This is a genomic window from Sulfurimonas sp., assembly GCF_041563035.1.
GTDB lineage: Bacteria > Campylobacterota > Campylobacteria > Campylobacterales > Sulfurimonadaceae > Sulfurimonas.
In genome coordinates, this window is record NZ_JBFFNS010000010.1 from 1 (window position 1) to 57,001 (window position 57,001).

Annotated in this window: 64 protein-coding genes, 1 tRNA gene and 1 other RNA gene (1 of these 66 cut by a window edge); 34 read left to right on the forward strand and 32 right to left on the reverse strand. The window is 34.5% G+C overall.

Going from position 1 to position 57,001, the window contains the following annotated elements; all coding sequences use genetic code 11:
- From ABZC13_RS07860 to ABZC13_RS07920, 13 genes are all read left to right on the forward strand, one after another.
- Positions 1–1,861: NADP-dependent isocitrate dehydrogenase (locus ABZC13_RS07860; protein WP_373002081.1), on the forward strand; the 1,861-nt coding region annotated here is incomplete at its 5' end.
- Positions 1,862–1,986: 125 nt separating this feature from the next.
- Positions 1,987–2,934 (forward strand): malate dehydrogenase, encoded by a 948-nt coding sequence (locus ABZC13_RS07865; RefSeq protein ID WP_373002083.1) that lies wholly within the window; start codon positions 1,987–1,989, stop codon positions 2,932–2,934.
- A gap of 223 nt (positions 2,935–3,157) precedes the next feature.
- Positions 3,158–4,816 (forward strand): 4Fe-4S dicluster domain-containing protein, encoded by a 1,659-nt coding sequence (locus ABZC13_RS07870; RefSeq protein WP_373002085.1) that lies wholly within the window; start codon positions 3,158–3,160, stop codon positions 4,814–4,816.
- 18 nt (positions 4,817–4,834) lie between these two features.
- Positions 4,835–6,778, forward strand: a complete 1,944-nt coding sequence (locus ABZC13_RS07875) for an FAD-binding protein (protein ID WP_373002087.1) — start codon at positions 4,835–4,837, stop codon at positions 6,776–6,778.
- An 18-nt stretch (positions 6,779–6,796) separates the two neighbouring features.
- On the forward strand, positions 6,797–7,741 hold the full coding sequence (locus tag ABZC13_RS07880) for a malate dehydrogenase (RefSeq protein ID WP_373002089.1): 945 nt from the start codon (positions 6,797–6,799) through the stop codon (positions 7,739–7,741).
- 164 nt (positions 7,742–7,905) lie between these two features.
- Positions 7,906–8,757 carry a fumarate hydratase gene (locus tag ABZC13_RS07885; RefSeq protein ID WP_373002091.1) on the forward strand — a complete coding sequence of 284 codons (852 nt, stop codon included), beginning with the start codon at positions 7,906–7,908 and terminating at the stop codon, positions 8,755–8,757.
- A 10-nt stretch (positions 8,758–8,767) separates the two neighbouring features.
- A complete protein-coding gene (locus ABZC13_RS07890; protein ID WP_373002093.1) occupies positions 8,768–9,325 on the forward strand; it encodes a Fe-S-containing hydro-lyase in 558 nt (185 codons plus the stop codon).
- 26 nt (positions 9,326–9,351) lie between these two features.
- Positions 9,352–10,524, forward strand: coding sequence for an ADP-forming succinate--CoA ligase subunit beta (sucC, locus tag ABZC13_RS07895; protein WP_373002095.1), 1,173 nt, complete (start codon positions 9,352–9,354; stop codon positions 10,522–10,524).
- 5 nt (positions 10,525–10,529) lie between these two features.
- A complete protein-coding gene (sucD, locus tag ABZC13_RS07900; protein ID WP_373002097.1) occupies positions 10,530–11,402 on the forward strand; it encodes a succinate--CoA ligase subunit alpha in 873 nt (290 codons plus the stop codon).
- 153 nt (positions 11,403–11,555) lie between these two features.
- A complete protein-coding gene (locus ABZC13_RS07905) occupies positions 11,556–11,903 on the forward strand; it encodes a 4Fe-4S dicluster domain-containing protein (RefSeq protein WP_373002099.1) in 348 nt (115 codons plus the stop codon).
- Complete coding sequence (locus ABZC13_RS07910) at positions 11,903–13,036, forward strand: 2-oxoglutarate synthase subunit alpha (protein ID WP_373002101.1); 1,134 nt, start codon at positions 11,903–11,905, stop codon at positions 13,034–13,036. Before ABZC13_RS07905 ends, ABZC13_RS07910 begins: the two co-directional genes overlap by 1 nt.
- Before the next feature lies 1 nt (position 13,037).
- A complete protein-coding gene (locus tag ABZC13_RS07915) occupies positions 13,038–13,895 on the forward strand; it encodes a 2-oxoglutarate ferredoxin oxidoreductase subunit beta (protein WP_373002103.1) in 858 nt (285 codons plus the stop codon).
- A gap of 9 nt (positions 13,896–13,904) precedes the next feature.
- Entirely contained in the window at positions 13,905–14,459 is a 555-nt protein-coding gene (locus tag ABZC13_RS07920) for a 2-oxoacid:acceptor oxidoreductase family protein (RefSeq protein WP_373002105.1), read from the forward strand.
- Positions 14,460–14,530: 71 nt separating this feature from the next.
- Here the strand turns inward: ABZC13_RS07920 and ABZC13_RS07925 are convergent, their stop codons facing one another.
- Positions 14,531–15,148 carry a TetR/AcrR family transcriptional regulator gene (locus ABZC13_RS07925; protein WP_373002107.1) on the reverse strand — a complete coding sequence of 206 codons (618 nt, stop codon included), beginning with the start codon at positions 15,146–15,148 and terminating at the stop codon, positions 14,531–14,533.
- Positions 15,149–15,323: 175 nt separating this feature from the next.
- Between ABZC13_RS07925 and rnpB the strand changes: the two genes are divergently transcribed.
- The 6 genes from rnpB (at position 15,324) to ABZC13_RS07955 (ending at position 17,898) form a co-directional block, all read left to right on the forward strand.
- An RNA gene (rnpB, locus tag ABZC13_RS07930) (RNase P RNA component class A) lies at positions 15,324–15,649 on the forward strand.
- A gap of 43 nt (positions 15,650–15,692) precedes the next feature.
- On the forward strand, positions 15,693–15,950 hold the full coding sequence (locus tag ABZC13_RS07935) for a hypothetical protein (RefSeq protein ID WP_373002109.1): 258 nt from the start codon (positions 15,693–15,695) through the stop codon (positions 15,948–15,950).
- Between the two features lie 75 nt (positions 15,951–16,025).
- Positions 16,026–16,805, forward strand: a complete 780-nt coding sequence (locus ABZC13_RS07940) for a glucosaminidase domain-containing protein (protein WP_373002111.1) — start codon at positions 16,026–16,028, stop codon at positions 16,803–16,805.
- Positions 16,802–17,014 (forward strand): hypothetical protein, encoded by a 213-nt coding sequence (locus ABZC13_RS07945; RefSeq protein ID WP_373002113.1) that lies wholly within the window; start codon positions 16,802–16,804, stop codon positions 17,012–17,014. Before ABZC13_RS07940 ends, ABZC13_RS07945 begins: the two co-directional genes overlap by 4 nt.
- A 169-nt stretch (positions 17,015–17,183) precedes the next feature.
- Positions 17,184–17,729, forward strand: a complete 546-nt coding sequence (locus tag ABZC13_RS07950) for a response regulator transcription factor (protein WP_373002115.1) — start codon at positions 17,184–17,186, stop codon at positions 17,727–17,729.
- 94 nt (positions 17,730–17,823) lie between these two features.
- A tRNA-Glu gene (locus tag ABZC13_RS07955) sits at positions 17,824–17,898 on the forward strand.
- A gap of 13 nt (positions 17,899–17,911) precedes the next feature.
- On the opposite strand, the gene ABZC13_RS07960 is transcribed toward ABZC13_RS07955, so the two are convergent.
- Together ABZC13_RS07960 and ABZC13_RS07965 are read right to left on the reverse strand one after the other, a co-directional pair.
- A complete protein-coding gene (locus ABZC13_RS07960; RefSeq protein ID WP_373002117.1) occupies positions 17,912–19,858 on the reverse strand; it encodes a diguanylate cyclase in 1,947 nt (648 codons plus the stop codon).
- Positions 19,859–20,033: 175 nt separating this feature from the next.
- Positions 20,034–22,277, reverse strand: a complete 2,244-nt coding sequence (locus ABZC13_RS07965) for a glutamine--tRNA ligase/YqeY domain fusion protein (protein ID WP_373002119.1) — start codon at positions 22,275–22,277, stop codon at positions 20,034–20,036.
- 132 nt (positions 22,278–22,409) lie between these two features.
- On the opposite strand from ABZC13_RS07965, the gene gltX reads away from it, so the two are divergent.
- From gltX to ABZC13_RS07980, 3 genes are read left to right on the forward strand one after another with little or no spacing between them, the layout of a single operon-like run.
- A complete protein-coding gene (gene gltX, locus ABZC13_RS07970; protein WP_373002121.1) occupies positions 22,410–23,696 on the forward strand; it encodes a glutamate--tRNA ligase in 1,287 nt (428 codons plus the stop codon).
- Positions 23,693–23,977 (forward strand): YggT family protein, encoded by a 285-nt coding sequence (locus tag ABZC13_RS07975; RefSeq protein ID WP_373002123.1) that lies wholly within the window; start codon positions 23,693–23,695, stop codon positions 23,975–23,977. The genes gltX and ABZC13_RS07975 overlap by 4 nt, the downstream gene beginning before the upstream one ends.
- A 2-nt stretch (positions 23,978–23,979) precedes the next feature.
- Positions 23,980–25,602, forward strand: a complete 1,623-nt coding sequence (locus tag ABZC13_RS07980; protein ID WP_373002125.1) for a lytic transglycosylase domain-containing protein — start codon at positions 23,980–23,982, stop codon at positions 25,600–25,602.
- Here the strand turns inward: ABZC13_RS07980 and ABZC13_RS07985 are convergent.
- A complete protein-coding gene (locus ABZC13_RS07985; RefSeq protein WP_373002127.1) occupies positions 25,535–26,029 on the reverse strand; it encodes a hypothetical protein in 495 nt (164 codons plus the stop codon). The two genes, ABZC13_RS07980 and ABZC13_RS07985, sit on opposite strands and share 68 nt — an antisense overlap.
- 107 nt (positions 26,030–26,136) lie before the next feature.
- Here ABZC13_RS07985 and mobB point away from each other — a divergent pair, with 107 nt between their 5' ends.
- Genes mobB through ABZC13_RS08010 form a run of 5 tightly spaced genes read left to right on the forward strand, consistent with a single transcriptional unit; the run spans position 26,137 to position 30,638 of the window.
- Positions 26,137–26,640, forward strand: a complete 504-nt coding sequence (mobB, locus tag ABZC13_RS07990) for a molybdopterin-guanine dinucleotide biosynthesis protein B (protein WP_373002129.1) — start codon at positions 26,137–26,139, stop codon at positions 26,638–26,640.
- 4 nt (positions 26,641–26,644) lie between these two features.
- On the forward strand, positions 26,645–27,487 hold the full coding sequence (locus ABZC13_RS07995) for a class 1 fructose-bisphosphatase (protein WP_373002131.1): 843 nt from the start codon (positions 26,645–26,647) through the stop codon (positions 27,485–27,487).
- Positions 27,471–27,677, forward strand: a complete 207-nt coding sequence (locus ABZC13_RS08000; protein WP_373002133.1) for a hypothetical protein — start codon at positions 27,471–27,473, stop codon at positions 27,675–27,677. Before ABZC13_RS07995 ends, ABZC13_RS08000 begins: the two co-directional genes overlap by 17 nt.
- Positions 27,678–27,690: 13 nt before the next feature.
- Positions 27,691–29,649 (forward strand): methionine--tRNA ligase, encoded by a 1,959-nt coding sequence (gene metG, locus ABZC13_RS08005; RefSeq protein WP_373002135.1) that lies wholly within the window; start codon positions 27,691–27,693, stop codon positions 29,647–29,649.
- Positions 29,646–30,638 (forward strand): hypothetical protein, encoded by a 993-nt coding sequence (locus ABZC13_RS08010; protein WP_373002137.1) that lies wholly within the window; start codon positions 29,646–29,648, stop codon positions 30,636–30,638. Before metG ends, ABZC13_RS08010 begins: the two co-directional genes overlap by 4 nt.
- 2 nt (positions 30,639–30,640) lie before the next feature.
- Here ABZC13_RS08010 and ABZC13_RS08015 read toward each other — a convergent pair whose 3' ends face one another.
- Genes ABZC13_RS08015 through glmS form a run of 5 tightly spaced genes read right to left on the reverse strand, consistent with a single transcriptional unit; the run spans position 30,641 to position 35,638 of the window.
- Entirely contained in the window at positions 30,641–31,099 is a 459-nt protein-coding gene (locus ABZC13_RS08015; protein WP_373002139.1) for a PIN domain-containing protein, read from the reverse strand.
- A gap of 4 nt (positions 31,100–31,103) precedes the next feature.
- The gene (locus tag ABZC13_RS08020) at positions 31,104–32,675 is read right to left on the reverse strand and encodes an AMP-binding protein (RefSeq protein WP_373002141.1); all 1,572 of its coding nucleotides are present in this window, start codon (positions 32,673–32,675) and stop codon (positions 31,104–31,106) included.
- A gap of 1 nt (position 32,676) precedes the next feature.
- The gene (locus ABZC13_RS08025; protein ID WP_373002143.1) at positions 32,677–33,867 is read right to left on the reverse strand and encodes a glutamate mutase L; all 1,191 of its coding nucleotides are present in this window, start codon (positions 33,865–33,867) and stop codon (positions 32,677–32,679) included.
- Positions 33,864–35,228, reverse strand: coding sequence for a methylaspartate mutase (locus tag ABZC13_RS08030; protein WP_373002145.1), 1,365 nt, complete (start codon positions 35,226–35,228; stop codon positions 33,864–33,866). The genes ABZC13_RS08025 and ABZC13_RS08030 overlap by 4 nt, the downstream gene beginning before the upstream one ends.
- Positions 35,228–35,638: a methylaspartate mutase subunit S gene (gene glmS, locus ABZC13_RS08035; protein WP_373002147.1), complete on the reverse strand. Its 411-nt coding sequence runs from the start codon at positions 35,636–35,638 to the stop codon at positions 35,228–35,230. Before glmS ends, ABZC13_RS08030 begins: the two co-directional genes overlap by 1 nt.
- 109 nt (positions 35,639–35,747) lie before the next feature.
- On the opposite strand from glmS, the gene rraA reads away from it, so the two are divergent.
- From rraA to ABZC13_RS08055, 4 genes are all read left to right on the forward strand, one after another.
- The gene (gene rraA, locus ABZC13_RS08040) at positions 35,748–36,227 is read left to right on the forward strand and encodes a ribonuclease E activity regulator RraA (protein ID WP_373002149.1); all 480 of its coding nucleotides are present in this window, start codon (positions 35,748–35,750) and stop codon (positions 36,225–36,227) included.
- A gap of 17 nt (positions 36,228–36,244) precedes the next feature.
- Positions 36,245–36,589, forward strand: coding sequence for a hypothetical protein (locus tag ABZC13_RS08045; protein ID WP_373002151.1), 345 nt, complete (start codon positions 36,245–36,247; stop codon positions 36,587–36,589).
- An 18-nt stretch (positions 36,590–36,607) separates the two neighbouring features.
- Entirely contained in the window at positions 36,608–37,741 is a 1,134-nt protein-coding gene (locus ABZC13_RS08050; protein WP_373002153.1) for a TRAP transporter substrate-binding protein, read from the forward strand.
- A gap of 71 nt (positions 37,742–37,812) precedes the next feature.
- Positions 37,813–39,042, forward strand: coding sequence for a putative glycoside hydrolase (locus ABZC13_RS08055; protein ID WP_373002155.1), 1,230 nt, complete (start codon positions 37,813–37,815; stop codon positions 39,040–39,042).
- Here ABZC13_RS08055 and ABZC13_RS08060 read toward each other — a convergent pair.
- Together ABZC13_RS08060 and queC are read right to left on the reverse strand one after the other, a co-directional pair.
- Complete coding sequence (locus tag ABZC13_RS08060; protein ID WP_373002157.1) at positions 39,032–39,700, reverse strand: M48 family metallopeptidase; 669 nt, start codon at positions 39,698–39,700, stop codon at positions 39,032–39,034. The two genes, ABZC13_RS08055 and ABZC13_RS08060, sit on opposite strands and share 11 nt — an antisense overlap.
- Positions 39,687–40,361, reverse strand: coding sequence for a 7-cyano-7-deazaguanine synthase QueC (gene queC, locus ABZC13_RS08065; RefSeq protein ID WP_373002159.1), 675 nt, complete (start codon positions 40,359–40,361; stop codon positions 39,687–39,689). The genes ABZC13_RS08060 and queC overlap by 14 nt, the downstream gene beginning before the upstream one ends.
- 83 nt (positions 40,362–40,444) lie before the next feature.
- On the opposite strand from queC, the gene ABZC13_RS08070 reads away from it, so the two are divergent.
- A complete protein-coding gene (locus ABZC13_RS08070) occupies positions 40,445–40,624 on the forward strand; it encodes a hypothetical protein (RefSeq protein ID WP_373002161.1) in 180 nt (59 codons plus the stop codon).
- A gap of 146 nt (positions 40,625–40,770) precedes the next feature.
- Here ABZC13_RS08070 and ABZC13_RS08075 read toward each other — a convergent pair whose 3' ends face one another.
- From ABZC13_RS08075 to ABZC13_RS08165, 19 genes are all read right to left on the reverse strand, one after another.
- On the reverse strand, positions 40,771–41,001 hold the full coding sequence (locus ABZC13_RS08075; RefSeq protein ID WP_373002163.1) for a hypothetical protein: 231 nt from the start codon (positions 40,999–41,001) through the stop codon (positions 40,771–40,773).
- Between the two features lies 1 nt (position 41,002).
- Positions 41,003–41,350, reverse strand: coding sequence for a hypothetical protein (locus tag ABZC13_RS08080; RefSeq protein ID WP_373002165.1), 348 nt, complete (start codon positions 41,348–41,350; stop codon positions 41,003–41,005).
- A 1-nt stretch (position 41,351) separates the two neighbouring features.
- A complete protein-coding gene (locus tag ABZC13_RS08085; RefSeq protein ID WP_373002167.1) occupies positions 41,352–43,157 on the reverse strand; it encodes a LamG-like jellyroll fold domain-containing protein in 1,806 nt (601 codons plus the stop codon).
- An 89-nt stretch (positions 43,158–43,246) separates the two neighbouring features.
- Complete coding sequence (locus ABZC13_RS08090; RefSeq protein ID WP_373002169.1) at positions 43,247–43,606, reverse strand: hypothetical protein; 360 nt, start codon at positions 43,604–43,606, stop codon at positions 43,247–43,249.
- Positions 43,607–43,616: 10 nt separating this feature from the next.
- Positions 43,617–44,003 (reverse strand): hypothetical protein, encoded by a 387-nt coding sequence (locus ABZC13_RS08095; RefSeq protein WP_373002171.1) that lies wholly within the window; start codon positions 44,001–44,003, stop codon positions 43,617–43,619.
- Positions 44,004–44,738: 735 nt separating this feature from the next.
- Positions 44,739–45,644 carry a DNA cytosine methyltransferase gene (locus tag ABZC13_RS08100; RefSeq protein ID WP_373002173.1) on the reverse strand — a complete coding sequence of 302 codons (906 nt, stop codon included), beginning with the start codon at positions 45,642–45,644 and terminating at the stop codon, positions 44,739–44,741.
- Positions 45,644–46,018: a hypothetical protein gene (locus tag ABZC13_RS08105; protein WP_373002175.1), complete on the reverse strand. Its 375-nt coding sequence runs from the start codon at positions 46,016–46,018 to the stop codon at positions 45,644–45,646. Before ABZC13_RS08105 ends, ABZC13_RS08100 begins: the two co-directional genes overlap by 1 nt.
- Positions 46,019–46,180 (reverse strand): hypothetical protein, encoded by a 162-nt coding sequence (locus ABZC13_RS08110; protein ID WP_373002177.1) that lies wholly within the window; start codon positions 46,178–46,180, stop codon positions 46,019–46,021. It lies immediately after the preceding gene.
- 30 nt (positions 46,181–46,210) lie between these two features.
- On the reverse strand, positions 46,211–46,999 hold the full coding sequence (locus ABZC13_RS08115) for a hypothetical protein (protein WP_373002179.1): 789 nt from the start codon (positions 46,997–46,999) through the stop codon (positions 46,211–46,213).
- Positions 46,996–48,117 carry a hypothetical protein gene (locus ABZC13_RS08120; RefSeq protein WP_373002180.1) on the reverse strand — a complete coding sequence of 374 codons (1,122 nt, stop codon included), beginning with the start codon at positions 48,115–48,117 and terminating at the stop codon, positions 46,996–46,998. Before ABZC13_RS08120 ends, ABZC13_RS08115 begins: the two co-directional genes overlap by 4 nt.
- Before the next feature lie 5 nt (positions 48,118–48,122).
- Entirely contained in the window at positions 48,123–48,299 is a 177-nt protein-coding gene (locus tag ABZC13_RS08125) for a hypothetical protein (protein WP_373002182.1), read from the reverse strand.
- Positions 48,300–48,311: 12 nt separating this feature from the next.
- A complete protein-coding gene (locus tag ABZC13_RS08130) occupies positions 48,312–48,908 on the reverse strand; it encodes a hypothetical protein (protein ID WP_373002184.1) in 597 nt (198 codons plus the stop codon).
- A gap of 5 nt (positions 48,909–48,913) precedes the next feature.
- Positions 48,914–49,102, reverse strand: coding sequence for a hypothetical protein (locus tag ABZC13_RS08135; protein WP_373002186.1), 189 nt, complete (start codon positions 49,100–49,102; stop codon positions 48,914–48,916).
- 44 nt (positions 49,103–49,146) lie between these two features.
- On the reverse strand, positions 49,147–49,524 hold the full coding sequence (locus ABZC13_RS08140; RefSeq protein WP_373002188.1) for a D-Ala-D-Ala carboxypeptidase family metallohydrolase: 378 nt from the start codon (positions 49,522–49,524) through the stop codon (positions 49,147–49,149).
- A gap of 137 nt (positions 49,525–49,661) precedes the next feature.
- Positions 49,662–49,907, reverse strand: a complete 246-nt coding sequence (locus ABZC13_RS08145) for a hypothetical protein (protein WP_373002190.1) — start codon at positions 49,905–49,907, stop codon at positions 49,662–49,664.
- Positions 49,904–51,328 (reverse strand): hypothetical protein, encoded by a 1,425-nt coding sequence (locus ABZC13_RS08150; protein ID WP_373002192.1) that lies wholly within the window; start codon positions 51,326–51,328, stop codon positions 49,904–49,906. Before ABZC13_RS08150 ends, ABZC13_RS08145 begins: the two co-directional genes overlap by 4 nt.
- A 98-nt stretch (positions 51,329–51,426) precedes the next feature.
- Positions 51,427–51,771, reverse strand: a complete 345-nt coding sequence (locus ABZC13_RS08155) for a hypothetical protein (protein ID WP_373002195.1) — start codon at positions 51,769–51,771, stop codon at positions 51,427–51,429.
- Between the two features lie 92 nt (positions 51,772–51,863).
- Positions 51,864–52,130, reverse strand: a complete 267-nt coding sequence (locus tag ABZC13_RS08160) for a hypothetical protein (protein WP_373002197.1) — start codon at positions 52,128–52,130, stop codon at positions 51,864–51,866.
- Positions 52,123–53,112, reverse strand: coding sequence for a transposase (locus ABZC13_RS08165; RefSeq protein ID WP_373002200.1), 990 nt, complete (start codon positions 53,110–53,112; stop codon positions 52,123–52,125). The genes ABZC13_RS08160 and ABZC13_RS08165 overlap by 8 nt, the downstream gene beginning before the upstream one ends.
- 260 nt (positions 53,113–53,372) lie before the next feature.
- On the opposite strand from ABZC13_RS08165, the gene ybeY reads away from it, so the two are divergent.
- Both ybeY and ABZC13_RS08175 read left to right on the forward strand, forming a co-directional pair.
- Positions 53,373–53,792, forward strand: a complete 420-nt coding sequence (ybeY, locus tag ABZC13_RS08170) for an rRNA maturation RNase YbeY (protein ID WP_373002203.1) — start codon at positions 53,373–53,375, stop codon at positions 53,790–53,792.
- Between the two features lie 2 nt (positions 53,793–53,794).
- Entirely contained in the window at positions 53,795–54,724 is a 930-nt protein-coding gene (locus ABZC13_RS08175) for a calcium/sodium antiporter (protein ID WP_373002206.1), read from the forward strand.
- Between the two features lie 39 nt (positions 54,725–54,763).
- Here the strand turns inward: ABZC13_RS08175 and mrdA are convergent, their stop codons facing one another.
- On the reverse strand, positions 54,764–56,548 hold the full coding sequence (mrdA, locus tag ABZC13_RS08180) for a penicillin-binding protein 2 (protein WP_373002209.1): 1,785 nt from the start codon (positions 56,546–56,548) through the stop codon (positions 54,764–54,766).
- 415 nt (positions 56,549–56,963) lie between these two features.
- A protein-coding gene (locus tag ABZC13_RS08185; RefSeq protein WP_373002212.1) for an N-acetyltransferase crosses the window boundary here: on the reverse strand, positions 56,964–57,001 show its final stretch. 421 nt of this gene lie beyond the right edge of the window; 38 of the gene's 459 nt are visible here — the last part of the coding sequence; its start codon lies beyond the right edge, outside the window — the gene reads right to left on this strand; it ends in the stop codon at positions 56,964–56,966.

Genomic DNA, 57,001 nt, shown 5'->3' on the forward strand with positions numbered 1-57,001 from the left:
CCCAGCAAATGCTGATGAAAAAGCTCTTCAAGCTAAATACAGCACATGTTTAGGTTCAGCTGTTAATCCAGTTCTTCGTGAAGGTAACTCTGATAGACGTGCTGCAGTAGCTGTTAAGAAATTTGCTCAGAAAAATCCACATAAGCTACGTGCATTCCCAGAAAATTCTAAATCATATGTAGCTCACATGGAAGGTAATGGTGACTTTTTTGGTAATGAAAAATCTGTAACGTCAGATAAAGATCAAAAAGTAACAATTGCGCTTAACGGTAAAGAGCTAACTTCAATTGATGCACTTGCAGGTGAGATTCTTGATGGTACATTTATGTCAGTTGCTGCACTAAAAACTTTCTATGCTAAAACTATTGAAGATGCAAAAGCAAATGATGTTTTATGGTCACTACACTTAAAAGCAACTATGATGAAAATTTCTGACCCTATTATGTTTGGTCATGCTTTTCAAGTATTCTTCAAAGATGTATTTGCTAAACATGCAACAACATTTGCAGAACTTAAAATTCAACCAAATCAAGGTATGTCTGACTTAGAGAAAAAAATTGCTGGTCATGCTAAAGAAGCTGAAATTAAGGCTGATTTTTTAGCAGCACTTGAGTCTGACTCTCCAAAACTTGCAATGGTTGATTCTGATAAAGGAACTACTAACTTTAATGCCTCAAACGATGTGATTATTGATGCTTCTATGCCAGTTGTTGTTCGTGAAGGTGGTAAACAATGGGATAGAACAGGTGCTGCAGTTGAATGTGTAGCAGTTATTCCTGATTCTACTTATGGAATGTTCCACGCTGAGATGATAGCTGATTGTGTTAAAAATGGTCAATATGATGTGACAACAATGGGTACTATGCAAAATATTGGTCTTATGGCTCAAAAAGCTGAAGAATACGGTTCTCACCCAACAACTTTCGAACTAGCTGAAGCTGGTACTGTTACAGTAACAGGTGAAGATGGTGTTCTTATGAGTTTTGAGTGTGAGGCTGGTGATATCTGGAGAATGTCTCGTACTAAAGATATCCCAATCAAAGACTGGGTTCGTTTAACAGTTGAAAGAACTAGAATTGAAAACATTCCTGCTATATTTTGGCTAGATGAAAACCGTGCTCACGATACAGAAGTTATTAAAAAAGTTAAAACTTACCTTGCTGATCACGACACAAGTGGTTTAGATATTCAATTCATGAATGTTACTAATGCTACACGTTTTACTAATGCTCGTGTTCGTGAAGGTAAAAACACTATCGCAGTAACTGGTAACGTTTTACGTGACCACTTAACTGATATGTACCCAATTTTAGAGCTTGGAACATCAGCTAAAATGCTTTCAATCGTTCCTTTATTAGCTGGTGGTGGTCTTTATGAGACAGGTGCTGGTGGATCTGCTCCTAAGCATGTTGACCAATTCTTAGCTGAGGGTCACCTTCGTTGGGATTCTTTAGGTGAGTTCTTAGCTCTAGCTGAGTCTTTACGTTTCTTAGGTCACAAACATTCAGATGCAAAACTTGCTGCTTTAACTGCTGCATTAGATGTTGCAAATGACGGTTACCTAGACAATAACAAAGAGCCTTCACGTAAATGTGGTGAGCCTGACAACAAAGCTTCTCACTTCTTCGTAGCTCAGTACTGGGCTAAAGCACTTTCAGAAGGTGCTGATGCTGAATTAGCAGCTAAGTTTGCTCCAGTGGCGAAAGCTTTAACTGAAAATGAAGATAAAATTATTGCTGAGCTTTTAGCTTCTGAAGGAAGTCCAAAAGATATCGGTGGTTACTTCCATCCAGATGATGCTAAAGCTGAAGCTGCGATGAGACCATCTGCTACTTTTAATGCTATTATTGACTCAATATAGTTAGAAGTATTAATATGAGAGTTGAAATTTCAACTCTCATATAGCAAACAATTAAAGATTAAAGATATATAATATAGTCTTTAATTGTTTACTATAGAATTAAATAAAATATCAAAAGGGGTACCATGAGAGGAAAAAGAGTAGGAATTGTAGGCGTAGGTAACGTCGGTTCGTCAGTAGCATATTCTTTGGCTATGAGTGGCTCTTGCCATGAAGTTATTTTAAGAGCTAATGATGTTGACAAGGCAAAAGGGAAGGCTTTAGATTTATCTCAAGCTGCTCAGGCTGCAAGAAAACATACAGTTATTTCTGTTGCAGATACACTAGAAGATGTAAGAGATTGTGATGTTGTTGTAATTACAGCAGGTAGTCCAAGACTTCCTGGTATGAGTAGAGATGACTTATTGGTTAAGAATGCTCAAATCATGAAAGATGTTATGAGTGTAATAAAAGTTTCATCGCCAAATGCTGTTATTATTCCTGTGTCAAATCCATTAGATGTTATGGTATATGTTGCGTTAAAAGAGACTGGTTGGGATAGAAGTAGAGTTCTTGGTATGGCAGGTATCTTAGATAGTGCCAGAATGGCTCACTTTGTATATGAAAAATTAGGTTACGGTGCTGGACAAATAAGATGTTCAGTAATGGGTGGTCACGGTGATGATATGGTTCCATTACCAAGGTTTTCAACTGTTGCAGGTGTCCCTTTAACTGATCTTTTAACTTGGGATGAGATTAATGAGATTGTTGATAAAACTAAAAAAGGTGGAGCTGAGATAGTTGGACTACTAAAAGATGGTAGTGCATATTATGCTCCTGCAAAAGCAACTGCTCTTATGGTTGAAGCGGTTCTTACAGATATGAAACAGATCTATCCATGTGCAGTAATGCTTGATGGTGAGTACGGCTACAGTAATGTTGTAAGTGGTGTTCCTGTAATGATTGGTGCTCGTGGTGTTGAAAAAGTTATAGAAGCTAATTTAAATGATGATCAAGATAGAAAATTTGCTAAATCAGTAGGAAGTGTTAAAGAACTTATTGACGCACTATATGCAAATAACTTTTACGCATAACAATATATAGAGTTACTTTTGGTAGCTCTATCCCACAAATAACTTCCCTTATATTTGTTTCATAACGTAACTTTATAATACACTTTTTTCGTTTCATTATGTAACAATGTAAAACCTATTTTATTTAAGCTTAATGCTCAAACTTAAATTTAACTTTATATCTGTTACCTTATGGTATTACTTAAGGTAATCTTTAAAATTAATCTAATTAATGGAGTGTTAAATGGATAATATTTCAACAGATGTACTTATTGTTGGTGGTGGACCTGCTGGTCTATCAACAGCAATAGCTTTAGCAGATAAACTAAAGCAAAAAGGTGAAAGCAAGAAAATAATGCTTATAGAAAAGGGCAGTTCAATTGGTTCACACATCCTCTCTGGTGCAGTTATAAGGCCACAAGTATTTCAGCAACTTCTAACTACAGGTGAATTTGATGGTATTCCATTTGATTCAAAAGTTACATATGATGAAGTAGCAAAATTAAATGATAACGGAAGTGAATTTATACTTCCATTTCATCCACCATATATGTCCAATGAAGGCAATTACTTAGGGTCTTTGGGGCAAATTTGTAAATATTTAGCTACTTTAGCCGAAGACAGAGGAGTAGAAATATATACCGGTTTTTCAGTTGACTCTGTCCTATATGACACTGAGAACAAAGTTATCGGCGTCAAAACAAAAGATACAGGTGTTGATCACCATGGCGTAAAACAAAAGAATTTTCAAGAAGGTACAACTGTAGAGGCAAAAATAACTGTTTTTGCAGAAGGCACTAGAGGTTCGGCAGTAAAAACTGTAATAGAAAAGTTAAACCTTGATGCCGGTAAGAATCCTCAAATTTATTCTTTGGGAGTAAAAGAGATATGGAAAGTTCCGGAGGGCAGCATAGAAGCTGGAACAGTTAAGCATACTTTTGGATATCCATTAAAAGATAAAGAAGAGTTTGGCGGCGGTTTTATCTATGGTATGACTGAGAATAGGGTTTCTGTTGGATTAGTTGTTGGACTTGATTACAAAGACCCATCTTTTGATGTTCATGCTGCAATGCAAGTTTGGAAAACACATCCATACATTTCAAAAATCCTTAAAGGTGGATCACCAATTGAAGCCGGGGCTAAGACACTGCCTGAAGGTGGATGGAACTCTGTACCAAAATATTATGCTGACAATATGATGATTGTCGGTGATAGTGCAAGTTTTTTAAACACTGCAAGATTGAAGGGTGTTCATCTAGCTGTTAGGTCTGGTATCTGTGCAGCAACTGCAGCAGTTGAAGCATTGGTTAATAACGATACAAGTAAAAAATCATTGTCTAGATATGAAGAGTTGGTTAATAGTAGTTCTATATATAAAGAATTGTATCCAACTAGAAATATGAGAGCAGTTATGCAAGAGGGAATGATTCTCGGTGGACTTAAGATGGGTATTCAGCTTGTTACTGGTGGTGCATGTTTAATGGTTCCAAAAGTTGAAGCTGATTACCTTGCAACTAAAAAAATTAAAGAGTTCTCTGGGGAACCTTTTGGAAGTAGGTTTAGCGATAAGCTAGAGAACAATAAAGAGCTTGTCTTGGATAAAGTTACTACTGTTTATTATTCAAAGGCTATGCATGATGAAGTTCAACCAGTTCATTTAGTTGTAAATAATGAAGAAGAATTTAAAGCATCAAACATAGAAGAATACGGTTTATCATGTGCTTCATTGTGTCCAGCGGAAGTTTATGAGCTTCATAAGGATAAAAAAAGTGGTGAAAAATCACTTAGAATTCATGCTGAAAACTGCGTTCACTGTAAAACTTGTGATATTAAATCACCAAACAGTGGAATTACTTGGACTACACCTTATGGTGGCGATGGTCCAGACTATAATATGATGTAGAGCAAGGAGAAATATAAAATGTCTTTAACAATAATTAGTTTAATGAAACAAGTTCCTTTGCCTTCGGAAATGAGAATGGGTGACGATGGTTTAATGGATAGAACGAAAGCAAAATCTATTATCAATGTAGATTGTGGATTTGCTTTAGAAGCTGGACTTCAAATGAAACACGATCATCCAGATGCTAAACTTATAGTCTGTTCAATGGGACCACCATCTTTTGAAGCCTCTTTGAAAAAGGCATTATCTATGGGCTATGATGAAGCATACTTGTTAAGTGATAGAAAACTTGGTGGATCAGATACATATGCTACAGGCTTAGCAATCTCTACTATGCTTAAGCATCTTGGATTTGGAAAAGGTTTAAATGAAGATTTCATAGTTGTAGCAGGTCGTCAGACAAGTGATGGTGATACTGCCCATGTTCCATCTCAAGTTGCTGAGAATCTATTAATACCACAAGCTACATTTATAGAAGTTGCGACTCTAAAAGATAGACACATAGAAGCAAAAAGAATAATAGAGGGTGGATATCAGATCATGAGATTGCCACTTCCATGTGCACTATCTTTTACACCTACTGGTATTTCACCTAGAAGACCATCACTAAGTGGTACTGTAAAGGCAAGAAGTACAGAAGTTAAAGTATTTAGTATTGATGATATTAACTTGAGTGATGAAAAGATTGGACTTAGCGGATCTCCTACTATTGTAGCTAAAGTAACAAATATAAAAAGTGAACGTGCACAAATTAAAATGAGTGTAGGTCATAATGAATCAGAATTAGTACAAAGCCTGATAGAGAATATAAAATCAGGTAAAAACACTGTTGAAGAAAAAGAAAAAAAAGAGACGAAGGAAAAGAAAAGACCAGAGGGCTTCGTAGATGTTGACTTTAGAAATGGTGCTTCTGGAATATTAACTTGGGCAGAAGTAGTTAATGGAAAAATTTCAAGACCTTCTTTAGAACTTTTAACTCCAGCAGCAAAACTAGCATCTGACCTTGGAAACAATACTAAAGTTATCACTTTGCTTATCGGTAAAGATGTAGGTGGCTTAGCGAAAGAGTTAATATCTTGTGGCAGTGATGAAGTAATAGTTGTTGATGACGAAAGACTCGAAGAATATAGAATTTTACCGTTTGCATCAATTTTTGCACAAGTAATAAAAGATAAAAATCCAGAGATAGCTCTTTTTGCAGCAACAACTGCAGGTCGTGAATTAGCTCCTAGAATTGGGGTAAAGACTCATGGCGGTGTTACTGCAGATTGTACAGCTTTAGAAATTGGAGAGCATATTGATAGAAAGAAAAAGACAATATTTGCTCCTATCCTTGAATCTAGAAGACCAACTTATGGTGAATCAAAGCTTGCAACAATTTTAGGATTTGTATGTCCTCAAATCTCAACTGCTCGTGCAGGTACATTTGAAGTTCCAACTCCTGATGCTGGTAGAAAAGGCAGTATTTCTAACTTTACTCCGGTTTTAATAGATGATGATTTTGTAACTGAGATTATTGAGACAGTAAGAGGAGAGGGTGGATTACAAAAACTATTTGAAGCTGATGTAATCATAACAGGTGGAAGAGGTGCTTTAAGCGATGGTATGCAATTGGTTAAAGATTTAGCATCTGCACTGAATTCACAAGGAATCAATACAGAGTGGGCGGTTAGCCGTCCTGTAGTTGATGAAGGCTTGTCTGAGTATGCTAGGCAAGTTGGACAAACAGGTAAAACAGTAAGACCAAAGGTTTATGTAGCAGTTGGCGTAAGTGGTGCTGTTCAGCATATTGCCGGAATAAAAGAATCAGAGACTATTATTGCGATCAATCACAACGCGAAAGAGACAATTTTTCATAATGCTGATTTTGGTATCGTCGGTGAGTATGAAGATGTGCTACCTGAACTTATAGATAAAGTTAACGCCGGATTTACATTTGGGCTTGAAGCAAATAAAAATTAAACAATAAAGGAAATATATATGGTAGGTAGAAAAGTAGGCATTGTAGGAGCTGGATTTGTTGGTGCAACAGCGGCGTATAGTTTAACTATGACAGGGAGATGTCATGAAGTTGTTCTTTATGATATAAACAGCGATCTTGCAATAGGAAAAGCTATAGATATAGGACAATCTACTAGTTACTCGCCACGAGGTACGATTGTAAATGCTGCTGTAGATGCTAGTGACTTAAAAGATTGTGATATTGTTGTTATTACAGCTGGTGTTCCTCGTAAAAGTGATATGACAAGAGCTGATCTGTTAATGATAAATGCAAAGATCATGAAAGATGTTGTTAATAACGTTATGAAATACTCTCCGGATGCAATCATACTTTGTGTATCAAATCCTCTCGATATTATGACTTATGTAGCTCATCAAATGACAGGCTGGGATAGAAGAAGAATCATTGGTATGGCTGGAGCACTTGATGGTGCAAGAATGGCATATCAAATACATAAAAAAGTTGGATATGGTTCAGGACAGACTAGGGCGATGCTTATTGGCGATCACGGTCAAAACATGATTCCTCTACCTGAAATTTCAGCGATTGGCGGTGTTCCATTAGATCAGATTGTTACAAAACAGGACATGGAAGATATTATTGCCAGAACAAAAGATGGTGGAGCTGAGATAGTTAAGCATCTGGGCACTTCAGCATACTATGCGCCAGGTCGTGCGATAGCTGTTATGGTTGAAGCTATGTTAGACGATAGTCAAATAGTTATGCCATCTTCCGTAATGCTTGACGGCGAGTATGGATATAAAGATGTGTGCGTAGGTGTTCCTGTCGTTCTTGGTAGTAATGGAGTTGAAAGAATAATCGAGTTAGATTTAGATGAAGATACAAAAGCTAAGTTTAAAATCTCAGTTGACTCAATTAGAGAGGGAATTGACATTTTGAAGGAAAATGATTTTTTTGTGTAGATTCTACACCTTTTGAGCTAAAACAAAAATTATAAGTGTGTAAATTTTACACACTTTTTCATATGTTTAAAAATAAATATAGATAATATACAGTATTACAAAAAGCGTGCTAAACTATGTTTCAAATATATTTAGTCTAAATATTTAACTAAGAGGAATTGCGAATGCGTGAAATAGCATATGAAGAAATAGTAAAAAATGTTAGAGATATAATCGTATATTCTGCTTCAAATTTACCAGAAGATGCTTTAAAAGCAATGCAAGATGCTTATGAGAACGAGAAAAGTCCCGTAAGCAAAGAGGTTTTAAAACAACTTTTAAAGAATGCTGATATTGCAAGTAGTGAAGCTCGTCCATTATGTCAAGATACAGGACTTGCAGTTTTCTTTGTAAAAATTGGTGCTGATGTTAAAGTTGTTGGCGGTCTTTTAAAAGATGCTATCAATGAAGGTACAGAAAAAGGTTACGTTGAGGGTTATTTAAGAGCTTCTACTTGTCATCCTTTTACTCGCGCTAACAATAAAGACACTATAGGTTATAACTTACCGGCAATAATTCATCTTGATATAGTTGAGGGTGATAAGATAGATATTGAGTACGCTGCAAAAGGCGGTGGTAGCGAGAATGTGTCGCGTGCTAGAGTTTTTCCACCGGCTGCTGGTAAGCAGGGTGTAATTGATTATGTTAGAGAGTGTATCTCAGATGCTGGACCAAATCCTTGTCCGCCACTTACTGTAGGTGTTGGAATCGGCGGGACATTTGAAAAAGCTGTAATTAGTTCTAAACATGCGCTATTTCGTAACATAGGTTCTGTAAATGAAGATCCTGAAATGGCTGAGCTGGAAGACACAATTAAGCTAGAGCTTAATAAACTTGGAATTGGTACTATGGGGATGGGTGGAACAGAGACTGTTTTAGCTGTGCATATTGAATCAAATCCGTGTCACATTGCTTCTTTACCTGTTTCGGTAAATGTACAATGCCATAGTTCACGTCATACGCATATCACTATATAAAAGGAAAACTATGAGTAAAACATATCATTTAACAACTCCACTAAGTGATGAAACTGTTTCAGAGTTACACAGTGGTGATATTGTGTATTTGAGTGGTATTATTTATACTGCGAGAGATGCAGCACACAAAAGATTGGTTGACTTACTTGATGAAGGTAAAGAACTTCCTTTTGATATTAAAGGTGCTGTAATATATTTTGTTGGTCCAACACCACCTAAACCGGGCGATCCTATTGGAAGTGCTGGTCCCACTACATCTTACCGTATGGATTCTTACTCACCACGCTTAATTGCTGAGGGTTTAAAGGGAATGATAGGTAAAGGTAAAAGAAATAAAGATGTTACAGACGCTTGTGAAGAACATAAAGCTGTATATTTTGGTGCTACTGGCGGAGCTGGTGCATTATTGGGTAAACAGATTAAGAGTGCAGAAGTTATTGCTTATGAGGAGCTTGGTCCAGAAGCAGTTAGAAAACTAGAAGTAGTAGACTTTCCCGTGACTGTGGTTAATGATACATATGGTGCTGATTTATACAAAATAGGTCGCGCACAATACGAAGTTAAATAGCTTCCAACTTAAAACAAGGAGAATAAATGAATATACATGAATATCAAGCAAAACAGATTTTCAAGAAGTATGGAGTACCTACACCAAAAGGTATTATGGCAGAAAGTGTTAAAGAAGCAGTTACTGCTGCTGAACAATTAGGTGGACCTATTTGGGTTGTTAAAGCTCAAATCCATGCCGGTGGCCGTGGTTTAGGTGGTGGGGTGAAACTTGCTAAATCTTTAGAAGAAGTTGAAGCTTTATCTAATGAAATTCTTGGAATGACTTTAGTTACTCACCAGACAGGTCCTGAAGGTAAGTTGGTTAGAAAACTATATATAGAAGATGGTGCAGATATTAAATCTGAATTATATCTTTCTGTTGTTCTTGATCGTGCTTCTGAAATGCCTTTAATTATGGCATCTACTGAAGGTGGTATGAATATTGAAGATGTTGCTGAAAAAACACCGGAAAAAATTGTTACTATACCTGTTGATCCAGCGATAGGTTTTCAAAGTTTTCACGGTCGTGAGCTAGCATTTGGTCTTGGTCTTACAGATATTGACGAGCAAAAAAATGTTATTAAATTTGCACATAAGCTTTTCAAGCTTTATATGGAAACTGATGCTGAGATGATTGAAATCAATCCACTTGTAAAAACAGGTAAGGGTGAGTTCATAGCACTTGATGGAAAAATGGGGTTTGATAATTCAGCTCTAGGTCGTCAACCAGAAATTGCAGCTATGCGTGATATCACTGAAGAAGATGAAGATGAAAGAGAAGCAGCTCAATACGGTCTTTCTTACGTTGCTTTAGATGGTGAAATCGGTTGTATGGTAAATGGTGCCGGTCTTGCTATGGGTACTATGGATACTATTAATTATATGGGTGGTACTCCTGCTAACTTCCTTGATGTTGGTGGTAGTGCAAATGCTGAAACTGTTGCTAAAGGTTTTGAGATTATTCTTAAAAATCCAAAAGTAAAAGCTATATTTGTAAATATTTTTGGTGGAATAGTTCGTTGTGATCGTATTGCTAACGGTATTATTGAGGCAACTAAGATTACTGATGTTAATGTACCTGTTATTGTACGTCTTGATGGAACTAATGCTCCAGAGGCTGCAGAAATTCTTAAAAATGCAAATATCCCTAACCTAATAGTTGGTAGTGACTTGGGTGATGGTGCTGCAAAAGCAGTAGCCGCAGCGAAAGGAGAATAATTTAAATGTCAATTTTAGTAAATAAAGATACAAAAGTAATCGTTCAAGGTTTTACAGGAAAAGAGGGTTCTTTTCATGCAGAACAATGTCTAGACTATGGTACAAATATTGTTGGTGGTGTTACACCAAACAAAGGTGGACAAGAGCATTTAGGTAAGCCTGTATTTAATACAGTAAAACAAGCTGTTACTGCTACTAATGCTACAGTTTCAATGATTTTTGTTCCACCTGCATTCGTTGCAGATGCTGTATTAGAAGCTGCTGAAGCTGGAATTGAGCTTGCTGTAATTATTACAGAAGGTGCTCCAGTTAAAGATATGCAAATGGCTAAAGCTCATGCTACTAAGCACGGTATGAAAACTATTGGACCGAACTGCCCTGGTATTATCACTGCTGAAGAGTGTAAAATTGGAATTATGCCTGGTATGATTTTCAAAAAAGGCAATGTAGGTCTTATATCAAAATCTGGCACATTAACATATGAAGGTGCAAACCAAGTATGTAATGAAGGTTACGGTATTTCCACTGCAGTTGGTATTGGTGGAGATCCTATTATTGGGCTTTCATATAACCAAATATTACCAATGTTTGAAGCAGATCCAGATACTCATGCAATCGTTATGATTGGTGAAATTGGCGGAGATCTTGAGATTCAAGCCGCAAAACTAATAAAAGAACAAATCACTAAGCCAGTTGTAGCATTTATCGCTGGTCAAACTGCACCTAAAGGTAAAACTATGGGTCATGCTGGTGCTATAGTTAGTGGTAGTGCAGGTACTGCAAAAGAGAAAATGGAAGCACTTGAAGCTGCGGGTGTAAAAGTTGTTGTTTCTCCGGCAGAAATTGGTAAGGCGATTGCAGAGGTTTTAGCTAGGTAATTTAACTCTTGTGTGAGCCTCGTAATGTAACAAAAAGTTATATTACGAAGCGCTATTAGCACAATTTAGATTTAAATTATAAAAACTTAGCTACTCTTTGTTGATAAAGAGTAAAGTATAAATTAAATTTGTACTTTAATAATAGGAGAATAAATGGGAACTTTTAAAACACAAAACCCGGGCAACCAACCTGTATGGGTAAATACTAGTAACTGTAAAGCATGTGATATCTGTGTATCAGTGTGTCCATCAGGTGTACTTGGTATGAAATATGAGTCTACATCAACACTAGGTGCTATGATCTCTATCGATCATCCAGAATCTTGTATCGGATGTAATGAGTGTGAACTTACATGTCCTGATTTTGCTATTTATGTAGCAGATAAGCAAGAATATAAAGCGGCTGGATTTAGCTTTGCAAAACTTACTGACGACGCTAAAGAACGCCAAGCAGCAATTATTGCAAACAATTATATGTCACTAAACCAAGGAGCTAAATAATGGCAACTAGAGAAGTAATATCTACAGGAAATGAATTAGCTGCTATTGCAGCTGTTGATGCAGGCTGTATGTTTTTTGGTGGTTATCCATTAACACCATCAAGTGAAGTAATGCATGTTATTTCTGACCTTTTACCAAAAAAAGGCGGAGTAGCAATCCAAATGGAAGATGAAATAGGTGGTATCTGTGCTGTTATAGGTGCAGCTATGGTTGGTCAACGTGCACTAACTGCGACTTCAGGTCCTGGTATGTCACTTAAGGCTGAACAGTTAGGTTTAGCTCAAATGGCAGAAGTACCTTTAGTTTGTGTAAATGTTATGCGTGGTGGTCCATCAACTGGTCTTCCTACTCGTGTATCTCAAGGTGATATTCTTCAGTCTAAAAACCCATCACATGGTGATTATAAATCAATTACATTATGTGCAGGTTCATTAGCTGAGTGCTATACTGAAGTTGTAAGAGCTTTCAATATTGCAGATAGATTTATGCAACCAGTTATTGTTTTATTGGATGAGACTATTGGTCACATGCACGGTAAGGCTGATCTTCCAACTGTTGAAGAAGTTGAAGCTGGAATAGTTCCAAGAAAAAGATTCGATGGTCCAGCTGAAGAATATTTTCCATATGAGTGTGAACATGATCAGCCGGCAGTTCTTAACCCTATGTATGAAGGTTACAGATATCACTTCACAGGTCTTCACCACGATAAAAACGGTTATCCAACTGAAGAGATTGAGACTTGTAGAAAACTAATTCAAAGATTAGAAGATAAAGTGGCACTACATGAAGATGAAGTTGAATCTTATGAAGAGTTTATGATGGATGATGCTGAAGTAATGATCGTAGCTTATGGTTCTGTATCACTAGCTGCTAAAGAGTCAATTAGACACTTAAGAAAAGAGGGTGTTAAAGCTGGTTTATTTAGACCAATTACTATCTGGCCTTCTCCAGCAGCAAAAATAAAAGAACATACTGATAAAATTGAAAAAGTTTTAGTTGTTGAGTTAAACATTGGTCAATACCATAGTGAGATTCAAAGAGCAGCTGCGAGACTTGACATAGAAGGTCTTTTCAAAGTAAATGGTAGACCTATATCTCCATATGAGATTGTAAATAAAGTAAAGGAGTTATAAAATGGCATTTAATTATGATAAATATTTAAGACTTGAAAAAATGCCAACACTATGGTGTTGGGGTTGTGGTGATGGCGTTATCCTTAAAGCTTTCGTTAGAGCAATTGAAAAGATGGGTGTTAATCAAGACGATGTATGTGTTGTTTCAGGAATAGGATGTTCAGGAAGATTTTCTTCTTATGTTGACTTTAATACAGTTCATACAACTCACGGTAGAACTATAGCTTATGCAACTGGTATCAAGTTAGCAAGACCAGACAAAATGGTTATCTGTGTTGCTGGTGATGGTGATGCACTTGCTATTGGTGGTAATCATACTATTCATGGTTGTAGAAGAAATATAGATATGACTATGATTATTATCAACAACTTTATCTATGGTTTAACTAATTCACAAACTTCTCCAACTACACCAAAAGGTATGTGGACAGTTTCTCAAAAAGCTGGTAATATTGATCCAACTTTTGATACATGTAATTTAGCAATCGCTGCTGGAGCTTCTTTTGTTGCTCGTGAAAGTATGCTGGACCCTAAAAAGTTAGAAAAAATGCTTATTAAAGCAATGGAGCACAAAGGTTTTTCAATGGCTGAAGTACTTTCTAACTGTCATATTAACCTTGGTAGAAAAAATAAAATGGTTTCTGCTATGGAAAACCTTGAGTGGATTGATAGTATTACTGCTCCTAAGAAGAAATACGACGCAATGACTCCAGAAGAGCAACTTAACATACTTCCTACTGGTATCTTAAAACAAGATCTAGAAGCTGATGAGTATTGTGAAATGTATGCTGAGATTCAAAAAGTACATCAGGGTGAAAGAAAAGTAATCACTCAAGATGACTTCGCTAAAAAAATATAAGGAGACACAATGAGTAAAACATTAATGAGATTTACAGGTGTTGGTGGACAAGGTGTTCTTCTTGCTGGTGAGATTTTTGCAGCAGCAAAAATTAAAACAGGTGGTCATGGACTAAAAACTGCAACATATACATCACAAGTACGTGGTGGACCTACTGTTGTTGATATTCAACTTGATGATGAAGAAATCTACTATCCATATGCAAATGATGGTGAAATTGGTTTCATGCTTTCAGTTGCTGACGTTTCTTATAACTCATTTAAAAATGGTGTTCAAAAGGGCGGAACAATTGTTGTTGATCCTAACTTGGTGCATCCAACTGATGAAGATAGAAAAACGTGGAATATACATGAGATTCCAATTATTACAATTGCTAAGGAAGAGGTTGGTAATGTAATTACTCAATCTGTTGTGGCTCTTGCAATTGCGAATACTATGATGAATGCTATTGATAAAGATACTCTTATTGCTACAATGCTTTCAAAAGTGCCTGCTAAAGTTCACGAAGTAAATAAAACTGCTTATGAGCTTGGTGAAAAATACGCTAAAGAAGCTATGGCTTAATTAGCGTATTTTAAAGGATAGCCTATAATAGGCTGTCCTTTTTTAAACTCTTTGTGTAATATTAATTAGTATTACACTCTAATGCTTTCCCAAAAGAACTCAACGTGCTTTTCAAACTGAGTTGAAACAGCAGTTGTTGAATCATTATCAAACCTCATAAGCGTAACTTGAAGTCTCATGTAGAACAGGGTGGATAGAAACTCATAAGATATCATCATAGGATCTTGTGAACGTATAAGTGAATTCTGCATCATAATAAAGAATGCTTCTGAAAGCATCTTTACATTCTTATCGTGAAATTCACTCATAAACTGCTCTCTAAGCTCTTTGTTTTGGAAAAGCTCTATCATGAGTAGTCTAAACATGTTCTCGTTGCTCTTATCGAATGTAAGAAGCTTATATTGCATAGTAAAGTTTTGCAAAAAAGCTTTTCCTTTCATTGCAGACTCTTTTATATCTGGTTCATTTTTAGAAAAAGGTGAGCTAAAAATACCCTTAGCAACCTCTAAAAATATCTCTTCTTTACTTTTGTAGTGATTATATATTGCACTCTCTCTAATTCCTACTTCTTTTGCTATTTTTCTAACGCTTGTACCTTTATATCCAAGCTCAGAGAATAGGGTAGTTGATACTTTTAGTATCTTTTGTTTTGTTCCGGTTCTCTTGTGAGGTATTGTATTTTCGGGCATTATCAACCTTTTTAATTTAGTGAACAGATGTTAACTTTAAGAGTATTATATATGAACACTCGTTAATATAAGCTTATGTCAATAAGAACGATTGTTCACATGTATTTTCTCTTTAATGAACATATGTTCTTATATTGAAAAAACTGATTTAAAGGAAGTTTTTTGTACTATTTCACAGGTACAGCAGATAGTGACTTGTTTAATCGCAAGAGGAAAGTCCGAGCTGCTATAAGACAGTGTTCCATTTAACTAATGGCCGTAGTAATACGAGGGAAAGTGCAACAGAGAGTAGACTGCCACAGTAATGTGGTAACGGTGAAAGGGTGGAGTAAGAGCCCACCAGTCTTTATGACAACATAGAGAGCTTGTAAACCCAACATGGCAGCAAGAAACAGATGGTCAGCGTCTTATATTGCTACTGTTTCGCTAGAGATACTATGTGAATAGTAAAGTAGATTAATGCTATCAAAACAAAACTCGGCTTATAGCTGTACCTATTTAAATAATTATACTAATTAATATCAATAAAATATATGGAATATAAATGAAAAAAGCAAATGTTACAGCACAGCATAATGGTGTAAAGATTACATTTAGTGGAGCTGTAGAAAAGCAAAACGTAGTAGATATGATTGAGAGATGCCAGACTGGTAAATGTGACTGCATGAGTGATGAATCAAAAGAGAAGATTAAAGATATGAATATCAGCGGTGAAGATGGTAATGTAGAACTAAGCATCGAAGGTGATTTAGATATAGAAGAAATTAAGACAGCAGTTTCTAAGTCTCCACTCATTAAGTAGAGCAGAGATTGATACTTTCAAGAGAATTTACATTATGTTAACCAATATATATCTTACTTCAGGAATATAAATAATATGCCTACTGTAAAATTACTATTTGCATTAATACTAATATTTAGTACCTCTACACTTTTTGCAAATGAGTTCAGTTTTAGAAAATATAACCATGTTAAAGATTTCTATAAAGACAACTGTTTGGAAGCTATTGATGTAGCCAAAAAGCACAAACTTCCTCCAGCTGCAATACTAGCAATTGCAGGACTTGAATCTGGATATGGAAGAGGATATGTTGCACAAATTACAGGAAACATTCTTAGTTTAGGAGCCTTTAAAAGTGATAAGGAACTTCCTAGACTATATCTACCCTACTCTAAATCAAAACAAAGAGTTATTTTTGATCCAAATGAGATAAATAAACACTCAAAAGCTGATTTAACATGGAAAAAGAGACCAAAAAGTTTAAAAAGAGACTATAGACCTGCCCCTTATGCAGGAACAACAGATAAACTAGAACTTCTTACTTATGACCAAAGCCTTAAACATAGTGCACATAAAGCCTGCTTCAATGATTTTGCTACTAGATGGATAATAGATAGCTCTAATGTAAAGGTTTTTAAAGAAGCTAGGATATGGCTTGATGAACTAGTGGATAAGCATGGTATAGAAGTTCTTTTTACTAAAAAGGTAAATATGGAGTTTATATCGAAAATAGGTGGTCATCCGCATTCTTTTAACTATAGAGAGACTTGGCCAAAAAAAGCCAAGTTGATTATGAATAAAGTTGGATTGGTCAAACTTACAAATGATATACAATATAAAGCTATGAATTTTGATAGCGCCTGGAGTAATATATGAATTCAACAAAAGAACAACTAATAGAAGACATCCAAAATCTTCTAAATTCGTATGATGATGAAAATACAACATCGATTAACCCTGACTTATTAGAATTTATGGATGAAAAAACACTAATAAGTATCATAGATTCTCTATTAAATCAAAAGGAAGAATCTAAAGAACCAGACACCCAATGGCTTGAAAAATTCAAAAAATATGATATTTAGTTAGCTGTTAAAAGGAAATTTAATATTTTACAACAATTCAAATAAATCGCTAAATAGCCTATTCTAAGCACTTTTACTCTTTTTCTGTTTTTTTAAATTGTGAAATTACTTCATTTGTTACTGAAATATCTGTATAATGTTATCAATATTTAACACAGAAGGAATTAATATGGCAAATATTGATTTAGTTCAGTTAACTGGACAGACAAAAAAATTGACGGCGATGATAGTTGAAGATGAAAAAGTAACAAATGAGCTGTTAAGCTCTACATTTAAAAACTTTTTCTCTGATGTTTTCTCATGTTTTAATGGTGATGAAGCACTAAGCACATATAACAGAGTTAAACCTGATGTTGTTTTTGTAGATATAGTTATGGCTGGTATGGACGGTATTGAATTGTCTCGTAGAATTCGTGAAATCAACCCTACTCAAATCATTATTGTTATTTCTGCAAGTAACGACATTGAAAAAATTTCTGAGTCTATTGAAGTTGGTGTAAACAGTTTCATTCAAAAACCTATTGATACTAAAAAGATTATTGAACTTTTAACTAGTGTTACTGCTATGATTTCTAAAAAAAGAAAAATTGAGACTAAAACGTTCTCTATTTCTCTTCCTTTAGATCTTTATGATTTAGTAAATGACAATGCAAAAGCTGAAAGCATCTCTAAAAATGCTGTTATAATTAGAGCTCTTAGAGGTTTCTACGAGTAACCAACAGTAAATTTTGCTGAGTTTCGATATTTTAAGGATTTATTAAGACATAGATCTATATAATTTCGGCTCAGTTAAACAAGCTGTCCTATGTGGCCCCGTCGTCTAGCGGTTAGGATCCATGGTTTTCATCCATGTTACAGGAGTTCAATTCTCCTCGGGGTCACCAACTTACACTTTTTTTAAACTTCTTCAACCCTATTTCGTCCATTTTCTTTAGCTAAATAAAGAGCTCTATCTGAACGTACATATAATGTGTTTGCTGTGTCGTTATCCATTATGTTTGCTATTCCGATGCTTACTGTAATCTTTATTGATTCTTTATCAACAATCAATGGAGATGCTTCAATACTTTTTCTAATTCGCTCTGAAATACTTTGTGGTGTATATGGTGCTTTAGTCTCAATCAAAATAATTCCAAACTCTTCTCCCCCAAGACGGCTAAATATATTTTCTTTACGCACATTTGAGTTTATTATATCAACCACATGTTTAATAGCTTTATCTCCAATGTCATGACCCCAGGTATCGTTTATATTTTTAAACAGATCAATATCTATCATCAAAAGAGACATCTTTATATCATAACGTTGAGAACGGCTTATCTCTCTATCAAGCATCTCAAAGAAGTATCTCCTATTCCAGATGCCAGTAAGAGCATCTGTACGTGATATCTTTCTAAGTTCTTCCTCTATTGTTTTTCTTCTGTTGATCTCTTTTTGTAACTTTGCAGTTCTCTCGTAAACTTTTTCTTCAAGCAGTTGTTGGTTAAACTTTACTTTTTCAACCATAATATTAAAAGTATCAAAAAGAGTTTTTAATAGATTCATATTTGAGTATTGAACTTTTACATCAGTGTAGCCATCACCAAAGCTTTTAGAGGCTTTATTGATTATATCTAGTGGTGCTATGAGGTGTCTCATTGTTAAAATACCGCTAAATATAAATAGTGTTGTAATAAAAATAGATAATATTAATAGCGTTTGATAAAAAATAGATCTAGTTTCGTCAACAATACTCTCTTTAGGTACACATGATACCAGTATCCATTCAGTTGCCGGAATTTGCGATACTAGAAGCAACTTATCATGAAAAAAATCTATAGAACTGTTCCATAAAATAGTATTTACATCTTTTACGGGCTTTATCGTAGAAATAATTTCGTCACCTAGTTCGTTTAGATACTCATGAGCTGACACCTTAATATCATTTAGTCCATTTTCTTTTGCATTTTTAATTGTTCTATAGTAAAAATTACCTTTATATTCTTGTTTATTTTGTTTTTGCATCTCTTGCATCTGTTCTAGATTCGTAGATGATATAACCCTGCCTTGCTTAGATATCAAAAATGAGATACTTCCTTTATGCATAGTTGTTTCATTTAAAATAGACTCAGCAACTTTATTGACAGTTATATCATGAGATGCTACTCCTAGAAGCTTTTCATCCTTATCATATATTGGGTATGAAGCTGTAATTAAAACCCCTGCTCCGGCTATATCGTTGTATGGCTCTTCCCATCCAATACTTTTTTGTGCAAAATTTGCTGCTTTGTAGAAGTGTTGCTGGGTTGGTTTATATATATCACTTGCATTTACATAAGGAACGTAAGGGTATATAAGCATAAAATCATTGGCTGTTGTTATGTAAACCCATGAAAAATGAAAAGAGTTGTGAAGTGATTCAAGAGCAGGTGTGAGCTGATGGAAGATATTTAGTTCTTTACCTATGGCTTCTTTGTCTTGGTTTAGATTTGATAGTATCATTGATACATGGTCTGATTGAAATGTAAAATCTTTTTGATCTGTAAAGTCATTAAAGAAAGTAATCTGCTCATTTTTTATATACTTATGTTCATGTATTGGTTTGTTCTTTATGTGTTCATACTTCTGTTCATAAAGCTTTTTATAACTATCCCCAAGTGTTTTAACACTGTTAGAAACATACTCAAGATGTGTATTCACACCTTTGGCACTAAGCTTATTAATAGCGAGAAGATTTTGATTTGCAGATTTTTCTTTTAGGTTCAGAAAAAGGTTATGTGCGTAGTATAGACTAAATGCTATGCCGGAGAATAGAATGATATAGTTTAATAAAAAAACTGCTTTTATACTTTTGTTATTTGACACTTTAAAGCCTTTCCTTTCATTATGATAATTAAATAAATATTAATTATAAATGAATTATTATTCGTAGTTTGTGAGTATAACTATAAATTATGGCGAATAAAGTCATTCATGCTGATTGTTATATGTTTAAATTAAGGCTAGTGTTTAGCTAGCCTTTGTGGGGGGGAGTGTTTTATTATTTTAACTTCTGTGCGACAAGTTCATTAACCACTTGTGGGTTTGCTTTTCCACCTGTTGCTTTTAGAACTTGACCTACAAAGAAGCCTAAAAGTTTGGTATTACCTGCTTTAAACTTAGCAACATTGTCTGGATTTTTTGCAATTATTTCATCGATAATAGGCGAAATTTTGGCTGGATCACTTATCTGCACAAGTCCTTTATCTTCAACTATTACACTTGGATTTTTTCCAGATTTTGCCATCTCTTCAAATACTTGTTTAGCAATTTTACTTGAGATGGTTCCATTATCAACTATTTTAACAAGCTCAGCTATTTGCTTTGGAGTAAATTTTAACTCACCTACTTGTTTCTCTTTTAGCTCTCTAGCTACCTCGTTTGTTACAATATTAGCTAGATTAGCAGGGCTATTAAGGGCAGCTAAAGACTCTTCATAAAATGATGATAAGTTCTCATCACGAGCCAAAGTATTGGCCACTTCATTGTTTAGTTCAAACTCACCAGTGTACTTATTAAACAGTGCTTGCTCATGCACAGTCATAGCTACAACTTCACCATCTATTTGCACTTTTTTAGCTTGAGGTTTAGGAGCTTCTGCTGTTTTCTTTTTTGTGTAAGAGTCTTTAAGACCTACAATTTTATTAAATACAGGCTTTTCATCTGTGTAGTCAATAGGATCAGCATAAAAATACCCTTGTCTCTCAAACTGGAATCTTTCATCAGGTTTCTCTGTTATAACAGCAGGTTCTATAAGAGCATTTTTGATAACTGTTAGTGAATGAGGGTTTAAGTCCTCTAGTCCTTCAGGTGCTTCTGCTGAGTATAATCTGTCGTAAACCCTTACTTCTACCTCTTTAGCACCCTTTGCATCTACCCACTGGATAGCACTTTTAACTTTTATACCGCTACTGTCTGCACCACTTTTAGACTCAGGATTGTACTGGGCTATTATTTCTGTGATATTGCCATCAGTATCTTTAATTATTTCCTTACAAGTAATGATATAGGCATGCTTTAGACGTACTGGTTGATCAGGAGTAAGACGAAAGTAACCTTTTGGTGGATTCTCCATAAAGTCATCACGCTCTATATAAATCTCTTTAGAGAACGGTATAGCTCTTGTACCATCTTTAGGTACATCATCTGGATAGTAAGGGGCATCAAGCTCTTCGCTTCCTTCATAGTTTTCAATCGTTACTTTTAATGGGTCAAGAACACACAAAACACGTGGTACTTTTGTATTTAAATCATCTCTAATGCAAAATTCAAGCTGTGCAACATCAACCATTGAGTTTGCTTTTGCTATACCTATTTGATCACAGAAGTTTAAAATAGATTCTGGAGTATAACCTCTTCTTCTATATCCGGCAATTGTAGGCATACGAGGATCGTCCCAGCCATTAACATGCCCACCTTCAACCAGTTCTAAAAGCTTTCTTTTACTCATAACCGTATAGTTAATACCGAGTCTTGCAAACTCATGCTGATAAGGTCTTGGCGATTTTAAGCCTAGTGTATCTAATACCCAGTCATAAATATCACGATTATTTTCAAACTCTAGTGTACAAAGAGAATGAGAAATGCCTTCAATGTAGTCAGACAAACAGTGAGCAAAGTCATACATTGGGTAAATAGACCATTCATCTCCTGCTCTATAATGATGTGCGTGTCTGATGCGATATAAAAGTGGATCTCTCATTTTCATGTTTGCTGCACTCATATCTATCTTAGCTCTTAGTACGTGTTCACCGTCTTTAAACTCACCTTTTTTCATTCTAAGAAAAAGGTCAAGATTTTCTTCAATACTACGATCAGCATATTTACTGCGTTGTCCTGACTCTATAACAGTCCCACGAAGTTGTCGCATCTCTTCCTCATTCGTACTATCAACGTAAGCCTTGCCCATTTTGATAAGCTCTATAGCATATTCGTATATCTTAGGGAAATAATCAGAAGTGAAACGTACACTATTATCCCATTCAAATCCAAGCCATTCTACAGCATCTTTAAGACCATCAACATATTTAGTGTCTTCTGTAGTTGGATTAGTATCATCCATTCTCAGGTTGCAGTGACCATTATAGTCACGAGCGATACCAAAATTTATAAAGATAGACTTAGCATGTCCAATGTGCGGGAACCCATTAGGCTCTGGTGGAAATCTTGTGATAACCTCTTTATACTTGCCTGACTTTAAGTCCTCTTCAACTATTGTACGTAAAAAATCTTTGCTCTCACTCATTATTATTAAACCTTTTGATTTTGAAACTCATATAAGAGTTGTATTTTATCAAATTAGAGCTTATATCATCATGCTTCTTATATTTAATCAAAAACTTGTTAAAATCACAAAAATATTATTTTAGGAATTTTAATGCTTAGATTTGCACCTAGTCCAACTAGTGATATGCACATAGGTGACCTCAGAGTTGCCCTATTTAACTATATTGTGTCAAAACAAAGAAACGAAGATTTAATCGTTCGCATAGAAGACACAGATAAAGAGAATAATATAGAAGGCAAAGATGAAGAGATCTTAGGATTACTACCTCTTTTTGGTATTGAATATACTCAGGTTATCTATCAAAGTGAAAATGTTCGCTATCACTCCGCTATGGCTCTTCAGCTAGTTCATGAAAAGAAAGCATTTAGCTGTTTTTGTTCTCCTGAGTGGCTAGAGAAAAAGCGTGAAGAAGCAAAAATAAATAAAAAAGCATATAGCTATGACGATGCTTGTAGAAACCTGCCTCACGAACTTGTAATAGATAATATGAATCCATTTACTATAAGATTAAGTAGACCAGATAAAGCTATAGTTATTAATGACCTTGTAAAAGGTGAAATAAGCTTTGAACCGGATGCTGTTGATAGTTTTATCATCATGAGACAAAATAAGACTCCTGTATACAACTTTGCATGTGCAATTGATGACATGTTGAATGATATCTCTCTAGTTATCCGTGATGAAGAACATATGGATAATACGCCTAAGCAAAATCATATTAGAACATCTCTTGGTTATGATAAAAAAGTAGAATATGCTCACCTGCCTACTATTTTAAATGACAGTAATGAAAAGGATGACCTACCTAGCGTTAAGTGGCTTTTAGAAGAAGGTTTCCTTCCATCCGCTATTTCAAATTATTTAATATTAATAGGAAATAAGACTCCTCAAGAGATTTTTGATACTAAAGACGCGATAGAATGGTTCACGTTAGATGCTCTATCTAAGTCCCCTGCTCGATTTAGTATTGATATATTAAGACACATAAACAAAGAACATCTTAAAAATATGGAAGCTACGGAGCTTTCAAGATATGTAGGCTTTGCAGATGCCAACATAGGTGAACTCGCAAAAGTTTACCTAGAAGAAGCTTCTACAACAAAAGAATTGAAATCTAAGATAGAAGCTATCTTTGCAGCCAAAGAAATTCCTGTGGAATTTACCAAAACAGCTAAAATTATGACTGAGACTATTAAAGCTGCACCGTACTTTGAAGAGTATGATGACTTTAAAAACTACATTATTAAAGAATCAGGTCTTAAAGGTAATAACTTCCTTGAAGTACTACGTTTTTTACTAACTGGTACTGTAAATGGTCCGGATGTTGCTTTAGTTTACAAGTATTTAAAAAACTATATAGGTGAGATCGTAAAATGAGTATGTTAATGGAAATAATTCAAGGGCTTGGCTCTCTTGTTATTAGTCTTGTAAATATCTATGTTTGGGTTATTATTGTCACAGCACTTTTAAGCTTTGTAAACCCAGACCCGTATAACCCTGTGGTTCAGTTCCTTCATAGAGTCACACAGCCGGCATATAGACTTGTGCGCAGGTTCATTAGAACAGATTTTAATGGACTAGACTTAGCGCCACTTGTAATCATTATAGCTCTGCAAGTTATTATTGTTTTATTGAGTGCACTGCTTCACTCACTGTAGTTATGTTTAAAATTTTTCTACCACTGTTCCTTGTATTGGCATCTCTAGATGCCAATATAACTCTTCAGGATATAGACTCAAAACCTTCAAGTCGTGCAAAAAACTTTATGATATGGCAATATTTAAAACAAGATATTACTCCGGAACAAGCTGATAAAGCTTATGCTCAGATCAAAGGTAAAAGTAATAAACTATTTAAACTCTATGCTAAAAAGACTAATAATCCAGAAGTAAAGAAAAAAATCTCTTGTATGAAAGAGAAAGATCTTCTGTCCATAGAAGATGATAAGTGTCTAGAACTTGCTTTTTCTCCATATAAAACTCTTGTATTAACAAATGATGAAAGAGAAAAACTATCAAAAAAGATTAACATAAAAGCTAAAAAAGAACTTCTTAGCATACAAAGTGAGCCATACTCACAACAAGCATACAGCAAGTATGACGCAAACACAGTACTATCACTTTTTGTAAACACTACTGCTAATCATCGTAGAAAAAATCTTAACATTCATCTAAATGAAGAGTTTATAAATAAAATATCATCATCTTGGAAGATATCTCAATTTGTTAAAATAGTTGTGCATGACGATAACTTAAACAGACTGCAGTTAGCCCTCTTAAACTTAGATGGAGAGAAACTAAACTCTAAGACTAATTTTTACTTAGCTCTTAATCATTTGAAGCATCTAAATAACTCAGAAGCCCTTCGTTACTTCAATCTGTCTCTTTTAAAAGCTAAAAAGAAAATTGATGTTGATAAAAACTACTTTTGGATGTATAAAATCACAGAAAATCAAAACTATCTAGATAAGTTATTAAACAGCCGAGATATCAACATATATACTCTATATGCACACGAAAAGCAAAACAAAAGCTTCAATAATTATTTTTGTGCTGTAGAAGTAAATGAAGATGAAGCAGATAAAAATATTCAAGACCCATTTGAATGGAGTAGTGTAATAGCTGATATAAAGAAAGCTTCATCACAAGATAAGCTTTATGAACTTTCTAAAGCTTATATGCAAGAAGAGATGATTCCTGTACAGACTCTTATCCTTGAAAAAGCATATAAATACGGGATGCATGGGTATGTAATGCCATATGACAAATATCTAAGAGATATATCAACGGATGAAAAAGCTCTTGTTTATGCGATTATGCGTCAAGAGAGTAAGCTTATTCCTGCTGCTCTATCTCGCTCTTACGCTCTTGGTCTTATGCAGCTTATGCCCTTTGTAGCAGATGCTATCTCTAAGCAGGTAAAAAATCCGGTAAAAAACTACAATGAGATGTTTATCCCTAAAAATAATATCAACTACGCACTCAAGCATCTGGAGTGGATGAAAAAGTCTCTATATCACCCTCTTTTTATGGCTTATGCTTATAATGGCGGTATGGGATTTTTAAGAAGACATCTTGAAAAAGGAACTTTTAACAGTGGAAAGTATGAACCATTTTTAAGCATGGAACTTATGTCTAATTCTGAAAGTAGAGAATATGGAAAGAAAGTTCTTGCGAACTATGTGATGTATAAAAAAGTAATGGGTGAAGAAGTTTCTATTCTTCGTCTTTTTGATACGTTAACGCATCCGAAGAAGACAGATCGGTTTCGAGCACAAGGTTAATTTCACTTTTGTCTTCTCTCTCAAATGCTATAAGATAGTATCTTCTCCACTCACTGTTCACAGATGCTAGATGAGAAAACTGATTTTTAGCATCTAGCTTTTTAACCTTTACCGGTAGTTTATCGTTAAGTTTCATAGTGAGTTTTATTTCATCAAGCGTGTTTGTGTCATGCATCTTTTTTCCATTTTTCAGGTAAAGATATACATAAAAATATTCGTTAACCGTGTATACGTTTGGATAAACTTTATTTAGATAGATAGCAGAGAAGATTCCCTCTACATCTTTTCCCATTTTTATCTTACTTCCCTGTAGGCTAGCTGCACTTAGTTCTTGATCTGGCTGCATATTAAACTTGCTAAAAGCATTTTTGTCTGCACATCCCATAAATAGTAGTGAAAAAGTTAAAATTGTTAATATATATCTCATTATTATTCCTATAATTTATGAAAGAATTATATCTTATTAAACAAGCTTTTAAAGACTATTTTGTATAATCACTTAAAATTTTAGATAAATAAATATAAAGACATAAAGTGAATAAAAGATTAGCAGTTGCATTTACCGGTCCATCAAATAGTGGAAAGACTACTCTTATACTAAAAGTAGCCAGAAAACTAATACATGAACGCGGAAAAAGAGTAGCAATAATTAAACACGACCCAAGTGATAAGGCCCGTTTTGACGTAGTAGGTAAAGATAGTTACAAGTTCTCAGATACTGGTGCAGAAGTTATTGTAACCTCTCCAACTAGAACTACTTACTTTTCTAAACAAAACAAAGATTTAGATGAGATGATTAGACTTTTTAATGATTTTGACATTCTTCTTGTCGAAGGCTTAAAATACCTGCCACTGCCACGTATAAGTATATTTAGAGAGAGATTAGACAGTGACTACTTTCCATATATGAATGCCTTAGCGATCGATGACAGTATCAACACTGCAGACTACGATGTGCCTGAAAATGTTGATATATTGGACTTAAATGACTGCGAAGATGTAATATCTTGGATACTTAAAAATGCGAAGGAAGTATAAATAAATGACTGACATATTTGACGCGATTCAGCGTACGGCAAAGAGAATTAAAAAAGCTATAGATGTTAAAGACATAGGCTATTCACAACAAGCTAACAGCTCTGGAGAGACTCAGCTTCAGCTTGACATACAGTGTGACATGATTATAGAAGAGGAGTTCTCTCAAGTACCTTCTATTCATACTATTGCCAGTGAAGAGAAAGAAAACGCAATGCTTTTAAATGAAAACGGAAAGTATTTCATCGCTTATGATCCTCTTGACGGTTCATCTTTAGTGGATGTAAACCTAAGTGTCGGCTCTATCTTTGGTATCTATGAGAACGAATTTGGAGCAGACAAAATGGTTGCTTCATGTTATGTTGTTTTTGGTCCTCGTGTTGAGATGGTATTTGCCCATAACAAAGCGAAACTTCACCTGCTTCAAGGTGAGAATTTTGAGTTTGTTAAAGAGATTCGTCTAAATGAAAAAGGTAAGTTAAACGCTCCTGGCGGGACTCAGCAAAACTGGGAACCTTACCATAAAGAGATGGTAGACAGCTTCTTTAAAGAAGGGTATCGTCTTAGATACTCTGGGGGAATGGTTCCAGACCTTCACCAGATACTTCTTAAAGGTGGTGGACTGTTTTCATACCCTGGAACTAGCGACAAGCCTGATGGAAAACTTCGTAAACTGTTTGAAGTATTTCCTTTTGCGTTTGTTTACAAGGTTGCAGGCGGTGAAGCGATTGATGGTAAAGTTGATCTAATGGAACTTGGTCATGAGCATATCCACGATACTTCACCATGTTTCTTTGGCTCTAAGTATGAGATAGCGAGAGTAAAAGAAGTTTATGCAGCCAACGCATAGTCAAGAAAAAGATAAGTTTGAACTGCATCTTGATGAGATGATAATTAAAGTTCAAGTTTGTCAAAAAGAGAAGAACTTAGCATCTTGTAGTGTTTGCGAACACTATATAGCTTGTGAACTTAGAGCTGATTATGTAAAATCAGTATACAACAGCATGTCCAAAGGCGAGACGGGCGGATTTGAATTTTAATGGAGAAAATATTTTGAGTAAATACATAACAACACCTATCTATTACGTTAACGGCGAAGCACACATTGGGCACGCATATACAACTTTTATTGCTGACACTATGGCTAGATACGAGAAACTAAAAGGTAACTACACATACTTTTTAACGGGCACTGATGAGCATGGACAAAAGATAGAAGAATCAGCACAGAAACATGGAAAGCCCACTCAAGAGTTTGCCGACGAGATCAGTGCTTCATTTAAGAATCTATGGGATGAATTTGAGATTGGTTATGACAAATTCATTAGAACTACAGACGAAGACCATAAAATAGGTGTTCAAAAAGCCTTTGAGGTTATGTATGCTAAGGGTGACATCTATAAAGACTTTTACGAAGGTCACTACTGTGTAAGCTGTGAGACCTTTTTCCCTGAAACTCAGCTGGTAGACGGTGAGTTTTGTCCTGATTGTGGTAGAACAACAAGTGTAGTAAAAGAAGAGAGTTACTTTTTTAAACTTTCAAAATATGAAGATGCTCTTCTTAGACACTATGAAGAAAACCCTGATTTTATTCTTCCTCGTTCTCGCGCTAATGAAGTTATAAACTTCGTAAAAGGTGGACTTAGAGATCTTTCCGTAACTCGTACATCTTTTACTTGGGGTGTTAAGCTTCCTGAATCTATGAATGATGACAAGCATGTTATGTATGTTTGGCTAGATGCTCTTATGAACTATGTTACAGCTCTAGGTTATGGTAAAGATGATGCTAACATGGATTTTTGGCCTGCATCTACACACTTTGTAGGTAAAGATATCCTTCGCTTTCACGCTATTTACTGGCCGGCATTTCTTATGAGTCTTGATCTACCTCTTCCAAAGCACATCGGTGCACACGGATGGTGGACTAGAGACGGTGAGAAGATGAGTAAGTCAAAAGGTAATGTTGTATCTCCTAAAGAAGTCTCAGACGTTTATGGTGTTGAAAACCTTAGATACTTTATGCTTAGAGAAGTTCCTTTCGGTCAAGACGGTGACTTCTCTCAAAGAGCATTCATAGATAGAATCAACTCTGAGCTTAGTAATGATCTTGGTAACCTTCTAAACCGTATCATCGGCATGAGTGGAAAATACTCTGACTTTGAGATAGACAGCAAAGACGTAGAAAAATATCACACAAAAGAACTAGATGCTATGAACGAAGCTCTTGGTAACCTTGATGGTTTTATGCAAAACATGCAGACTCATAGATACCTAGAAGAGCTGTGGAAGCTATTTTCTATTGGAAACAAGGCTATTGAAGAACATGCTCCGTGGGTTAAGATTAAAGAAGGTAAAAAAGATGAAGCTCTTGCTACTGTTGCACTTGTTGCAAACATCTTAGCTAAAGCATCTATCATGTTAAGCCCTGTTATGCCTAAGACAACAGCAATAATTGCAGATGCGCTTAACTTTACTATAGATAACACTAGCTACAACGAGCTAGTTATAGATAAAAAACTATTGAAATTATTTAATATCAAAAAAGTTCCGCCTCTTTTTCCTCGTGTTGAAGAGCCTTTAATGGAAGAAGCTCCAAACGCTATGCCTGACGACAAGCCAAATGATAAGATGAAAGAAGAGCTTATTGCAAACAAAGAAGCTAAAAAAGAGAAGGAAGAAGATGACAATCTTATAGAGATTGGTCAGTTTTTTGAAACATCTCTAAAAGTTGGTGTTGTTGTAGAAGCTGAGGAAGTTCCTAAGAGTAAAAAACTTTTAAAACTACAAGTTGATTTAGGTGAAGGTACAAACAGACAAGTAGTAGCTGGAATCAAAGAGTTCTACTCTGCTGAGTCACTGCTAAATACTCAAGTATGTGTTGTAGCTAACCTAAAACCTGCAAAACTTATGGGTATGATGTCTGAGGGAATGCTTCTTGCTGCTAAGGATGAAGATGGTCTATGTCTAGTTAGACCTGAAAAACCTAAGAAAGCAGGCACACCTATTGGATGAGACTTGAAAACTTCCTTGCACTTACACATGGTAAACTCGAAAATGAGCCTTGTGTAAATAGTTTTGATAACACTGTCTTTGAGGCTCACAGAGTAAAAAGAGGTGATATATTCTTCGCTTATGATGAAGAAGATATTGACCTTGCGGTCTCAAACGGTGCATACGGAATAGTTTTCGACAAACCTATCCAAGTAAGCGATACAGAGATTGCTTGGATAAAAGTCAACGACATTGATGAAGCTGTAAAACGACTTCTCCGTTTCAAGATGATTGAAAAAGAAGTAGTTGCTTATGAATGTAACGAGATCATTTTAAAACTTGCTCTTCAAGTTATCACACAAACAAACTTTGTAGTTATTTATGGAGACATAAGAACTGTTTTCAAGTCCCTTTGGGAAGTCGAAGATAGAACTACAGTACTTTTCTGCCCTACTCTAAACTCTAAAGATATGTTTACAAATGTAAAAACACTATCTAAGATAGCTATAGAACCCATAGAGATTATGGAGCAGACTCTTTTTGAGACATCTTTTATTTACGACAACACTTTTTACGAGAGACAGCTTATCTCTCCTTTTTTCATTCCTTATCTTGCAGAACTGTTGCATCTGTTTAAAAGCCTGAAAATAGACTTTAGACTTAGAAAGTTTACGCCTATAGAACACTTTGAAGCAGTTTTTACAAACAAGAATTTTGAGATAAAAGACTTTGGAACTAGCGACAAGGTACTTATCTTTGAGCAAAACACAAGCCTTGTAGACAGTGAGATAACATTTTTACACTCTCGTGCAGCATGGGCAAAGATAATCTGCATCATTCCATCTTCTGTTAAGCAACCTGAAGATGAAAATGTGTTTAGCTATAAACATGAAAAAGAGATACTGCCTATACTAAAAGAAAACAACTTCCACTTTGCGCTTATAGTTGGAGTCGACAAGTCGATTTTAACTAGAACTGTACCCTATCACACGCAGTTGACTCTTTTTTAAGTTTAATTATTTGACTGTGTCTTTAGTAAGTAAAATAAGTTAACCGCTGCACCTTTAAATTTTGTCACAGCTTTATATAGCTCCATATCATGCGTAACTAAAGTTAAATTATTTTTTATTGAAACTTCAGCAATTAAAGCATCTCTTTCATTGTTTTTTTTCTTTTTATTTAGCTTGTCTAGTGATTGTTTAATATCTTCATAAAGAACTCCATCACTATATTTGGAATTATCAAATCTAGACACATCTAATACAAAACTTTCTGTAAGAATTCGTTCATCATTTATGACAGAAAATTTTGAATTTAATGCTTCTCTGCGTACTTTGTTTTTTGTACTATTAATCTCATCATGTTGGATATGAGTAGTATAACAAATTATATTATCCTTAAAATTATCAGTATTAATACTTCCATCCAAGATTTCATTAAATATATTTGTATCGAATAAATATTTCATCATATTTCTAGTTCTCCGACAATTCTCTCTTTAACTCATCTTTATTAACCTGATTCTTATCACTCTGAACTAGAGGAAGTGATTTTTTGTATATCACTCTGCTTGGCAGCATGTAAGATGCCAGATGCTTTTTAAGCTCAAAGATTATCTCTTTTGGCGGTATCTCGCTTGGTGCAGAGTAAACCATAACTATCTCTTCTTCTATTAGTTCGTTATTTATTGAAAAAACTGCACACTGCTCTATCTGAGGTAAGCATCTAGACACTACAGACTCTATCTCATATGGAGATACTCTAAAGCCTCTTGTCTTTATCATGTTGTCATGTCTAGAGACAAAGTAGAAATAACCCTCTTCGTCTTTATATACATAGTCACCGCTAGCTACAACTATCTCATCTACAAGTTGTCCTTCTAAGTTGATAACATCTTTTAAAATCTGTATAGACTTAAATCTTTCAGCATTTTGCTCAGGTGCATTCCAGAAACCTTTGTAGATGTATCCACCTCTATGAATTAGCTCCCCTACTTCACGTACAGCACACTCTTTACCGTCTTTGTTGATAACATATAGCTCAACATCAGGAATAGCTTTACCGATAGAATCAGGTCTTATCTCAACTTGTGATGGATCTAGGTAAGTTGAGCGAAAAGCCTCAGTAAGACCATGCATTGAGTAAAAAGAAGCATTTTTAAAAGTCTTTTTACATTCGCTTATCATCTTGTGCGTTACATTACCGCCAGATGAAGTGATAGTTTTTACACCGTCAAAAAGCTCAGAACTTGGGATTCTGCTCATCTCTTCATCAAACATCTGAGTGATGTTTATAGGCATAAGAGGTATAACCGTTACTTTATCGTTGATAAGGTGGTTAAAGAAATCTTCCGGCAATATAAATCTATGTATAGCCAGAGTAGCTCTTTTGTAAAGCGAACAGAAGATTTGATTTAGTCCATAGTCAAGGTTAAAGATGAGAAGAGCTGAGATAACATCATCTTCTTGTAGGTCCAAGTACTGAGTAACAACACGAGCAGAGTCAATAAGATTTCTATGAGAGATCACTATTCCTTTTGGTGTTCCACTCATACCAAATGAGTAAGTTATAAGAGCATTCGAGTGTCCGTTTATGTCACAAATGTATGGTTTGTTGTAATATTTGAAGATCTCTTCAAAAGATGGCATTTCTTTACCCGCAGTTTCATACGAAATAATATGACCGTTAAACTTGATCTCTTCAATGCTCTCTAACTTTAGTTTATCAGTGATGATACATTTGATGTCACAGTCGTTGATTATATATTCTACCTGCTCAGGTTTTAAAAGTTTTGTAAGAGGAACCAAGATGTAGTCAGTAGATAAAATAGCAAGTATTGCAATAACCTGCTCTATCCCTTTATTGGAATAGATCCCAACTCTTGAGTCTTTTGGAAGGTCTAACTCTTTTAAGTAGTAAGCTACCTGATTTACTTTCGTAAATAACTCAGAATAAGTCATGCTTTTTTCATTAAAAACTAATGCTGTTTTATCTCCGTGAGTTTGCGCCGTATATTCGATTAGTGTTCTTATACAGTTTATTGACATGTTAATTTCCTTTTGCTCCAAGAGTCCAGATATCGTAATTAGTGTCTAGTACGGTAACCGGGTTATGATCTGAGTTAAGTATCTTTTTGTAGAAAAATGAGATGATATCTTCTATCTCCTCAGCTGATAAAACCTTTGTAATACCGCCTGTAAGCACTATAGAGTTGATAGATAGCAGTTTTAGGTTGATATATGCCTGCTTGTAGTGTGACATTTTTGTTAAAACAAGAAAGATAGCCAGTTGCATCAGCACTCTAGTCGCTTTTTGGCTCTGCTCTTCAAAGATGTTCTCTGTAACCTTCAGGTGTGTTAGAAGCTCATAAACAAACTCATTGTTCTGTGCAGCAAAGATCAGAGACTCTTTTGACTTGTAAACACCAAGCTTTTTAAATACCAGTCTGTCATACTCGTTCTCAGTTACGATGTTGTCATCAACCAAATCTTTTGAGTAGTGAATATCTGTAGTAGCTCCACCGATATCTATAAGGATAAAAGGATTTACTACTGCAAATTTTGTATTTATCATGGGAAGAGTCTTGTTTACGATGTATGGAGTCGAGTATATCTGGTTTGAAGTGATGTCATAGAGATGCTTGATATCCTCTTTTCCTTCTATATCTTCTTGGTAGAGATTTGTAAGATAAACTTTTAGGTTTTCTTCTACGATATGAAGCTTGTCGTCGATGATATTAGGCAGTATAACAATGTTTTCTATGTTTTCTTTCAGTGCAGGAGCTTGTGTTTCACTTCCAACATACACTACGTTTGAGTAGTTTAGTTTATCTAAGTAGCTATAAAGATCTGCTCCAAAAATATCTGAGTTAGAGTTAATTCCTCCAACAATGATTACAACGTCAATCACATCACTTGGAATAGAATACTCTTCAATGTTTTGATACATAACAGTCTCAATGATGTTAATACCAGAGTTAAAAGCAATGTTTTTAGCATACTTCAATGAGAATGAGTTAGTAAGACCGATAATAAGCGTGCTTAGACCACCATTTGCAGATGAACAGATATGTACATCATCTTTTTCATAACTATCTATTGTATTGCCGCATTTGTACTTTAAATCATCTAAGATATCTTTGTTGAAATCTCTTAGATGCTGTTCTATGCTTGTCGGTGTACTTAGCTTGAAGTAAGTACTTCCTACATCTATTAAAAGTTTATCGTTCATTTTACTCATTGCATAATCCCTATATCGTGGATAATATCATTTACGATGCTCGTAGTGTCCTTAGTAAGGTCACACTGAGCTTTTTCATACTCAAAGCAACGATCTGGGATAGGCACGTTTCCTCTTTTGATAATTCTGATGTTTTTCTTTGCATCTCTTATAGTTATCATCTCGTTATGATTGATGATATGCGGAGAAAATGGCACATCTATGATCCCGCTTTTAATAGAGTTAAATACTTTTCTCCATAGAGTGTCGGCAGGATCATTAAACACAGCTTCCATAATAGCGTGAACTTCAAGAGTCATAATCTCTTCTTCTTCCTCATCTATGATGTTTGGAAGACCATTTAAGATGCCAAGAGTGTACTGAGTATTTGCAACCGTTTTTGCATTTGCTTCTTTTGTAGGAATACCTGATGCCTCTTCTCTTGTTTTTGTAATGATTTTGTTCGCACCAACCATAGCTGCAATAACTGTAGACATGTTAATAAGCTGTTCTGCATAGTCTTTGTTAGTCGGGAAAGCTCCCATCCACTGATGATAAACAAGATTAATAGTTGCATCGCCGCAGTTAATCTGCTGGGCATAGTGCTTTGCAAGTTTCTTGATAACTGCACCCATTACGATATCTTGGTTCATAGAACCTGTTTGAGAAAATGAAACAGAGAACGACTTAACGCCCTCTTCGAGTGAAAGCAGCATCTCAAGAAGCTGAATAACTATAGTAATAGCAGGCGGAACTAAAGTGGCTGTAAGAGGTCCAAATGACTCTCTGTTTATAGGCTCGTTTAATTTTGAGTAGTTTGCACAAACTTTTTCTACATATTTCCAGTAAAGAAATGCTTTGTCAAGTGGAAAGTTTTTTGAGTATGGCAAAAGGTAAGTAATAGGCCCGCCTTCAATCTCAAAAATACCGGATGCAATGGCAGTCTCAATAAGAAGTCTGGCATCTGGTGTACCGTGTCTAAGACTCACAGGCTTGTTGAAGTGAGTAACCATCTTTCTAGTGTTTCTGTAACCGTGATTTACCAGAGGGTAACCGTTTAGCATGTCTACTTCGTTTTCTTCACTTAGACGCAGCATCTTCTTTGCAGTCGCATAGTCATTAAGTCTAGTATTTGAGTCGATAGTCAAAGGTAGAACATCAACATTCGCTTCAACGAAGAACTCATTTAGAGCAAACTGCTTCTTATAAGTAGGGAATCCACCACGAGGCTGAACAAGCATCTTGTTTTTTGTTTTAAAGTTATGAGATATAAAAAGATCTTTACTTGCATTTTTAACAAACTCTTCAACTTCTGCAAAGTCAAAGTTGTCTACATACTCATTTCCTAGAATTATTTCTCTCTCTTCTTGGAGCAAACTCATTATTTATTTCTCTCTTTTAAAAACTCTTCCAGTGTGTCAAGCCCAGTATTAAGGTCAACTTGATGGAAAACTAAGTCAAATCCGTAGTTTTTATATTTAGGAACAATTGTCTCTGCATCTGCACTACCTACAACTAAGTTTCCACCAATCATCATTACAAGATTGTCTAAATTCTTGTATTTTGATTTTAGTAGTTTTATCTCTCTACTCCAACCCTCTGCTTCTCCGTTTAACGAAGATATAAGAAGTATATCCGCACCTGTTTCCACTACAGCGTCAAAGAACTCTTCCAAGTAAGTGTTTACGCCTAAGTTAAACACTTCGAATCCTCTTGCATTGAGTGAAAGTTCTATCAATCTATTTGCTACAACATGTATGTCGTTCCCGACTACGCCTGTTACTACTTTCATCTATTTAATACCTAATGTCTTTTATGGATGTAAAGATACCAAAGTTTATGTAAAAATAAGGTTATAAGGTGCTAGAATACATTTACAATTGAGCAATTAGGGGACAAAGATGGACTTTTTTACAGCAGATATCTGTGATGAGCATAGCGATAAAGCACTTGTACTTGACCCAGAGTACAAAAATTATGGTGGCGTGGACAAGTGCCAAGGTGAAGTAGTAACAATTAGATTAGATAAAAACAATTCAGAACTTATCAAAGTTCTTCGTGATGAAGACGGAACAGGTAAAGTTGTTGTTGTTGATGTAAGAGAAGAGTATTTCGCTGTTGTCGGCGAAAACCTTATGAAGTTTGCACATAAAAACAACTACGCAGGAATCATTGTAAATGGTTATATCAGAGATACTTTTCAGATAAAGGATATTCCGGTAGCTCTATACGCTCTTGGAACTTGTCCTAGAAAATACATACCTGTTACAGAAGGTGAAAGAGACGTGCATCTATCTTTTGGCGGCATTGGCTTTAAAAATGGAGACTACATCTACGCAGATACAGACGGTGTGATTGTTACATCTGAGAAGATAGTATAAAAATAAAAGGGAAAAAATTGACAACTATTAATGAAATAAACGAAGAGATGAAAAAACTATTGGCAGAAACAGATGAAGAAGCTTTAGACGAAGTAAAAGAAAAATACGCTCCATACGAAAACAAGATGAACTCACTTTTAGAGAGTGATGATTTAGAGAGTTATTTAATAAAATACGAAGAAATGTATACGGAAGACGAAGCCGTTTTAAAGTGTTTTAACCTAGACACACCACAAGAATTAAAAACTTATATAGAAGACAAAGAGATTAGTTTTGATGATTTAAAAACTGAAACTGCTCATGCAGCTTGTGAAGCTCTAAAATTTGCTATCTATGACAGTGAAGAACTGGACGATTATTAATAGCTAAGGTAAAAAAGCATGAACCGTAGAGATTTTTTAACAACCGCCACAGCAGCATCTGCTACACTAGCTTTTAGTGGATGTAATGATAGTGACCGTCAAGCTATAGACTACTCAAAGCATCCAAAGAAACATGACAATGACATAAAACGTGTAAATATAAACAGAAATAAAAAAACTATTATCAAGCTCGCTACTAGCTGGCCTGCGCACTTTCCCATCATGGGTACAGGTGTTGAAAAGTTTGCTCAGAGAGTAAAAGATGTAAGCGGCGGCTCTTTAGAGATAAAGCTTTACCCAAAAAATACTCTTGTCCCTGCCCTCGCTGTTTTTGATGCGTGTAGCAGCGGTCAAATAGATGCATTTCACTCCGGACCATACTACTGGAAAGGTAAAAACTCTGCATTTTCTTTGTATAGCGGTATCCCTTTTGGTTTTACAGCTGAAGAGATTAACTCATGGATGCTTTTTGGCGGTGGACTAGAACTTTGGCGTGAGCAGTATGCAAAGTACAATCTCTACCCATTTATGGGTGGAAATACCAATATTCAAATGGGTGGATGGTATAGAAAACAGATAAAATCACTAGCAGATATGCAGGGGCTTAAAATGCGTATGCCCGGTCTTGGCGGTGAAGTATTCTCAAAGATGGGTGTTAACCCTGTCTTACTCCCTGCAGGAGAAATATATACATCTTTGGAACGTGGCGTCATAGATGCTACAGAGTGGGTTGGACCTGCGCTTGATATTAAGATGGGCTTCTATAAGGTTGCTCCATACTACTACTCAGGATGGCATGAGCCAGGTTCTATCTTGGAACTTACATTTAACAAACACTCTTGGACCAAGTTGGCTTACGAACATAAATCTATGATAGAAGTAGCATCTAGTGAAATGAACTCAAATATGACTTATCACTTTCACTCTGAAAATATTAAAGCGTTGGCAAAATTAAAAGAGTTAAATATAGATATACATCAATATCCTGCTGATGTTATAGTTGCCGGTAAAAAGGCACTCAAAGAAGTTATAACAGATTTTAGTTCTAAAAACGAAGACTTTAAGAGAGTCTATGCATCTATCGAAACCCACTTAAAACTATCCAAAGAATGGAGTGATGCGAGTCTGCGTTACTTTCTAAATGAGAGATAAAGTATAATCCGTTTCTATATTAGAGGCATGACATTTGCTTTTGATAATAAACATAAATCACGGGAACATACTTGAAAAAACTACTTGTTATATCCACTCTGCTTCAAACACTACTTTTTGCTTCATTTCAGGGCACTGTAATTGATAAAAACACCCTGAAGCCCATAGAAAAGGCGATAATCAGTGACTCTAGAAAAAGCGTTAAATCAGACGAAAATGGTTCATTCTTTATAGACAGTAAAGAAAAGAATTACCACCTAAAAGCTTATGGGTACAGACCATACACATTTTCTTCAGATTCTAATAATACAACTATTAGCGCAGAACCTATAAAAATAAAAGCTTTATATCTTACTTTTTGGGGTGCAAACATATACTCTAAAACCACAAAAAGAATCTTGGATATCATTGAAAACACAGAGATAAATGCTCTTGTTGTAGATGTAAAAAATGAGTACGGTTCAACTTCATTTAGAACTTCGTTTAAGCAGGCAAATAAATATGGCGCTTATAAAGATAGGACTATTGGTGACATAAGTAACTTTATGGAAGTAATGAAATCTAAAAATATTTATATGATTGCCAGAGTAGCTGTTTTTAAGGATGAACTTCAAGCTTCAAGTAATGAAGATTATGCCATTAAAAAGGAAGATGGAAGTATTTGGAGAAATCACGATGATATGGCTTGGGTGGATCCCTTTGATGAACGAAGTCATAAGTATACAATTTCTATCGCAGAAGAAGCAGCAAAAGTAGGTTTTGATGAGATAAACTTTGACTACATAAGGTTTCCTGCAAAAGCCGGACTAAAACTAAAAAAAGAGAGTACTCAAGAAAATCGCATAAAGGCAATAGATAGTTTTTTAGACTCTGCTAAAAGCAGACTTAGAAAGTATGGAGTATTTATTTCTGTAGACACTTATGGAAACATTTGCTGGGTAAAAGGTGATATGGGTATAGGACAGACTGTAGAGTCTCTTTCAAAACACAGCGACTATATCTCGCCAATGCTATATCCTTCCGGATTTGCAAGCGGTTCATTTTACTTTGAACATCCCTCAGAACATCCTTATGAAGTTATACGCAGAAGTATTAAGAATATAGCACCAATGATAGATTCGAAGCGTGTAAGACCTTGGCTGCAGTATTTTAAAGACTATGCACATACAAAAAAACACTATGAAAAATTTGAAGTAAATGAACAGATTAGAGGATCTGATGATACAAATGCTAGTGGTTGGATGTTGTGGTCACCTTCTAGCAGATACCATGAAGAGTATTTCGAGGTTTCTAAAAAGTAAAGTTTTGTCTGTTTTTGATATCTTTTCTAACTTTAGAAGCATTTGGAAGATAGTTTTGAACTAAGGCATGAAAATATTTTGAGTGATTCATGTGAACTAAGTGAGCTAACTCATGCACTACAACATAATCAATTTGCTCTTTTTGGAGTTTAACAAGTTGAGTGTTGAAAGTAATGACTCTTTCTGAACTACAACTTCCCCACCTGCTTCTCATCTTCTTTAGCTTTATCTCTTTATAGTTTAACCCCATAATTTGAGCGTAATACTCAGTTCTTGAACTCAGATAATTTTGTGAAAATATCTTATAAAAATCATCGTAGCATCTAAGTATATTTTTTTGATTTGGTTGTCTGACTCTATTTAGAAGAGTTCTTAGTTCTGAAGCTTCCTCGGCATCTACGCTATAAACTTCTCCAAAGAGTAAAACTTCATCTTCAAGGTTTATTTGAACCGCTGGATTTTGTTTTCTTTTAAATAGCTGTTTTCTTATCCAAGTTTCTTTTTCAAGCAGTAAGTTCTCTATGTAAGATCTTGAGACCCTTGATGTTTTTAAGACTACTTTAGAATCTTCGTTAACACTTATATAGCTGTTTTTTAGCCTTGGTTTCGTGATATGTATAACATCAAGATCTTTAAAGCTTATTTCATTCGTAGTCAATTGGGTCAGTTGCTCCGGCTAGTTTAAATCCGTTTAGTCTAAGTCTACAGCTGTCACAAACACCGCAGGCCTTATCTTCACTCTTATAACAGCTCCATGTATGATGCAGTGGAACATTTAGCTCCAGTGATTTTTGGACTATTTGAGACTTTTGTAGATGTACCAGGGGCATTTTAATCTCTATATTTGTCTCATCTTTCGTTCCTAGGTTTATAGAGTGTTCCATACTTTTTATGTATGATTCTCTACAATCCGGATAACCGCTGCTGTCTTCTTCGACAACTCCGATGCTAATTACCTCTGCGCCCTCTTTTTCAGCAATAGCCGCTGCCATACTCAAAAAAATACCGTTTCTAAACGGTACATACGTTACAGGGACTCCTTCTTCTATACCGCCAGTTGGTACTTCTATGCTTTTATCTGTAAGAGCAGAAGCGCCTATTTGCTTAAAGAAATCAAGATCAAGTATATATTTTTCAATTACATCTAAATCTTTACATATTTTATGAAAGCATTCCAGCTCTTTTGTCTGTGTTCTTTGATCGTAGTTAAAGTGTAGAGCAATTATCTCATAACCACTGTTTTTCATCATATATGTGCTAAGAGTTGAGTCCATTCCGCCACTCATTACACATAGTGCTTTTTTAGTTTGTTTATCCATGAAAGAATTTTAGCATATCTTTTTAATAAAGATTAAAACAAATTAGGTATATAATGGGTGTATAAGCATATAAAGGAGACATTATGGATGTATCATCTTCATCAGGAAGCGGTTCAGTTTCCGCTCAAGTAGAAGTTATGAAAAAAGCTACAGAGGTTCAAGAACGACAAGTTCTTAAGGTTCTTGAAAGCGCGAATGAGCAGTCTAAAGAAGTGACAGCTCAGAAAACTGGCGTGGGAAAAAACTTAAACATAACTGGTTGATCTCCTTCGCAAACTTAAAGTGGGTGCTTTTTTGTACCTGCTTTTATAAAATATAAGCCTCATTAGAATTCTTTGTCTTAGTCAATGCTTTTTATGAATTTTAACATAATGTTGTATTTTTTTGTTTCAATATGTAACACACTTAGTTAATTGCTTGACTTAGATTGCATTATTAAGAGTTCTAACTGTCCTTTTATCTCATAAAGTATTTTTATTTCACTTGAATGTAATTTATCATTATCAAAAAGAACTTTTACGCTATCTTCACAGACCTTGATTCTACTATTCTGTTTTGAGATGTAAACAGTAAAAGCTATTATGTTAAGTAGAAAACCTGAAAATAAACCTACTAATGCAATTATTATTTCTATAGTCATACTAAGACTTAATACCTTTTATAGAACCATACTTAGTTAAAGCTAGATATCTAACCTCTTCAAGTTCATCTAGTGTCACTATTTGTATTCTAGGCTCTTGACCTTTTGCAAGTTTCCAAGAAGTTTCTGTCATGTTTTTATATTGTGCTATTCCAATAGCTTCACTAATATCGTTACGACTTTGTGGATCAGCGTAAAAAGTTTTATTTGACTCTGTAGTAACAGTCATAGAGTTAATAGCTATCTCTTTTTCGCCTTTATCTTTTGAGTAAACTTCTGGAACTTGTGTATATTCAGTTTTCTGTACTAAAAAGCCTTTTCTTTTTCTATTTATCTTTTTAAGTTTCATACTATGCTCCTAGTTCATTTAATGCTGAGTAGACAGCAGTTGTTTTTGTATCTTGTTTTTTGTGTTCAATCTTAAATTTTAAATCAGTACCAGATACAAAACTTGTATTAGCTTCAAAAGTTTCTTTGATTTTTATATCATCTGGAAGAGTTCCAACAAATGAAGCATTTGAATCTTTTACTAATGTTTGATAGTCTTGATTATTTAAAGTGACTTGCATAGACACGTTATCAACTTCACATGCAAAAGTTGGTGTAAATGATTGACCATGAATAAATTTTGTTTTATTTGTATTAAACAAAGATGTTATTTCATCAGAAGCCAATGCTCTATTATAAATCTCAATTTGGTCTATAAAACCATTAAAGAAATTGCCATTAATATCTCTACTATATCCGATACTACAAATTTCATTTGATGAAAAAACTATATCTGATGAAACAGATGAAGTATAAACCAATTCATCATTTAAATAAAATAAATAATTACCGGAATCAGCTCTAGTTAGAAGACAGAAATGTGAAACTCCAACTTCAGGAGTAGGCATTAAAATATCATATATAGAATTCAAATTACCATTCAGTTGTAAATATAATTGACCACCTTCAATTAAAATACTAATACCTTTACTATTATAATAATCTCTGTTAGAAATAATACAACCATTAATACCAGACTTTAAAACAGTAAAAGTAAAAAACAAAGAAAAAGACTGTGTAGATAAAACTGCTTTTGAAATATTAACACCACTTGAAGAACCATTAAAAACACCACAATAACCAAGTTCACCTAAATCATATGTAAGATTTATAGGTGTACCATCATTGTTACCAACTGTATCATTAGCGTTTTCATTAAACTCATATTTAGAAACCAAACTACCATCATTAAAAGGATTAGAGCTACTAGGATTAAGGAATATTGAACCAGAGATAGGAAGCTTTAAAAAATTATCAAAGTTACCCAAATATATTTCAGTTCCATCTGTCAAACTAGAATCAATATAACATTCTGTTTCATCTGTTGAACTCAAAATGTTAGTAAGATTAGAAACAACGAAAGAACCACTTTGAACACCTATCCAATCACCATCTAAATCAGATTTAGATGCTATAGATGATTCAAATATAGCGTTATCAGCAGTAGACAATAAACCCTCTTCATTAGCAGTAGTAACTATAGAAGCATTTGAGATAGTTGGAAAGTTTGTAGCGTTGAACTCACTTCCTGAAACATCTACATAAGCGTCTGTATCTGGTGCAAAGGCTACATTTACAATAGTGAAATTATGAGTTGTAGCGTTTGAAGTTAATTTACCCGTATCACTTCTAGTAACTTGTAGTGTTTGTGCTTCATCAGCTGTAACACTTCCCAATGACATAGTAATAGTACCGTTACTGATTGTATATGTACCACTTGACAAAGTTACAGTGTAAGTAGCTGTAGGCTCATAATCTGTAATAGTGACTACTAGATTACTGTTTTCATTTACAGTTGATGAACCTGAAAGAGTTGGAGCTATTGAAGTTTCTGTTTGTGAAGATTCAAGAGTCTCTATAAGTGTATTTATTTGCTCTGTAAACAGTGCAACCTTTTCAGCTATTAAAGTATCTGTATTAGTTGTTACAGTAGCTAAGAAAGCTTCTAGTTCTGCTTGTAATTCTACTTCATAACCCATCTCAGTTGATATGTTTATAAAGTCACTTATTACACTTGATAGTTCATCTGTATTTGCTACGGCTAATGTTTGTTCTTGAATTTTTGTGAGAATAGAATCAATGATTTCGATTTTAGTAGGAGCGGGCATTTATTTTCCTTGTATTAAACTATTGAGTAAGAACTCTTTGTAAGTGCTTAGTTAATAGTTTTGAGGTAAGTCTAAGAGGGGTGAACCTCTTAAACTGTGTATGACGTTGAACTGATGATGTCAACTCTCTCAGCTTTAACATTGTCGATAGTTTTACCGATAAGACCGTTAATAATATCAAGTGATGATACTGTAGGCTTAACATACATTCCGAAAAATGTAGATGTATCTAAAGTATCATTTATCATTGCAACTTTAACAAGCTTACAAGATACAGAAGACAGACTAGGATCACTTGTAGTAATACCTACAGTTTCTTCAAAAACTTCAACTTTACCACCGTAAAAAACTTGGCAAAGAGTAAGTGCGGTAGCTGAATCAGCAACATCTAAATAAGTGTTGTTTTTACTTCCATCTGTGAAAGTTTCTATAGCTTTAATTCTAGGCATATTTTAATCCTTAAACAACAGGTGCAGCAGCACCGATTAATTTGTATTTTTTTAACTGAACTTTGTCACAAGCAACACCGCTAGTCAGTTTTATAACACTACCACATGAATTTGCAATATCATCATCTGATAATGTTGGCTTACCATAACGAATACCAACAAAAGACGGCTTAGCAGTAGGATTTTGAGAATCTCTACAAACAGCAAGAGCCTCAATATACTGAGGTGGAACAGGACGAGCAGTTCCAGAAGCACCACTACCATCTGGTGAAAACGAACCAACACCATCAGGCATAAACGCAACTAAGATTTCAGCAGTTGCAACATCTGTATCAATATCAAGAGTTGCACGTTTAACACCATTGTTAAAACTTTGACTTAAAATTATTCTAGCCATTACATTTCCTTTTTTCTATAAATATTTCAACAGACTAAGGATAAAGATTTGAAGTCTAAAACCGATGAATAAAAACAGGAAAATATATGTTCATGTTTAGAGTTTTTAAATCTTTAAAATCAATCTGTTAAGTGTTGAAATGATTACATTTGTATATAGGTGTAAGTCAAGTGTAACTTATAATTTACATTAACGACTTATTTTACGGAACTTAAAAGCATAAACACTTTACAGACACTTTACACTTTTATAATTGCTTAAGCTGAAAAACGAAAATATAGCCTTTTGTATTGTCGAAAATGTCTAGTTTTTGGGTCTAGCTGAAATACTAAAGAGTTCTCTTTGCGGTTTAGGTGATGATGAATCATCAGGCAAATGACAAGCAACGCTGAGTCGAATGTGTGCCTTGATACTATCATGCAAATAGGTTGCTAGGGTGCAACGCCTACGGCTTTATCTGAGAGTTTAAAGAGTATATGAATAGTCTGGCTTCTGATGAAGAGTCTAGCCGTCTTCACGCACGAAGTGGCAGAGCCACTAATTTCGTGCAATACGGCAATTTAAAAGAAGAAAAGATTTTTAGAGAGTTCCGCTCAAGCGTTAAAGGCTAGCCGATTGATTGGCGGAAGTCTAGGAGTAGCTTAAAAGAGTTAGAAGGCTAAGAAAGAGAAATTGTCACAACAACATAAAGAAGATCAGTCACATTTTAATATTTAAAAATCGGTCACGGACACATTAAGCAGCACAGTCACACTTAATTCTTTTTGCTCGTTTTCTTTGTGCACTTTTTCTACACCTTGGACTACTATATATCTGTTTACCAATCAAAGGACGACCACAACCACAAGCACATCTTTTCTCATCCTGGTCTGTCACAGTTTTTTCTTTTTGATCAGTCACATCTTTGTTCTGCTGCAAAGTCACACTATTGTTCCCAGGATCAGTCACAGCTTTTACAGCACGTGCAATCACACGTCCCATTGAAAGTGGAACACCATTACCTACAGCTTTTTTCTTACCTTTTACATTAAAATCAGGTAAATCATAGTCACTTGGTAAACCTTGAATATGACAAAGCTCTTTAAAACTTCTATCATCTGAAGCTAAAGCACAACCACCGATTATATTTTTACTCATAGTTCCGCGAGGTATGTCTAAGTAAAGATTATCTTTAGAACCAAACTGTATATGTCTTAATCTTGAATAATCATCATACCAACCTTGATTAATATCTATACGTTGATGATTGTAAGTAGATAAAAAAACAACGTCAGTCATAACACAAAAATCAGTCACAGAATGTTTATACTGGGAAGTCACATTTTTAATTACTAGATCAGTCACATCTGGAGCACCTTTCACATTTTCCAAAATATACCAATCTGGTTCACACTCATATACAACTCTTAAAAACTCATAAACCATTTCTAAAGAGTAATCACCTTTATCTCTTTTAAGACCGCTAAAGTCTTGACAAGGTGAACCACCGATGATGCCATCAAATTTATTTTTCATACCTGTAAAGTCACGGATATCTTGACCAGTGATTAAATCACCTGCACTTACAACGCAAAAACCAGCTTCACGAAAAGCTTTATCAAGTAAACCGATACCGCTAAAAAGACTTAAAACGAGTTTCATTACTTACTACTGATATTAACAGAGGTCATAGACTCTATGGAAGTATCTTTATCTAGTTTGAGTAAAGACTTCATACTTTCAAACACTTCAAGAGCAGTTCTAGTGGTCTTGACTGTCTGAATTATGATTTGGTTCTGTCTCTTTGCAGTCTCGTTCCTAACCATAAAATACATGGTCTTTTTATATGACTCTTTATCATCTATAGGTATGACTGTACTACTAGGAGCAGTATAAACTATTTGACGAATTTGAGTAACTTTAGCTTTTAGATTTGTTTCTGCAAATGAAATTATATTTTCAGGTGACGAAGCACATAAATCAGTGGAATATGAGCGACTACCTATTTTAAAGGTTACATTATATTCATTAGACATCTAACTATTTCCTAGAAAATAAAGAAAAACAAAAACACCAAAATAAACTAAATAAAGAATATATTTTGTTACTAAATCTTTTGCTTCATCTGTTTCTTTTTCCTTACGTTCTTCGTATTCAGGATATTCGACTACTGTTTCCCAATCAATATCTTCTCTCATAATATTCCTTTAAATAACATTCTATAATTTTTAAGCACGATTAATCCTTAAAGCACTTAAAAGCTCAACCATAGCTTGATTACCACCAATAAAATTACCAGCACTATCCTCAAAAACCATGCTAGAACTTAAAGCATTTAACTTGTCTATGTCTTTACTAGTAACTTCAACAGCACCTGTCATCTGCTTAATAAGTGCTTTGTCTGTTACGAAAAAAGATGATGTTTTTATCTTCATCTCAAACATATCTCTATTACCATCAATTTGAAGCTTTGCAAGATTAGAACGAACACCTTCCTTATTAACTTCTAAAGCTTCAAATTTTAATTTACTCTCATATAAATTATGTTCAGCTTGAGGATTGCCGACATTAGCAGTACCATCCATATCCATCTTTGCAAAATCAGCCATAAGCCTACACTCTTCAACCTTATTATCATTATCACCAAGAAACTTACTAAACATCGTAGCTTTACGACCTTTACGAAAATTTTTAAATTTAGCTTTTAAAAATGATTTACTATACCAACCAACTACAGCAGTAGAAGCAACCTTAAAAGACTTGTCCAAAGCCCATTCTTGAGCCCTCATAGCTTGACCTGTCATATAACCAAGACCAGCACCTATACCATCTTGAATAACATCAGTTAAAAATTCACTTTCAATCTCACTTGTAACACCTGCTACTATAACTCTTCTTTGAGACTGTAAACCCATACTAGTGGCAGTCTCAACCATTTCATTAACACCATAACCAAGACCAGTACCCAAAACACTAGCAGTTTTTGTACTGTATGCACTATATTTTATTTCTGTCATGATAAGTCACTCCCGTTATATATATATTGTCTTCTTGAATCCCAATTTATAAACTGATAAGATGGAAGAACAAGAGGTTTAAATACTTCGTCAAATACATCATCTGGAATCTCGAATTCCATTTCGTCAGTTGCATTTTTTGCGTCAGTTATGTTTTTAGCTGTAGTAGCTTCTATAGGCTTCATTGTAGCAACGGTATTACCATCAAGGTTTTTAATGTCCTGAACAGTAGTGTGATAGTCTCCTATCTCTTTTTCTTTTGTCTTAGCCTCAACAAGTGAAACATCTTTTTTCAATCCTAGTTCTAAAGGTGTAAGCTCTGCATATACACTTCCATCCATTCTGGTAATTTGTGCAACTGTTGTTAGATGCTGAGCCACCTTTTTTTGTTCTATTGCATTAGCTGAAACAGCGTTAAGATTTGAAGCAATAGTAGCTACTTGTTGAGTTTGCTCAGTTGTTGCAGTTGTAAGAGCTTCTATTAATGTTGTATCTGTTACGACTTGATTAATAACATTAACAGCAGGAGCTTCAACGCTTGGAACGCTCACACTTAAATCTAAGTTTTGGAGTGCAGTTATCAACTCTTCATGTCTTGTTATTTCTAACTCTTTATATGCTACATCAATATCACTCATAATACTTAAAGCACCCGCAATTTTTGCAACTTCTTGGAGCTGTAAAACCATAGCCGGTAATGTTGCATTTAAAATACTTGTTTGAGTGTCAGCATGTTCAGCAGTTTTTGCAAGAGCTTTTAATATCTCAGCTTGAATGACATTTGCATGATCTTGTTGTAATGCTGTATTTTTTTGCTGTTGTATAAGTGATTCTACTAGCTCATTACTTTGTTTTAAATAATCAGGTAGTGTTATCGGATTAGCATTTGATAGTTCTACTGTATCCTCTACAGTTGGTTTAATCTGAGCTATATTTTCAGCATTAGATACTGATTTACTAACTCTACTCGTTTCGTCTTCCATTATCGCTTTATGATGTTTATTTACTAAGACACCAACGCTTGAAGATAAAGCAACATAATCAATAACTTTAGTAATATGTTTTCTTATTTTTAAAGCACTAATTAATGCAACTATATAAGGTATTGCTGCAACCATTTTTTTTACTCCAGACCTAAAAAGGTTTTTATTTTTTGAACGTCTGCTTGAATTGAATCTAAAACAGAAGTATCACCATTATTTGAAACACTATCAGAAACAATAGTTTCTAAGCTACTAACCTTAGTAAGAACAGTGTCCATAGTTGATAATAAAAGATTAAGCTTATCTTCACAGTTCATTTATTTATTCCTTTATATTAATTCGTACTTTTCAGGCTCACAACAAACGAGGAGACAGCAAGTAGTTTTCATTTTGAGATTAGCTCTACAATCATCAATGTATGTTTGCATTATTGAACGAGCATATGTATCATTATAAAGATTGGTATCATATAGCCTTTGATTATGTACAACATTGCCGTTAAGAGATATAGAAAGCCAATATGTAGTTCCTGTACCGTAAGGTGGTAATATAATTACATAAGTATCAGTGTAGAGACTATAAGTGTATGGACAATCTGGGTCATCACTAGCACCATCACTACCACCATTATTTGAATCAGAACAATCAGTATTCATTACAAATTCAGAATAGGAGACTGTACGGTCATGGTCACAATCTTCGGTCAAGTTATCTTGGTCACCATTACAAGTATAAAACTCTTCTATAACTATACGCTCATAACCATTCTCATAATGATACAAATGCTCTAAGTGGCAAGTAACGAAACCAAGATTATAGTTCATATAAGAAAGGTCTACTAAATATAAATAGCCACCCATTGGACAACCATCAGAATTATGAGAAACAGGAACATAATTTAGACCAGAAACACAAGGAGAAGCCATTTGAACTACTTCATAACCGCTTTAAATACTGATTCGGCTAAATCAACTGTAACATCATTATTATCTTTTGCTGAAAGATATTTAGCACCATCTTTAACTAAGTCGAGAACTTTATCATCATGTTTTGACTCAGTACCACTAACGTATTTTGTAACTAGATTAATACCTAGATTTAATAAGAACATTTGTAACATTTTTTTTACCTTTTTATATTTAATTTACTATATAGTTTATATAGCTATTTATACCAGATAACGTTTTTTGCTTTTGCGTTATCAACATCTACATGTATAAAATCTTCATACACACCTATACGATTAAATCCATGAACAATTAAAGACTTTATAATCTTAAATCTATCACTAGAACTATCAAGAGCAATATCAACGGCTAAACCTTTTAAATGGCTTGAAGATATAGAACCTTTTTCTTTACGATTATGATTGACACATCTACATGCACTATTTAACTTAAAAGGTACACCAGAGCTTAAACGAGCAATGTCTAATTGAATTACTAAATCTTTACTAATGTTATTAAGACCACAACCACACTTACAAGCGAACTCACTCTCTTTAAATTTATGAATAGTATTCCAAAACTCACGACCTAACATTTATTTTTGCCTCCTTAAATTTTCTTATAGTATTTACTACAGTTGTACGACTTGTATCTAGTTCCCTTGCCACCTCCGACTTATTAATTTTTTGATTCTTATCAGCATATTCTGCAACTTTTTGTAAAATCAAAACTTCAATTACTGACATTTTGAGCCCCTATAGTATTAGTACTCTTACTTAAGATATTTGCAAATCTGAACATGTCACCACGTATAAGTTTTTTAGCTTCTGGAGTAGGCTCAATAAGCAAAATTGTTTTTTCAAAAGCTTCTTTAAATTTGCTGAAGTCACTACAATTATCAGAACAATATTGTCTTGGTTTGAATCTACTTTCATCTTCAAAATCATTACCACAAACCATACATACTCTATTAGTCATGAAGCCCTCTCTAATGCTTTATTTAGATATGTAACTCTCTCTTGATTGAATCTAGTATCATCAAAGAGATTCAAAGATATCTCATGTACATAAGCTTCCAGATTAGTATCTAGTAGTTTATTGATTGGGTAAAAGACACCGTTTCGTTCTTGATATCTTTTAGCATTAGAAACGTAATCAAGAGTATTAGCGTAAGCGTTATCTATAAGGGTGATTTGTTTATCTTCATAAATTTCATCATTAGAACGTGAAAAAGCCATTTCTAAAGTTTTAGGACTAAGTTCTCCACTATGACGAAGTAAAGTAGTAAGAAGTGATTTAATGCTATTTGAAACCCATTGAAAAGCAGAAGTTTTTGGAGCTTTATCAATATTTGTTTCTTTTGGAACATAACCATTCCACTCATTTAAAGATAACCATAATTCAGAAGTATCAGCACGTTGATATCTCTTCGTTATAGCCTCTTTAGTTATAAGCGATGTTTGACCCTCTTTATTGATTGAATAGCCTCTAATCATATCTAAACAGTGATTGTCGCTCATATCTTTGTGTTCAACTTTTTGTAAAGCTCTACCCCATAAATCAGGAATAGCATTTATTACATTTTGGAAGCCATCTAATAAGCCCTCAGAATCAGTATAGATAGTTTTTAACTTCTCTCTTCTGTACTGAATCTCTATACGCCATACAGTTGCATACTGGTCATAATCTTTATTGTGAATCCACGCAAGATTTTTTATAAATGCTTTATCAGGATTTTTTTGTATCTCTACAGTCTTATCATAGATTCTAAGCATTTCATCACCAGAGCCAAACGTAAAACCCGTAAAGTTTCTACCATTGTAATAAATACTAGAATTGCTATCTTCAACATGCTTGATATTGTTACGTTTAAGTGTCTTAAAACGATAGTAATCAAGTTCAGTAAAGTTATAGCCTTGTATATCAGTTGCTAAATGGATCTCGCTAACCTTAATTAAATACTCTTTGAGTACATAAGTAGAGATAGTTTCGTTAATGTATCTCATAGCCTCTACATGTCCTACACGTGCAAGAAATGAAGCTCTAAACTCAACTTTGATAATAGGTGTATGAGTTTGATTATGTTTAGTGTCATGCTTTTTATCAAGTCTAGACTGAAGCTTAACAGTCTTGAAAGATATTGAAACATCTTGATTTCTAAGTGTTACGCTAAAACCTCTAAAAGTAGTTGCCATAACACGATATTTATCAGAACCAATCTTAGTATTTACAAATCTCATATCATTATTTGAATGATGTATTTTTTGAGCCTCTTCTTTTTGAGTTATGAAGCTCTCAACCATATTTACATAATCAGTGTAATCAGTCATTTGCATTTCATCTACATGATAATAATGAAGCTTTACAGTATCAACGATTTGACAGAGTTTGTTTATCAAGATTTTTCCTTTAGGTTTTTAAATTTGTCCAGTCTAACCCCCCTTGTTAATCCAGCTCGGGGGAAACTGAAAAATGCCGATTTTTCGGCAGATTTCGACTATATTTCCGTAATTGTCGCTACTTTAAATTTACGATTTTTCATCTTACCCGCAAACAAATAAGTAAAACCAGATTGAACGTTAATAGCTTGTTCAGCAGATAGAAGAACACCCTCTTCACTACCAACAACACCAATAGAACACCAGAACATTTCATCATAGAATGTAGGTTGACCATTTTCCAAAATAGGTTGACCACCTTTATCAGTTTTAGGAGCTTGAGGTAATGCGTTCACTTCCATTACTACACCTGCTATTTCAACCTTATTAGTTCTCAATAAACGTTCACGTTGTTTCATTAACTCAATTGTTTTTTCTGCTTCTGTTAGTTCTTCTTTAGCCATTTTTGGACTTCCTTGTTTTGATACTTAATAGTTAAATTAAGTTTGGAGTGAGTATCTAGAATGAAAGAAGAAATACCCACTACAAAACTAATTTAAAACATTGTCAACTGAATCTTATCCTTGATAACATTTGCAATTTTTAAAGCTAAATCAAATTCACTTTTCTTTTCTAAATATTCCTTTTTTCCAATCTTTTCATAAAAGCATCTTTTCTCATCAAAGGAAACTAAACCCAATTTGTTATTTGCGTAAGAACGATAATAACCATTAGAATTATGAACATAATGAGTACCTATAAGATAAAAATACTCAGTTACGAATTTTGGATAAGGTATAAGAGTAAGACCACTTTTAGACATCTTTATTAAGTCCTTTATAGTATTTAAGCTTTGAAACTATTGCTCTAAATAGATGAGCAGAACATGCGACCATTGCGACTTGGTGAGGCTTATTATTATCTCTAAACCTATGATACTTCTCTTTTACTATGGAGTTATGCTGAACAGCTGAAACGGCAGACATATAAAGCTGTTTTCTAGCTAACTCACTACCATTCTTACTAACTCTTTGTTTTTTGTTAACTGATGAACCACTATCGTTATAGATAATATTAAGACCTATATAGCTTTGTAATTGTTTTTTACTATAAGTGTCAACCACATCATAAATTAAAGGAAGAACTGCAAGAAGTGTCATATCACTAACACCTACAATGTCAGCCTTTATTAAATCAAATTCAGGCATTGCTATTTTAATAAGCTTAGTAAATTCTATAATAGACTCAGAGCGTACTTTGTCTATGGTTTCATTTGCTTTTATGATATTATTTCTTAGAGAAGGACTTACAAAACTATCACTTAATATACTGTCACCTAAACCCTTTTGTTGAGTTTGATATTTAGTGAGGGAATTAATATATGCCTGATAAGCTTTATAAGTATATTTTGTATGGTCATAGTTGGAATTGAATAAATTGTCTTTCAAAGTGGTTATGTAATCAGCTATATAATAGCTATCTAATTTATCAGTTTTATTTTCAAAATTCTTATATCTCTTGTAGTATTTAATACGCTTTGGATTAATAAGAATATATCTTATTTTTTCACCATCTAAGAACTTTTGAAGTTCTATCATGTAAGTTGAAGTTGCTTCAACACCTATTCTAAAATCAACTAAGTGATTTATTGAATTAAAGTATGAGAGAAGTTTAGAAAAACCATCATCATTGTTTGAGTAGGTTTCGTATATGCAGTTTGAAAAATCACCATCGTAGATACAAATATCAAATTTACTTTTTGCCATATCAATACCGACATATGTAATGGGTGCGTTAGCTTTCATTATTAATTCCTTGTTTTTCTTTTTACTTTTCTCATATCCAGACTCTATGGTCTATTATTCTTTCCAGCATTGTGTGAAAACAGTCTATTCTAATGAACAGTCTCAAAGGACTTAGATATAATTCAGACTTAAAGAACATTTTAAGCTAAAAAGAACGGAAAAGGTTAAAAAATGACAAAATGAAAGACAATCTTCAAAATATCAACACCTTTGCAAGTCCTTATTTGCTTAGGTGTAATATATGAGATATAATCCCACTCATGATTGAACTAGATAACAGAACTTCTCTTAATGTAGACGAGCAGTTTTTAGAAAAAATAGCATCGACATTTACAGATAAAGAGATTGAACTAATAATTACAAGCAAAGATGAAATAAAAGAGATCAATAAAGAGCATAGAAATATAGACGCTCCGACAGATGTTTTAAGTTTTCCGTATGAAGATATGCCAATGAGCCCATTAGGAAGCATAGTTATATCTTCTGAGCACGTTAAAGAAGTCTCTAAAGATTTGGGGCACACTCAAGATGATGAGTTAGCCCTACTCTTTATACATGGTCTTCTGCATCTATTAGGATTTGACCACGAGGTTGATTCCGGAGAGATGAGAGAAGAAGAAGCTAGACTCATAAAAGAGTTTAACCTACCCAAAAGTTTAATAATAAGAACACAAGGATAATAATGGATTTTATAATTTTTATAGCTGCTATGTCAGCACTGATCTTTGGAGCAGACTTCATAATCAGGGAGTCGGAAAGAATAGCTCTTCACTTCGACATATCTCATTTTGTAATCGGTGCGACACTTGTCGCATTTGGTACATCATTACCAGAAATGGCAGCCTCTATGATGGCAGCAGGACAAGGTAAAAGTGATATGGCAGTAGCAAATGTTGTTGGAAGCGTTATCTTTAACATCACTTTAGTTCTAGGTGCAGTGTTTTTCATAAGTAAAAAAATGCATCCAAAAAGAAATTTATTTGCTCAAGACAGTGCTTGGGTAATAACTCCTCTGGTCATATTCTTTATTATGGTGCAAGATGGTGTTATAAGTAGAGTTGACGGCCTTTTGTACCTACTTCTAATGGTTTCTTATCTAGTATTTCTTTTTACTGATTCTAAAGAGGATTTAGGTGGAGAAATAGATGATGATCTTATTAAAGAGAAATTTAAGTGGGGTAAAACAGCCTTCCTTCTAGCTATTGGATTTGCTTTGACTATCGGTGGGGCAAGCTTTGTTATAGAAAGTGGTGCAAATATAGCCAGAGAGTTTGGTGTAAGTGAGTGGATTATCGGTATCTTTCTAATCTCTCTTGGAACATCTCTTCCTGAGCTTGTCGTATCACTTGTGGCTGTTAAAAAGGGTAATGCTGAGATGAGTATAGGAAATATCATAGGATCAAATGTTGCGAACTTCTCTATGGTTTTAGGGGCAGCTTCTCTTGTAAACCCGCTTACTGTTGATCTTCTTGCTACAAAATTTGATATGCTTATCATGATAGCAGCATCTATTGCGCTTCTGTTTATTCTTGCAAATAAACTCTACAACAAAGCTGGAGCAATCTTTTTACTGATTATTCTAGCTCTTTTTATTCAAAATGCAGTCGTATAGCAATAAATTTATTTAGAAAACGCTGTAATTTAATTAAAACTACTTCTTGATATACTTAAGTTCTAAGAGCTTATTGTATATCTTTGAAACAATCTCACCACCGGCTGCTCCACCATGTCCGCCATGTTCAACCATAACTAAAACAACATATTGAGGATTTTTATATGGTCCATAAGATGTAAACCACGCATGCGAACGATTGTAGTATGACATCTCGTGCTCTAGTGCCCTGTCTTCTATATCTTGTAAAATAGTAACAACTTGCGCTGTTCCTGTTTTTCCTGCTATTCTTACTTTAGAACTAAGATATTGAGTCGCTGTACCTTTTGGATAGTTACATACTTCATACATAGATTTTTGAATAAGAGGAAGTTTTTTCAACTCTTCTTCGTTGAATACATCTATAGCCAAGGGTTTATACGGCTTATCACCTATCAACCTGGCAAAGTGAGGAGTAGGAAGTTTTGATGTAGCCAAAAGTGCTGTAAACTGCGCTATTTGCATAGGTGTAACCAAGAAGTCACCTTGACCGATAGAAGTATTTACAGTCTCACCCACAAACCAAGGTCTATTGTATTTTTTTCTTTTCCACTCACGAGAAGGAACAACCCCTATAAACTCATTTGGAAGGTCAACTCCGGTCTTTTTGCCAAGACCATATCTCATAAGACCTTCACTCATCTTCTTTATGCCTACTTGTAGGCTTCCTTTGTAGAAAAAGTCATCACAACTCTCTCTAATAGCTTTTTTTATACCTGTCTTTCTATGTCCCTTTTTTTTCCAGCATCTAAACACACGCTTACCAAGAGGCATAGAGGACCTGCAGTCAACAGTCCAAGACTTATCTATATCTGTTGTTATATAAAGCAGACCCAGACCTGTTTTAATAGTGGAACCTGGAGGATAAAGACCATTTACAAGCTTGTTGGTAAATGGTTTATCAAGGCTTTTTGAGAGTTTATTCCAAAGTTCGTGAGAGATACCGGACACAAAAGTATTTAAACTATATTCCGGGAAACTGCTGGCAGATAAAATAGCTCCATCAACACCCATAACAATAACTGCGCCGGCTTTTTTATCAAATAGTGAAGATACATATTTCTGAAACTCAATATCAAGGTTTAAAGTGAGTTTTCTGTCTTCATCAGCACTTACGTTTGATAACTCCTCTATTTCCTGGTTGTTAGCATTTACTTTTATCTCTCTCTGCCCTGCTTCACCCTGAAGATATGTGTTGTAGTACTTTTCTATCCCTGATTTACCTGTATATCCGATTAGCTCTAGCAGTTTGTCATCTTTAATATCTTTTTTATTTGCACGAGATACATAACCGATTACGTGAGCACCAATTTCTCCATATGGATAGTATCTCTTAGGAGCCGGAACTATATTTACATTTTCTCTTAAACTAAGAACTGAGTATACAGGCATTATCTCTTCGTAGGATATAAAGTGTACGATATCTATATAATTATGATAGTAATATGAATCTTTTTTTATATAGTTTTTAATCAGCTGATCTTTTTTTAGATTTGGAAGAAGCTTTATTATATTGTTTATCTCTTCATTAAACTTATCAATACTTTTCTTCGAACGAAGATGCGGGCGAAGCTGTATTTTAAAGCCAAGTTTATTTATTGCAATAGGTCTATTATTTCTATCTACAATCTCACCTCTTACCGGTGTAATTTGTTCACTCTTAATAGTGTTTGAATGAGAAAGCTTTTTATAATAGGTATTTGACTCTACTGCAAGGAAAAACACTCTTACAACAAGAGTCAACCAGGTAATGATAAACATAGCAAGTATAAATTTAATTTTCATAATATACTCACTATAAAAAATTCAATTACTATATAGTAAATTATATAGTAATTAAGACTTGGCATCGGAAGTAAAAATATGTTTGATAGAATAGATAAAAATAGATAAAACCCTACATACGAGAGCAATACATACGATGCTTTTATACAAGATGCACAGCCAAAATTCTTTTTTAATTTAGGTATGACGAACTTATAAATAAGACCAAGATAAATGATGGAACTAAAGAGTGGATAACCCATTTGAGATTCAAAAATAACTAAACAAAAAGCTGTTAAAAATATAGCAAGACTATCCTCTTGTTTCAGTGCATTTACAAAAAGTACGAAAAGTACGGCAAAAAGAGGTGGTAAAAATAAGTAGATGCTGCTTAGACTTTCGTATGCTATAAACAATAGCACATATACGAAAGGTGCTAAAGAGTTTTGATTAGAGATACTTCGTTGCATACTG

Excerpts from the sequence above, each read along its gene's own strand:
- ABZC13_RS08030 (WP_373002145.1), bottom strand. The coding sequence starts at position 35,228 with ATGAGTTTGCTCCAAGAAGAGAGAGAAATAATTCTAGGAAATGAGTAT.
- ABZC13_RS07940 (WP_373002111.1), top strand. The coding sequence starts at position 16,026 with ATGCCTACTGTAAAATTACTATTTGCATTAATACTAATATTTAGTACC.
- ABZC13_RS08160 (WP_373002197.1), bottom strand. The coding sequence starts at position 52,130 with ATGTCTAAAAGTGGTCTTACTCTTATACCTTATCCAAAATTCGTAACT.
- ABZC13_RS08090 (WP_373002169.1), bottom strand. The coding sequence starts at position 43,606 with ATGCCTAGAATTAAAGCTATAGAAACTTTCACAGATGGAAGTAAAAAC.
- ABZC13_RS08075 (WP_373002163.1), bottom strand. The coding sequence starts at position 41,001 with ATGACTATAGAAATAATAATTGCATTAGTAGGTTTATTTTCAGGTTTT.
- ABZC13_RS08085 (WP_373002167.1), bottom strand. The coding sequence starts at position 43,157 with ATGCCCGCTCCTACTAAAATCGAAATCATTGATTCTATTCTCACAAAA.
- ABZC13_RS08020 (WP_373002141.1), bottom strand. The coding sequence starts at position 32,675 with ATGTCAATAAACTGTATAAGAACACTAATCGAATATACGGCGCAAACT.
- ABZC13_RS07870 (WP_373002085.1), top strand. The coding sequence starts at position 3,158 with ATGGATAATATTTCAACAGATGTACTTATTGTTGGTGGTGGACCTGCT.
- ABZC13_RS07945 (WP_373002113.1), top strand. The coding sequence starts at position 16,802 with ATGAATTCAACAAAAGAACAACTAATAGAAGACATCCAAAATCTTCTA.
- ABZC13_RS08000 (WP_373002133.1), top strand. The coding sequence starts at position 27,471 with ATGCAGCCAACGCATAGTCAAGAAAAAGATAAGTTTGAACTGCATCTT.
- sucD (WP_373002097.1), top strand. The coding sequence starts at position 10,530 with ATGTCAATTTTAGTAAATAAAGATACAAAAGTAATCGTTCAAGGTTTT.
- ABZC13_RS07890 (WP_373002093.1), top strand. The coding sequence starts at position 8,768 with ATGAGTAAAACATATCATTTAACAACTCCACTAAGTGATGAAACTGTT.
- ABZC13_RS08145 (WP_373002190.1), bottom strand. The coding sequence starts at position 49,907 with ATGACTAATAGAGTATGTATGGTTTGTGGTAATGATTTTGAAGATGAA.
- ABZC13_RS07875 (WP_373002087.1), top strand. The coding sequence starts at position 4,835 with ATGTCTTTAACAATAATTAGTTTAATGAAACAAGTTCCTTTGCCTTCG.
- rraA (WP_373002149.1), top strand. The coding sequence starts at position 35,748 with ATGGACTTTTTTACAGCAGATATCTGTGATGAGCATAGCGATAAAGCA.
- ABZC13_RS08080 (WP_373002165.1), bottom strand. The coding sequence starts at position 41,350 with ATGAAACTTAAAAAGATAAATAGAAAAAGAAAAGGCTTTTTAGTACAG.
- ABZC13_RS08070 (WP_373002161.1), top strand. The coding sequence starts at position 40,445 with ATGGATGTATCATCTTCATCAGGAAGCGGTTCAGTTTCCGCTCAAGTA.
- ABZC13_RS08140 (WP_373002188.1), bottom strand. The coding sequence starts at position 49,524 with ATGTTAGGTCGTGAGTTTTGGAATACTATTCATAAATTTAAAGAGAGT.
- ABZC13_RS08125 (WP_373002182.1), bottom strand. The coding sequence starts at position 48,299 with ATGAACTGTGAAGATAAGCTTAATCTTTTATTATCAACTATGGACACT.
- gltX (WP_373002121.1), top strand. The coding sequence starts at position 22,410 with ATGCTTAGATTTGCACCTAGTCCAACTAGTGATATGCACATAGGTGAC.
- ABZC13_RS07975 (WP_373002123.1), top strand. The coding sequence starts at position 23,693 with ATGAGTATGTTAATGGAAATAATTCAAGGGCTTGGCTCTCTTGTTATT.
- ABZC13_RS08155 (WP_373002195.1), bottom strand. The coding sequence starts at position 51,771 with ATGGCTAAAGAAGAACTAACAGAAGCAGAAAAAACAATTGAGTTAATG.
- ABZC13_RS07995 (WP_373002131.1), top strand. The coding sequence starts at position 26,645 with ATGACTGACATATTTGACGCGATTCAGCGTACGGCAAAGAGAATTAAA.
- ABZC13_RS08120 (WP_373002180.1), bottom strand. The coding sequence starts at position 48,117 with ATGGTTGCAGCAATACCTTATATAGTTGCATTAATTAGTGCTTTAAAA.
- ABZC13_RS07980 (WP_373002125.1), top strand. The coding sequence starts at position 23,980 with ATGTTTAAAATTTTTCTACCACTGTTCCTTGTATTGGCATCTCTAGAT.
- ABZC13_RS07920 (WP_373002105.1), top strand. The coding sequence starts at position 13,905 with ATGAGTAAAACATTAATGAGATTTACAGGTGTTGGTGGACAAGGTGTT.
- ABZC13_RS08025 (WP_373002143.1), bottom strand. The coding sequence starts at position 33,867 with ATGAGTAAAATGAACGATAAACTTTTAATAGATGTAGGAAGTACTTAC.
- ABZC13_RS07880 (WP_373002089.1), top strand. The coding sequence starts at position 6,797 with ATGGTAGGTAGAAAAGTAGGCATTGTAGGAGCTGGATTTGTTGGTGCA.
- ABZC13_RS08050 (WP_373002153.1), top strand. The coding sequence starts at position 36,608 with ATGAACCGTAGAGATTTTTTAACAACCGCCACAGCAGCATCTGCTACA.
- ABZC13_RS07905 (WP_373002099.1), top strand. The coding sequence starts at position 11,556 with ATGGGAACTTTTAAAACACAAAACCCGGGCAACCAACCTGTATGGGTA.
- ABZC13_RS07865 (WP_373002083.1), top strand. The coding sequence starts at position 1,987 with ATGAGAGGAAAAAGAGTAGGAATTGTAGGCGTAGGTAACGTCGGTTCG.
- ABZC13_RS08175 (WP_373002206.1), top strand. The coding sequence starts at position 53,795 with ATGGATTTTATAATTTTTATAGCTGCTATGTCAGCACTGATCTTTGGA.
- sucC (WP_373002095.1), top strand. The coding sequence starts at position 9,352 with ATGAATATACATGAATATCAAGCAAAACAGATTTTCAAGAAGTATGGA.
- ABZC13_RS07910 (WP_373002101.1), top strand. The coding sequence starts at position 11,903 with ATGGCAACTAGAGAAGTAATATCTACAGGAAATGAATTAGCTGCTATT.
- ABZC13_RS08105 (WP_373002175.1), bottom strand. The coding sequence starts at position 46,018 with ATGTCTAATGAATATAATGTAACCTTTAAAATAGGTAGTCGCTCATAT.
- ABZC13_RS07885 (WP_373002091.1), top strand. The coding sequence starts at position 7,906 with ATGCGTGAAATAGCATATGAAGAAATAGTAAAAAATGTTAGAGATATA.
- ABZC13_RS08100 (WP_373002173.1), bottom strand. The coding sequence starts at position 45,644 with ATGAAACTCGTTTTAAGTCTTTTTAGCGGTATCGGTTTACTTGATAAA.
- glmS (WP_373002147.1), bottom strand. The coding sequence starts at position 35,638 with ATGAAAGTAGTAACAGGCGTAGTCGGGAACGACATACATGTTGTAGCA.
- ABZC13_RS08115 (WP_373002179.1), bottom strand. The coding sequence starts at position 46,999 with ATGACAGAAATAAAATATAGTGCATACAGTACAAAAACTGCTAGTGTT.
- ABZC13_RS08010 (WP_373002137.1), top strand. The coding sequence starts at position 29,646 with ATGAGACTTGAAAACTTCCTTGCACTTACACATGGTAAACTCGAAAAT.
- ABZC13_RS08095 (WP_373002171.1), bottom strand. The coding sequence starts at position 44,003 with ATGGCTAGAATAATTTTAAGTCAAAGTTTTAACAATGGTGTTAAACGT.
- ABZC13_RS07935 (WP_373002109.1), top strand. The coding sequence starts at position 15,693 with ATGAAAAAAGCAAATGTTACAGCACAGCATAATGGTGTAAAGATTACA.
- ABZC13_RS07985 (WP_373002127.1), bottom strand. The coding sequence starts at position 26,029 with ATGAGATATATATTAACAATTTTAACTTTTTCACTACTATTTATGGGA.
- ABZC13_RS08110 (WP_373002177.1), bottom strand. The coding sequence starts at position 46,180 with ATGAGAGAAGATATTGATTGGGAAACAGTAGTCGAATATCCTGAATAC.
- ABZC13_RS08130 (WP_373002184.1), bottom strand. The coding sequence starts at position 48,908 with ATGGCTTCTCCTTGTGTTTCTGGTCTAAATTATGTTCCTGTTTCTCAT.
- ABZC13_RS07925 (WP_373002107.1), bottom strand. The coding sequence starts at position 15,148 with ATGCCCGAAAATACAATACCTCACAAGAGAACCGGAACAAAACAAAAG.
- ABZC13_RS08165 (WP_373002200.1), bottom strand. The coding sequence starts at position 53,112 with ATGAAAGCTAACGCACCCATTACATATGTCGGTATTGATATGGCAAAA.
- queC (WP_373002159.1), bottom strand. The coding sequence starts at position 40,361 with ATGGATAAACAAACTAAAAAAGCACTATGTGTAATGAGTGGCGGAATG.
- ABZC13_RS08015 (WP_373002139.1), bottom strand. The coding sequence starts at position 31,099 with ATGATGAAATATTTATTCGATACAAATATATTTAATGAAATCTTGGAT.
- ybeY (WP_373002203.1), top strand. The coding sequence starts at position 53,373 with ATGATTGAACTAGATAACAGAACTTCTCTTAATGTAGACGAGCAGTTT.
- ABZC13_RS08135 (WP_373002186.1), bottom strand. The coding sequence starts at position 49,102 with ATGTTACAAATGTTCTTATTAAATCTAGGTATTAATCTAGTTACAAAA.
- ABZC13_RS07965 (WP_373002119.1), bottom strand. The coding sequence starts at position 22,277 with ATGAGTGAGAGCAAAGATTTTTTACGTACAATAGTTGAAGAGGACTTA.
- ABZC13_RS07915 (WP_373002103.1), top strand. The coding sequence starts at position 13,038 with ATGGCATTTAATTATGATAAATATTTAAGACTTGAAAAAATGCCAACA.
- mrdA (WP_373002209.1), bottom strand. The coding sequence starts at position 56,548 with ATGAAAATTAAATTTATACTTGCTATGTTTATCATTACCTGGTTGACT.
- ABZC13_RS07950 (WP_373002115.1), top strand. The coding sequence starts at position 17,184 with ATGGCAAATATTGATTTAGTTCAGTTAACTGGACAGACAAAAAAATTG.